A 56,926-nucleotide genomic window follows, 5' to 3' on the forward strand; every position below is an offset into this window, starting at 1 on the left:
GCCGCGACTGATGGCCTCGAGGGCGAGCGCGCCGGAACCGGCATAGAGGTCGAGCACCGTGGCGCCCCGCACGAGATCCGCCGATTCGAGGGCGCCGAACAGCGACTCGCGAACCCGGTCGCTCGTCGGGCGCGTGCCGGCGTCGGGAACGTCGAGGAGGATCGATCCGGCTCGTCCGGCGATGATACGGGGCACCCCCTCACGATATCGGCGGACTCAGGCGCGTCGTGCTTGCCGATGCGGGCGTACGAGCCCCTATGATCGGCGCCGGGGGAATCACCAGTCTTCGGGGGTTCGAGATGATCAAGAGCGATACCAGATTCGCATCCATGGTGGTCGGCGCCGTCGTTGCCGCGGCGGCGCTTTCGGGCTGTGCGAGCACGACGCCGTCAGGTGACGAGACATCGGCAGGCGTGTCGACTCCGGAGCCGGATCAGTCCGTGGCCGAGCCGACGCCGACCGACGACGACGCCGTCGTGGTCGCGGCGAACGTGCCGACCGACTGCCTGGCGTTGGGGACTGCCCAGACGCGCGACGAGACCGTCGGGGACATGACACTGCAAAGCGACGGGGAGGGGTTCGTCCGTCCAGCGCCGGAAGGTGCGACGCTCGCGCTCGGATGCGACTGGATCGTCGGGGACGCGACGGGTGTGCTGCTCCTGATCAGCACCGCATCGCCGGATGCGGTGGCGCAAGCCCTCACCACGCTGCCCGAAGATGGGTACACGTGCCAGCCGGCCGAGGACTTCGGTGTCGAGTTCTGCGATCTACCCGGTGAAGGCACCGACACCGAGGAGTTGATCGCCGCCCGCGACGACGTCTGGATCTACATGTCCACCGCGAACCGCAACGGGCGGGCGTTCTTCTCCGACATCGTTCAGGGCATCTTCGGCTGAGCATCGTGACGTCGGCGCGGGAATCTAGACTCGTGCCATGGCGTCCTTCACCCTCGACTCGCGCCTGGACGGCGCGGTCGGCGGAAAGACGGCCGCTGCGCTGGAACGCGCTTTCGGCATGAGGACCGTCGGCGACCTGCTCGTGCACTACCCGCGCCGCTACGCGCGGCGTGGCGAGCTCACGCCGATCTCGTCGCTGCCGGTAGGCGAGCCGGTGACGATCGTGGCCGAGGTGCGTCGTGCGAGCGAGCGGCGGATGAAGAACCGCAACGGCTCGCTGCTCGAAGTCGTCATCAGCGACGGCCACGGCGATCTGTCGCTGACCTTCTTCAATCAGGCCTGGCGCGTCAAGGATCTGCAGCCGGGCCGTCGCGGCATCTTCGCTGGCAAGGTGGGGGAGTACCGGGGCGCCAAGCAGCTGGCGCACCCCGACTACCAGCTGTTCGACGACGAAGAGACCGCACGCCTCACCGCCGAGGCGACGGCGAACCTGCCGATCCCGATCTATCCCGCCACGAGCACCGTCTCGAGCTGGCAGCTGCAGAAGATCGTCGCCATCGTGCTGGATGGACTGGGCGACGTGCCCGAATCCCTGCCCGACGACCTGCGCGCCCGTGACGGCCTGCTCGAGGCGCGGACGGCGATCGAGCGGATCCATCGGCCGGCCTCCCTCGACGAGATCGAGCCGGCGCGCGCGACTCTCCGGATGCAGGAGGCGTTCGTGCTCCAGGTCGCGCTGCTGCAGCAGCGGGCCTTCGTGCGCGCGCTCTCGGCCACCAGGCGCACGCCCGGGCACCTTCTCGAGCGGTTCGACGCCGCGCTGCCTTTCGCGCGCACCCCTGACCAGCTCGATGTCGGTGCTGAGATCGAGCGCGATCTGCAGGGCGATTGGCCCATGAACCGGCTCGTGCAGGGCGAGGTGGGCTCGGGCAAGACGCTCGTGGCCCTGCGCGCGATGCTGCAGGTCGCGCAGGATGGCGGGCAGTCCGCGCTCATCGCGCCGACGGAGGTGCTCGCCGCCCAGCACGTGCGGTCGATCGCACGGATGCTGGGTCCCCAGCTCGCACCCGAGCTCATGCCGACGCTGCTGACCGGGCAGCTGACGGCGGCGGAGCGTCGCAAGGCGGCGCTGCGCGCCGCGTCGGGCCAGGCGCGGATCGTGGTGGGCACCCACGCGCTGCTGAGCGAGAGCACCACCTTCGCCGACCTGGGCCTCGTCGTCGTCGATGAGCAGCACCGGTTCGGCGTGGATCAACGCGAGTCACTCCGGGCGAAGGGATCCTCGCCGCACGTCCTGGTGCTGACGGCGACGCCCATTCCGCGGACGGTGGCGATGACGGTGTTCGGTGACCTCGACGTCTCGACGATCCGCACCATGCCGGCCGGCCGGGCCGGAATCGAGACCTTCGTGGCTCCTCTCGCTGAGCGCCCGGGATGGTTCGCTCGGGTGTGGGACCGCATCGCAGAGGAGGTGGCGAAGGGTCATCAGGCGTTCGTGGTGTGCGCGGCCATCGATGCCGAGGCGCTGACCAAGGACGATACCGCCGACGAGCCGGTACCCGAGGCAGCCGGCGAGACGAGTCGGACACGGTGGAGTGTGGTCCAGGTCGCGGACGTGTTGTCGCGCCTCGAGGCGTACAGGTCACTGCGCGTGGCAACCTTGCACGGCAAGATGCCCTCCGACGAGAAGGACGCCGTCATGCAGGCGTTCGCCCGAGGCGACATCGACGTTCTCGTCGCCACGACGGTGGTCGAGGTGGGGGTCGATGTGCCGAACGCCTCGACGATGGCGATTCTCGAGGCCGACCGATTCGGGGTGTCGCAGCTTCATCAGCTGCGCGGACGCGTCGGTCGCGGCGGTGTCCCCGGGCTCTGCCTGCTGGTCACCGAGGCGCCCGCCGCGAGCCCGGCTCGACAGCGTGTCGAGGCGGTCGCCGCGACACTGGACGGCTTCGCTCTGGCCGAGGTGGACCTCGAGCTGCGCGGCGAAGGCGATGTGCTCGGCGACGCCCAGTCGGGAGCGCGATCGTCGTTGCGGCTGCTGCGGGTCGTGAAGGACGCCGACATCATCACCGAGGCCAGGGTCGCCGCCGAGCGCGTGCTCGCCGACGACCCCGCCCTGCAGCGGCACACCGGACTCGCCGCGGCACTGGAGCGCAACGTCGGCATGGCCGAGCGCGCGGCACTGGCGAAGAACTGAGCCGCGGCCGGCCCCGCCGCGCGGTCCCGTTAGGCTGGGCCCATGAGCAGCCGGATCGCCGTCGTCCCGGGGTCGTTCGACCCGCCGACCCTCGGTCATCTCGATGTCATCCGCCGAGCCGCGATGCTGTACGACCAGCTGCACGTGCTGGTGGTGCACAATCCGGGCAAAGAGGCCATGCTCCCCATCGCGCAGCGCCAGGCGCTCCTGGAGCAGTCCATCGCCGAGAGCGACATCGACGGCGAGGTCATCGTGGCCTCGTGGAGCATGGGGCTCCTGGTCGACTACGCGACGGATGTGGGGGCGAGCGTCCTCGTGAAGGGCATCCGTTCCCAGGTGGACGTTGCGTACGAGACGCCGATGGCCATCGTCAACCGTCACCTGGCCCATATCGAGACGGTGTTCCTGCTTCCAGACCCCGCGCACGCGCTCGTGTCGAGTTCGCTGGTGCGTCAGGTTGCCGGCCTCGGGGGCGACGTCACTCCGTTCGTGCCGCCGGCCGTGGGGCGCTTCCTCGACACCGGCGCGCGCGGCATCTGAGCCTTCGCGGGCGCCGACGCGCCGAGGTCCACACACCGCCGGTACGATAGGGGACCGTGGCCAGAAAGCATGTGACGGGACCGTTCGTGATCCCGGTCAGAGACATCGTGCACCGCTCCGGCGAGATGCGCGAGTTCACGCTCGAGGTCTCGTCGCCGGAGAAGTGGGGCGAAGGGCTCGTCGCCGTCGAACAGGGTGAGCCGGTCGCCGTGGACGTCCGGCTGGAGTCGGTGCACGAGGGGATCCTCGTCACCGGCGACATCGACACCGAGTACACCGGCATGTGCAGCCGGTGCCTCACCGAGATCGCCGAGGGGCTCCAAGTCGAGTTTCAGGAGCTTTTCGCGTATCCTGGCCAGGAAGAAACTGACTTCGAGGTTCAAGACGACCACGTGGATCTTGAAACTCTGGTCAGGGAAGCGGTCGTCCTGGCGCTTCCGTTTCAGCCGGTGTGTCAGCCGGATTGCCCCGGCCTCGATCCGGCTACGGGCAAGCGGCTGACCGAGAGCACCGGGTCAGAGCAGCGTGAGCCCGTCGATCCTCGATGGGCTGCGCTCCAGGGCTTCACCACGGACCACGACGACGATTCACCGCGCTCCCGCGGCTGACCCGGCGCCGAGAACACAGAAGAGAGCAAGCTATGGCAGGCAACCCCCCGAAGCGGAAGGTCTCGCGTTCCAACACGCGCTCACGTCGCGCGCAGTGGAAGGCCGAGGCTCCCACGCTGGTCAAGACGGTCGAGAACGGCAAGGTCGTCTACAGCCGTCCCCACCAGGCGAAGGTCGTCACCGACTCGCAGGGCACCGAGCTGTTCCTCGAGTACAAGGGCCGCAAGGTCGCCGACGTCTGATCGTCGCGCGCGGCCTGACGTGACCGACGTCGCTGCCGAGCGCACCGCGCTCGCAGAACTCACGCAGAAGCTCGGGGTCGATATCGACCCCGAGCTTCTGTTGCTGGCGCTCACACATCGATCGTGGGCGTACGAGAACGGCCAGGTGCCCCATAATGAGCGGCTCGAGTTCCTCGGCGACTCCGTCCTCGGGCTCTCGGTCACCGTGCGGCTGTTCACGGCCCATCCCGACCTCGACGAGGGCGCGCTTGCGAAGCGTCGCGCCGCGGTGGTCTCCACGGTTGCCCTCGCGCACATCGCCCGTGGCATCGGCCTGGGTCGTCATCTCCTGTTGGGGCGCGGCGAGGATCTCACCGGGGGTCGCGACAAGGACTCGATCCTGGCAGACACGATGGAGGCGATTCTGGGAGCGGCCTACATGTCGGCGGGCTCGGATGCGGCCACCGCTCTCGTGCTGCGACTCGTCGAACCTCTGCTTGAGGATCCCGACCGCTACGGCGCCGCGATGGACCCGAAGACGAGTCTTCAGGAGCTCGCTGCCCGCGGCAGCATGCTTCCGCCCGTGTACGCCGTCAGCTCGACCGGACCCGATCACGATCGCTTCTTCACGGCGACGGTCGTCGTGGGCGACCTGACCGCCGAAGGCACCGGTTCGAGCAAGAAGCAGGCCGAGATGGCCGCCGCACTCAGTGCGTGGCGGGAGCTCAGCGGGCGTGCCTGAGCTGCCCGAGGTCGAGGTGGTCCGCGCCGGCCTCGCCCCCGCGGTCACCGGGGCCACGGTCCTCGGTGTCACGGTCCTCGACGAGCGCGCCCTCACCCGCCACGCCGGGGACGCGACCGGATTCGAGGCGACGCTGACCGGGCGGGTGATCGGGGGCGCTGCGCGACGCGGAAAGTTCCTGTGGCTGCCCGTCACGGCCAGGACAGAGCAGGATCCACGCCAGGCGCTGGTGGCCCACTTGGGCATGAGCGGTCAGCTGCTGCTGCGGACGTCGGGAGCCGACGCCGAACGTCATGAACGCGTGCGGATGGACATCGTGCATCCCGACCATGGCGAGTTCGCGGTGGTGTTCGCCGACCAGCGCACTTTCGGTTCGCTGGCGATCGACGAGCTGGTGCCCACCGCTGACGGCCGACCGGGCGGGCATGGCCTGGATGCGGCATCCCTCCCGTCGCAGGTGACGCACATCGCCCGTGACCCTCTCGACCCGGCATTCTCGGATGCCTCCTTCCGCCGCGCGCTCGCGTGGAAGGAGTCCGCGATCAAACGGGTGCTGCTCGACCAGACGGTGCTCAGCGGCGTGGGCAACATCTATGCCGACGAGTCGCTGTGGGCGGCGCGGATCCACCCCGAGACCCCCGCCCGCGCGCTGTCGACGCGCGCCGTCAACCGGCTGCTCGCCGAGGTCCGCCACGTGCTCGACAAGGCGCTGGCCGAGGGCGGCACCAGCTTCGATGCGCAGTACGTCAACGTCAACGGGCAGGCCGGCTACTTCGCGCACTCGCTCAACGCGTACGGCCGCACCGGGGAGCCCTGCCCCCGATGCGGCCGTCCGATCGTGCGAGTGTCGTTCACGAACCGCTCGAGCCACTTCTGCCCGACGTGCCAGCGCAGGCGCTGAGTCAGCCGGCGAGAACCTTCTTCCACGCACCCGCGTAGGAGGCGGGCACGAAGCCGATTGCCTCGTTGATGTCGAGCATGTGGCGGTTCTCCTCCGCGTTGAACGTCGAGACGCGCGGCGACTCCGGCACCAGCGCGCGCCAGCGCAGGAGGTTCGCGCACTTCACGACGGTGCCCAGACGGCGACCCCGGTGCTCGGTGAGCACCAGAGTGCCGAACTGCTGGGTCGCCAGGGAGTGGTCTTCCGCGATGACCAGCTCGTTGTAGGCGGCGAAGGTCCCTGTGGGAATGTGCTGCACGGCCGCGACCGAGACGGTGAGGCCCTGCGCCCGCTGCCGGGCGTCGCGGCGCTCGACGCGCGCGGCGTCCCAGCGCTGCTCGTCCACGACCATGCCACCGGTCGGTGCATCGGTCGACATGCGTGAGAGCGCATAGGCGAACCCGTCGCGATGCTCGGGTGGCGTGGGTGCCGTCCAGCTCACGATCCGGTAGTCGGGTCCGGCCACGGCAGTCGCCTCGGCGAGCAGCTGCTCCACCACGCGGAGGTCGCCGGTCAGATCGAGCACGCTGTTGCGCTCGACCTGTTCGAGAGTGAAGCCGTTCGCGAGCTGAAACACCGTCTGGCGGTCCTCAGCGGGGATCGAACCCCAGCCGGTCGGTGGAGCGAGGCCCGGACCGGGGGTCCCGGGCCGGTGCAGCGTCCACGTCTGGATGGTCGTGAGTCCGCGCTCGCGCGCCTCGCGCTCGACCTCGGCGAGCAGGCGCTCCTGCGCGCCCCGGCCCCAGTGCGGGGGATCGACCATCAGGTCGAACTCGATCGTGGAGGCATCCTCCTCGCTCGAGATCATGAGCTTGACGACGCCGATGATGACGCCCTCATGCTCGGCCGCGAACGCGAGTTGTATCCAGTCGCTCTGGTCCTGCAGCATCCCGAGCATCTCGTCGGGCTCCTCGTGCAGGGCGTCATGACCGGCGTCGTGCAGGCACACGGCGTTGGCGATGCGCACCATCTCGAGGAAGGGCCCGGCGTCGGGGGAGTCCAGCGTCTCGGGCACGACGATCCGGCTCACCTTCAGTGCCGTCTGCTGGGCGAGGTCGGTCATGCGAGCACCTTCTTCCATGCGCCGGTGTACGCGAGCGGCGCGAAGCCGATCGCCTCGTTGATGTCGAGCATCGGACGGTTCTCCTCTGCGTTGTAGGTGATGACGCGGGGCGATTGCGGGGCCACCTCGCGCCACGACATCAGTCCGGCGCACTTGACCAGTGTTCCCAGCTTGTGACCGCGGTGCTCCTTCAGCACGAGCGTGTCTTCCTGGTGGCTCGCCTCGGTGCGGTCCTTTCCGACGACGAGTTCGTTGAAGGCGCAGAGTGCTCCTGTCGCGAGGTGCTGTGCGGCCGTGACCTGCAGCGTCCGCCCGCTCGCGGTGTACTTCTCGTCGTGCTCGGCGATGCGCGCCGCATCCCACGACTCCTCATCGAACTCCAGCGCCGCGGCCGGCGCGTCAGTCGACATGCGGGACTTCATCCATGCGTAGCCCTCGGCGAACTCCGGCGGGGTCGGGGCGAACCACTGCACGACGCGATAGTCCTGGGAGGCCGCCCGGGCCTCGTCGAGAAGTCGCTCGACCTCCGCGAACGATCCGGTGAGATCGAAGGCGCTGGCGCGCTCCACCTGTTCGAGCGTGTAGCCGTGACGCACGAAGAAGCGCGCGACATGGTCTTCGGGGATGTCACCGAAACCCGTCGGCGGTGTGAGCCGAGGACCGTCGGCCGCGGGATGCTCTGCCCACGACTGCAGCACGGTGCGGCCGTTCTCGCGCGCCACGCGCTCGACCAGCTCATATGCGGCGGAGCCGATTCCACGCCCCCAGCTCTCGTGCAGCAGCTCGATGAGCCACAACGCGACTTTGGAGCCGTCCTCGCTCGGGATGTCGACGCCGATCCGGCCGATGACGGCCCCGTCGTCGAGGACGATCCACGCGTGGCGCGCCTGATATCGGGTCGGCTGGTAGTGGGGGAGCAGCTCATCCGGCGCGATGCTCTCGTCACCATGTCCCGAGATCTCGCGGTAGATGATGTTGCGGACGCGCACCATCTCGACGAAGTCGGCGGCGTCGGGCGAGTCGATGGAGTCCGGAACGACCAATGGCCGGAATTCGATGTCTGTCAGGGTTGTCATGTCGAGGCGTCCTTGTGTTCGAAGTGTGGAGGGTGGGGTGGGTCCGTCGCCCGGACGACCGGGCGACGGACCTGTGGCCGTCATGCGCGCGGAGCGAGGAGCAGAGCCTCGCGGTGATGAGCCCGCTCGCGCAGGGCGGTGGTCTCCTGCCGCCGGAACGCGTCGGTGTGCCGGCGACGGTCGTCGGTCAGCCGGCCGGAGCGCGTGCTCCACAGGAGCAGGCGCAGTCCGACCCGCATGGCGAGACGATCGAGGAGGGTGATATGGGTGTGGCGGCTGGGAAGCCGCAGCGTATCGGGGACGCCCGATTGGCGCTGCGGCGCAAGCAGAGTATTCATGCGAGTTCTTTCGATAGGAGGGAGGAAGCCCCGGGCGATCGCCCGGCGCGGGGATGCCGTGCCGCAGCACGACGGGAGGATTGCAGGGGCGCGCTTCAGGTCCCGGAAACGGGGCTGGCGCGAAGGAGGATCGCCCGGAAACGGGCAGAGCTCTCCCCTGCGGGGGTCAGATGGCGGCGGGGAATCGCCGGCTCAGCGTTGCGCCCAAGGAGACGGTCCCCAGTGCGAACGCAGTGGCGTATCCGCCCGCAAGGGGGGCGATACGTGGCTTGTTCATGTGAATCATCGGGGACCTCCTTTCTCGACTTCAGACGCGAAGAGTGACAGTAGCGCGATTCTGACACCGGCGTCAAGCGTTCTCGCAGATTCGGGCGACGACGGGCGTGTCGCGTCTCGCGCTCGCGCGGCTCGCCTGACGTGCGACGCGTGTGTCCTCGGGTAGCGTATGCGGGTAATCGACCGGGCTGGAGGGCGCATCGCATGCACCTGAAGAGCGTGACGCTCAAAGGGTTCAAGTCGTTCGCTCAGCCGACGACTTTCGCTCTGGAACCCGGCGTGACGTGCATCGTCGGCCCCAACGGGTCCGGAAAGTCCAACGTCGTCGACGCGCTCGCGTGGGTCATGGGCGAACAGGGCGCTAAGACCTTGCGCGGCGGCAAGATGGAGGATGTCATCTTCGCCGGCACTGCCACGCGCGGCCCCCTCGGGCGCGCAGAGGTGCAGCTGACGATCGACAACAGCGACGGAGCGCTGCCGATCGAGTACACCGAGGTGACCATCAGTCGCACGCTGTTCCGCAACGGCGCGAGCGAGTACGCGATCAACGGCGAGACGTGCCGTCTGCTGGACGTGCAGGAATTGCTCAGCGACTCGGGGCTCGGCCGAGAGATGCACGTGATCGTCGGTCAGGGCCGGCTGGACAGCGTGCTGCAGGCCACGCCCGAAGATCGCAGGGGCTTCATCGAGGAGGCCGCCGGCATCCTCAAGCACCGCCGGCGCAAGGAGAAGACCCTCCGCAAGCTGGAGGCGATGGAAGCGAATCTCACCCGCTTGAGCGACTTGGCGGGCGAGCTGCGTCGGCAGCTGAAGCCCCTCGGTCGCCAGGCGGAGATCGCCCGCGAAGCGGCGACCATCGCCGCGGTCGTGCGCGACGCCAAGGCCCGTCTGCTGGCGGATGAGCTCGTGGGCCTGCGCGAGGAGCTCGCCTCGCACGCACGCAGCGAGCAGGAGCGTCACGCGGAGCGGATGCTGCTTCAGGAGCGGCTCGACAACGCCCGCGTGCGGATCGAGCAGCTCGAAACCGATCAGCGCTCCGAGTCCGTGGACAGCGCGCGTCGTGTCGTGCATGGCCTCGAACGCGTCCAGGAGCGCCTGCGAGGGCTGTACGCCCTTGCAGGGCAGCGTCTCGCGTTGCTCGGTGATGCCGAGGACGAGGAGCGCATCGAGCTGACCACCGTCTCGCAGGGGATGATCGATGAGGCGCGGGCAGAGATCGACGCGGTCGGCGACGGCCTCGGAGCTGCGCAGGATGCCGCGGCCGAGGCGGCCCGCGACGTCGTGCGAGCGCGTGCGGAGCTGGACGCGCTGGACGTGGACATCGCCGCGCAGAGCGCCCTCGTGTCCGAGCACGATATGCGCATCACGGCGCTGCGCGGCTCCGCGGAGGCCGCGGCTTCGGCTCTTGCAGCCGTGCGCGCGGCGGTGGAACGACAGCAGAAGGCACTGGACGCGGCGCTCGCGCGACGCACTGAGGCGGAGGAGCTGCTCGCGGGGCTGGACCCGCACCTGATCCCCGAGACCACGGCTGCCGACCACGCCGCTGCGTACGAGCGGGCGCAGCGAGAGGCGAACGAGGTCGAGGCGAACGTCGCGTCGCTGCGGGAGCGGCTGCATGCGGCCGAACGCGAGAAAGACGCGCTCACGGCGCAGACCACGGCCCTCGGTCGTGCCCTCGACGTCGAGAACGGCGCTTCTGCGCTCATCGCTCAGGGCCATGCCGGCGTCCGTGGGCTCGTGAGCGACTCGGTGCAGGTCCAGCCTGGCTTCGAGGCGGCCATCGCGGCGGTGCTCGGTCCCGTGGCCGAGGGAGTGCTCGTGGAGGGCGTCGACGATGCCTTCGGGCTGGCGCGGCACGCCCGCACGGCGAACGCCGGGGTGGTCGACATCGTGATCGCCTCCGCGGCACCCTCACGCGTGGCCCTGCCGGAGTCGCCGGGAGTCGTCCCGGCCACCTCGGTCGTCACGGCCCCGACGGGTGTCCTCGGGCTGCTGTCCCATGTCCTGGTGGCCGATGATCTCGAAGCCGCCCGCGGCACCGTCGCCGCGCTGACCGGTTCGGAACGCGGCGGGCTGGTCACCGTGGTGACACGCGCCGGGGAGGTGTACACCGAGCACTCGCTGCGGGCTGGGGCCGGAGCATCCCGCTCGCGTCTCGAGCTCGCCGCCGAGAGGGATGCCGCGGCCGACCGCCGCGACGAGATCACGGTGATCGCGGACTCGCTCCGCGAGGCGCTGGGGGAGGCCACCCTCGAGCTCGAGACGGCGCGCCAGCGCACCAAGACGGCTCTGACGACTCTGCGCGAGCATGACGCGGCTCTGGCCGCCCACGCCGAGCAGGTCAACCGTGCGACCGTCCGTCACGAGGCGGCCGTCGCGGAGTGCGAGCGCCTCGCCTCCGGGGTCGCGCAGGCGGCCCTCGCCGTGGAAGATGCCGAGTCGGCCGCCCGGTCGGCCGATGATCAGTTGAACGCCGCCCTCGAGGCCCCGCGGCCGATGCTCGACGCGTCTTCGCGCGACGGTCTGCTCGCCGCGCTCGAGGAGGCGCGTGACGGTGAGATGCGCGCGCGCCTGGAGGTCGAGACGCTGCGCGAGCGCATCCGCGCCGGCGAGGCGCGCGTGCTGGCCCTGCAGCGCCAGCGTGAACGCGAGAAGGAAGCCGCTGCGGAGGCTGCCCGGCGAGCCGTCGTGCGCCGGGCCCAGCGCGAGATCGCAGCGGGTGTGGCAGGCCAGCTCCCGGCGGTGATCGACTCGGTCGATCGTTCCCTCGCCCAATCCCGGGCGGAGCTGGCCGCGGCCGAATCCGAGCGCACCGCCCTCACCGCCGAGCTGAGCGAGTTGCGCAGCCAGGAGGCGGGGGTGCGTGAGCGGCTCGCCGGCCTCACCGAGAGCGTCCACAGTCTCGAGCTGCAGATTCACGAGAAGCGACTGCACGTCAGCGGGCTACTCGAGCGGGTGCACTCCGAACTCGGCCTCGACGAAAACATTCTCGTCTCGGAATATGGTCCCGATCAGCCCGTTCCCCTGGAGACGGGGGCCACCACGGGAGTCGGTGACGACGCCCTCGGCGGATCGCCCCCGTCTGACGCGGCGAACCCCCCGACCGTGCCGTATGACCGTGCACAGCAGCGCCGGCGCCTGCAGGAGGCGGAGCGAAAGCTCGGGCAGCTGGGGCGGGTCAACCCTCTCGCGCTCGAGGAGTTCGAGGCACTCGAGCAGCGCCACAAGTTCATGACCGAGCAGCTGGCCGATCTGACCCAGACCCGCAAGGATCTACTCACGATCATCGACGAGCTCGACGAGCGGATGCAGACGATCTTCCTCGCGGCGTTCGAGGACACGAAGAACGCCTTCGGCGAGGTGTTCCCGATCCTGTTCCCCGGCGGGACGGGCAGCATCTCGCTCACCGATCCGGACTCGCCACTGACCACCGGCATCGAAGTCGCCGTCCGCCCCGTAGGGAAGAAGATCGAGCGGCTCTCGCTGCTCTCGGGCGGTGAGCGGTCGCTGGCCGCTGTCGCCCTCCTGACGGCGATCTTCAAAGCGCGGCCGAGCCCGTTCTACATCCTCGACGAGGTCGAGGCGGCGCTCGACGATGCCAACCTCGGCCGCCTGCTGGGTGTGTTCGAGCAGCTCCGCGTCTCGAGCCAGCTGATCGTCATCACGCACCAGAAGCGCACGATGGAGATCGCCGACGCGCTGTACGGCGTCTCGATGCGGCAGGACGGAGTCTCGGCCGTCGTCGGGCAGCGCATCGTCGAGCGCGTCGCGAGCTGAGCCGCCATCATCCCGCTCCGAGCACGATCGAGCCGCGCAGGAAGGGTGGCAGATGCCAGCCGTGGGTCACAGAGCACGTGCGCGCCGTCGGGATCGCCGCGAACCCGGTCAAGTGCCCGCCCGCGAAGAACTCCTGCTGCGGGGTGAGATCAAGCGGTGGCGGAACCAAAGAGTGCGGGATGAGCGTCGCCAGTGCGCTCCACCGCTGCGGCGGCATGTAGTGCGAGAGGAAGGTCGTCACGAAGTCCGCGGCGAGCGGTCTCATGAGACTGCAAGGACCGCGGAACGCTCGGCCACACGTCGTCGAGCCTTCCCGGAAGTAGTCGAAGTGCTCGCCGTCGCGGAAGGCGACGTGGTGCACGGCACCGCGCGGCTGCGCCAGGATCGCCGCCGCCGGTCCGCTCAGCTGAGCGAACAGATCACTCTGCCCGGTGCCCCAGGCGAACAGCGTCGCGAAGTCGAGATCGAGCGGCCGAGGCGGGTTCGGCGGCCACTCCATCCAGCCGCCGCTGAGAGACGCGAACGCCGAGATAGACCCCTGGGCTTGCAGATGCTCTGCCACGGCACCGCCCAGCAATGCGCCCCACGAGTGGCCGACGACGCCGGTCATCGGCCGGGGCATCAGCTCGGCGCGGTGCTCCCACTGCGTCCGCAGCCACGTCAGGGCTGATGTTGCGACATCGAAGTCGGCGTCGGCCCCGCCACCGAACGGCGGAGTGCTGGAGAGCTTCGGGACGATGACGACATAGCCGCTTCGAGCGAGCTGCATGGGCACCAGATCCCACTTGAGGTAGTGCTCCGGCTCGGCGCACTGCCCGTGGAGGAACAGCACGACGGGATAGCGACCGACCCCGGTGAGCATCTGCGCGTCCTGCGGCGACCCATCGACGGACGGGTAGAAGACGCGGACCGGGCCCGGCAGTCCGTCCGCCGTGCCATGGTCGGCGTGTCCGTAGAACACCGGTGCGAGCACGCTCGGCTGCCACTGCGGCGACTCACCGGGATGCACGACTCCCGTGACGGGTGCACGCACATCGCGCAGTGCACCCAGGATCCGTTCCATGCCGGCGCGCCCATCGCTCTCGAAGCCGAGCTCCTGGAGGACTGCCCCTGCGCGATCGGGGCGGCGTGCCAGACCGCGGGCAAGACGCAGGAGCTCCAGCACATCGGCCTGCGCGCGCGCATCATCCGCGCCGCGCAGCGCCTCCGGGTTCTCGTCCATCGGGTTTCCTCCGCTCGGCAGTGAGGTGGCTGTGTCTCCGCAGGGGAGAGGCCTCGCGGGGGCGGGGTGATACGTCGGCGGGCGTCGCCCGGAACCGTAGGCTGGTCGCATGGCTGAGAGTTCCTGGTCGCTCGGGCGCGCGCTGCGCGGGATGTTCGTCAAACCCACGATCGACGAGACGACATGGGAGGATCTCGAATCTGCGCTCCTCACGGCCGACTTCGGCCCCGACATCACCGAGCGCATCGTCGACGAGCTGCGCGAGAAGGTCGAGAAGTTCCGCACGACCGACCCGCGCGACCTGCAGCGCATGCTCAAAGAGACGCTGGAGGAGCATTTCGCCAAGTTCGACACCACGCTGCGGCTCACCGAGCGCCCCGCCGTGGTGCTGGTGGTCGGCGTGAACGGTGTGGGCAAGACGACGACCATCGGCAAGTTCGCGAAGTTCCTGCAGCGCTACGGGCGTTCGGTGGTCGTCGGTGCGGCCGATACCTTCCGCGCCGCCGCCGTCGACCAGCTCGCCACGTGGGCAGAGCGAGGCGGAGCGGCGATCGTGCGGCCCCAGCAGGAAGGCCAGGATCCGGCATCCGTCGCGTTCCAGACCATCGACTACGCCAAGCGCACGGGTACCGAGATCGTCCTGGTCGACACTGCCGGGCGGCTGCACACCAAGGGCGGGCTCATGGACGAGCTGACCAAGATCCGCCGCGTGATCGAGAAGCAGGCGCCCATCAGCGAAGTGCTGCTCGTGCTCGACGCCACCACGGGGCAGAACGGCGTCATGCAGGCCCAGGCGTTCCTCGAGCACGCGGGGGTCACCGGGCTCGTCCTGACCAAGCTCGACGGGTCGGCGAAGGGCGGTTTCGTGCTCGCCGTGCAGGAGCGAACCGGCATCCCCGTCAAGCTCCTCGGGCAGGGTGAGGGCATCGGCGACCTCACCGGTTTCACGCCGCACGTGTTCGCGGCTTCGCTCGTTGATTGAGCCGCCCGGGGGCACCGCTTCGCGCTCCGCGCGGCGCGGGGTATCGCGTGCGCGCCCGGGTGCGGTTTCATAGGAGCATGGCGATCGAGCACGACTACTTCGGACTCCTCGAGTCGGGACCGGACGGATCGATCTTCTGGTCCGAGAACGTCGAACTGGGGGATCAGTCCGTGACGGTGGACCTCACCGCACCCGACCAGGACGACGTGTCGGAAGCGGCGCTGGATGTCGCGGCCGGTCTGATCTCGTCGCTGGAGGCGATCGACCGCAGCGCGCGCAACGCGATGGTCAACGAGCTCAGCGACCGCACCAGCGAGGTGACCGAGTACATCCTGCAGCAGCAGGAGTCGTTCGGCGAAGCGCTGGACGATGCGCTCGTCGACATCTCGGGCGACGTCCAGATCGACGTCATCCGCTCGCTTCAGCTGATGAGCATGACGATCCTCGCCGACGAGCACGGCGGATCCGATCCTTTCGCGGTGCTCGAGTACGCGCTCGATCCCGACGCCACCGATGACGTGCTGCTGGTCAACCTCGGATCCGACGGCGACGTGCTGTCGGTGACCAGCGCGGACTGAACCGGGGCGAAGCCGGTCCGCTACACGGCCTGCGCGAAACCTCGCTCGACGTGCACGTCCTCGGCGATATGCGCCAGATGCGTGGGGATATCGAGCCCTTTCGACACCATCGACTGCGCCCATAGGCGCCCGGCGCGATACGAGGAGCGCACGAGTGGCCCGGCGAGCACGCCGAGGAAACCGATGCGCTCGGCCTCGTCCTTGAACTCGACGAACTCCTGCGGCTTGACCCACCGCGCGACCGGCAGATGCCGGGGCGTCGGCCGCAGGTACTGCGTGATCGTGATGATGTCGGTTCCGGCGTCGTGCAGGTCCTGCAGCGCCTGCACGACCTCCTCGGGTTCCTCCCCCATGCCGAGGATGAGGTTCGACTTCGTGATCAGTCCCGCATCGCGTGCTTGCGTCAGAACGTCGAGTGAGCGCTCGTAGCGGAACGCGGGACGGATGCGCTTGAAGATGCGCGGCACGGTCTCGACGTTGTGGGCGAAAACCTCGGGCCGCGAGTCGAAGACCTCGCCCAGCAGGGCAGGGTCACCGTTGAAGTCGGTCGCCAGGATCTCAACCCCGGTGTTCGGGTTCTGCGCGTGGATCTGGCGGACCGTCTCGGCGTGCAGCCATGCGCCGCCGTCGGGCAGATCGTCGCGCGCGACGCCGGTGACGGTGGCGTACCGCAGATTCATGCGCACGACGCTCTCAGCGACACGGCGCGGCTCGTCGACGTCGTAGTCTGCCGGCTTGCCGGTGTCGATCTGGCAGAAGTCGCACCGCCGCGTGCACTGCGAGCCGCCGATGAGGAACGTCGCCTCGCGGTCCTCCCAGCACTCGTAGATGTTGGGGCAGCCCGCCTCCTGGCACACCGTGTGCAGGTCCTCGGTCTTCACCAGCGAGTGCAGAGCCTGATACTCGGGGCCCATCTTCGCCTTCGTCTTGATCCACTCGGGTTTGCGCTCGATGGGGGTCTGCGCGTTGCGCACCTCCAGGCGCAGCAGCTTGCGGCCCTCAGGACCGCTCGCGGGCGTCGAGGCCTGACCGGGTCCGCAGGCGCTCATGCCGGCACCGCCGCGAAGTCGGCTTCGAACACGCGTGAGACGGTGGCGATCACATCCCGTGGGGAGATCTCGGCGCCGACCACCTCGCTGATGGTCGTCACCCCGGCATCCGTGATCCCGCACGGGATGATGCCGCGGAAGCCGGCGAGGGAGTTGTCGCAGTTGACGGCGAACCCATGCATCGTGACGCCCTTCTCGACCCGGACGCCGATCGCGGCCACCTTGTCTTCTGACAGTGGTCGACGCACCCACACGCCGCTGCGGCCGTCGACCTGATAGCCGTCCACGCCGTGGGCGTGCAGCGCTTCGATGAGCAGGCGCTCGATGCGGCGCACGTGGGCGACGACGTCGACGGGTTCGGGCAGGCGGACGATCGGATAGCCGACGAGCTGCCCGGGACCGTGCCAGGTGATCTTGCCCCCGCGGTCGACGTCGATGACGGGCGTGCCGTCGGTGGGTCGCTCGTGCGCCTCGGTGCGCTTTCCGGCCGTGTAGACGGCTTCGTGCTCGAGCAGCAGCAGCGTGTCGGGGCGCTCACCGGCGACGACGCCGGCGTGCACGCGGCGCTGCAGGTCCCATCCGTCGAGGTACGGCACGAGGTCGGGCGCGAGGCCGACCGTCTGGATCTCGAGCATCATGCTCCTTCGCTTGTGGCGATTGGTGGATCGCGTCCAACAATACCCCCGACGGCGGGAGTCGGATGCTGTGAGCCGGCGTGCCCGGTAGCGTGGCGACGTGACCAACAGCGGACGCGTGGGACGACCCAAAGCCTCGTCGAGGGAGACTCTCGCCGAGGCCGCGTGCGAGCTCTTCCTCGAGCAGGGATTCGAGGACACCTCCATCGCCGACATCACCAGCCGAGCCGGCGTCAGTCGCTCGAGCTTCTTCAACTACTTCTCGTCGAAGTCCGACATCCTCTGGGCCGGGCTGGACGACCGCATCGCCGCCTTCGAGCAGCTCCTCGCGGAGGAGGACGGGAAGCGCGCCGCCTCGGGCGTGCGAGCCCACGTGCTCGCCATCGCCAAGGACTTCGCGCCCGACAGTCTGGCGCTGGGCATCGTCAACGCTGCCGCCATGGGGCTGGCTCCCGAGCTCGAACGCGAGGCATCCGTCCGGCGTTCGCGGATCCTGCGGGCGGTGACGGAGTACCTCGTGCGCGGCGGTGCCGACCGGCTCCATGCCGAGGTCGCGGGTGCCGCATGGGGCGGCGCCGTGCTGGCGGCCATCGAGGCCTGGGCGCACGACGGTGCGGGCATGACCTCTCTCGAACGGTTCCTGACGCGTGCGGCGGACGCGGCGGCGTCGGTGTCCGTGCCGCTGGTCGCCGGCTCGGTGCACCAGCTCCGGGTGGTCGTGCGCGCGCCGGACTTCGAGGACGCGCTGAGCTTCTACCGCGATGTCGTGGGCATGCCGCTGAGCGAGGCCTACGAGGCGGACGGCGGGGCCCGGGTCGCGATCCTCGACGCCGGCCGCGCGACGCTCGAGCTGTCCAATCCCGCGCAGGTCGACTTCATCGATCGCGTCGAGACCGATGGGGATGCCCCGAGCGAGCGCATCCGCCTCGCGTTCGAGGTCGACGACACCACCGCGGCGTCGCGACGCCTCGCTGACGCGGGAGCTGAGGTGGAGGCATCCGCTCGCGAGACGCCCTGGCGCTCGATCAATGCCCGCCTGCGCGGCCCGGCAGGGCTGCAGGTGACGCTGTTCCAAGAACTCGGACCGGCGGACTGACGTTTTCGCTCGCGTAGAATCGGGGGATCATGGCGACTTTCGGCACTCTCTCCGACCGGCTCACCGAGACCTTCCGCAACCTCCGCAAGAAGGGGCAGCTCACGCCCGCGGACGTCGACGGCACCGTCCGCGAGATCCGGCGCGCGCTGCTGGACGCGGACGTGGCGCTGCCGGTCGTCAAGGACTTCACCGCGAAGGTGCGCGAGCGGGCACTGGGCGACGAGGTCAACCGGGCACTCAACCCGGCGCAGCAGGTCGTGCAGATCGTCAATGAGGAGCTCGTGGCGATCCTCGGCGGCGAGCAGCGCCGCCTGCAGTTCGCGAAGAACCCACCGACGGTGATCATGCTCGCGGGACTGCAGGGCTCGGGAAAGACGACATTCGCCGGCAAGCTCGCGCACCAGCTCGAGAAGGACGGCCATACGCCGCTCCTCGTCGCCGCCGATCTGCAGCGGCCGAACGCGGTCAACCAGCTGCAGGTCGTTGCCGAGCGCGCCGGTGCCGCGATCTACGCCCCCGAACCGGGCAATGGCGTCGGAGACCCGGTGCGCGTCGCACGCGACGGCGTCGAGGTCGCCCGCCGCCAGCAGCACGACGTCGTGATCATCGACACCGCGGGCCGCCTCGGCGTCGACGCCGAGCTCATGAAGCAGGCAGCCGACATCCGCAAGGCCACCGAGCCGGATGAGGTGCTGTTCGTCATCGACGCGATGATCGGACAGGATGCCGTCAACACGGCCAAGGCCTTCCAGGATGGGGTCGACTTCACCGGGGTGGTGCTCTCGAAGCTCGACGGCGACGCCCGAGGTGGCGCTGCACTGTCGGTCGCGTCGGTCACCGGCCGGCCCATCATCTACGCGTCCACCGGTGAAGGCCTCGACGACCTCGAGGCGTTCCACCCCGACCGCATGGCGTCGCGCATCCTCGACCTGGGCGACATCCTGACCCTCATCGAGCAGGCCCAGCAGGCCTTCGACGAGGAAGAGGCGATGAAGGTCGCCGAGAAGCTCGCCAGCGAGACCTTCACGCTCGAGGACTTCCTCGAGCAGATGCAGCAGATGAAGAAGATGGGCTCCATGAAGAAGATGCTCGGGATGCTCCCGGGCATGGGGTCCATGAAGGATCAGCTCGAGAACTTCGACGAGCGCGAGATCGACCGCACGGAGGCCATCATCCGGTCGATGACGCCGGGGGAGCGGCGCAACCCGAAGGTGCTCAACGGCTCGCGGCGCTTGCGCATCGCCCGGGGTTCCGGCATGACCGTGACGGACGTGAACCAGCTCGTGCAGCGCTTCGAGCAGGCCGCGAAGATGATGAAGACGGTCGCCCGCGGCGGCGTGCCGAACATTCCAGGAATGGGCCCGGTGCCCGGCGCCGGTCGTCCCGGTGCCTCATCCAAGCGGGGCAAGCAGCAGAAGGCGAAGGGATCGCGGTCCGGCAACCCCGCCAAGCGCGCGGCTGAGAACGCGGGCATCGCACAGACTCCGCAGGCTCCGACGGGATCCGGCTTCGGCTTGGGCGGCGCGTCGCAGGGCGCACCGAGCGAGGCCGATCTGGCTGAGCTGCAGAAGCTCCTCGGCCGCGGCTGACCTCCCGGTTCGGATGCTGAGGGGGCAGCGATGCCGCGGCGGGCGAAGCATCCGCCTCGGCCTGCGCGAAATCAGGTGATCTCACCGAGGTAGGACGATCTGCGCCGAATCGTCCTGCGCTCATGAAATCACCTGATCTCGCGAAGATGCAGGCGCTGGGCGATGGCCCTCAGAATCGTGTCGACCACGTGCTCCCACTGGAAGAACACCTGGGCATAGTCGAACCGCAGCACCGTGTAGCCCAGGAGTGCGAGTCGCGCGTCCGCTTCGAGATCGCGTCGACGCGCTGCCGCCGAACTGTGAAACTCGAAGCCGTCGAGCTGCACCAGCAACGATCGGCCGATGACACCGTCGATCGCATGACCATCGATCCTCACCGGCTGCCGGACCTTCACGCCGACGAGGCGAAGGCCATGGACGAAGCGCGTCTCCAAGCCGGAGTCGGACAAATCCCCGGCGACCTGCGCGTATTCGGTGGCGGCTGAACTGCGCCACGCCACCCGCCGGAGCTCGACGAGGTTCACGTGCTTCGCGCGAATCGCCGACTCCCAGACAGCGAGTGCATCGCCCGGGCTGACGCATCGGGCCCCCGGGCATCCCGTCATCACCGTCACGAGATCAGGGGATCTCACCGGGGTAGGACAATTCGCCGGAAGTCGTCCTGCGCTCGTGAGATCACCTGATCTCGTCACGGGAGGGCGGGCGGATGCGGACGGGAGGGAGGGCGGGCGGATGCGGACGGGCGGGCGGATGCGGGCGGGCGAGGCCGATCTGGCCGAGTGGCAGAAGCTCCTCGGCCGCGGCCGAACCCGGCGCGCCGAGGCTCGTCCGGCGCTGGTGTCAGCTGGAGGCGAGGTGGTCGCGAAGAGTGGGGCCGGATCGGAACTCGCCGACGAGGTGGCTCACCACCGCACGCAGGTCGCCGTCGGCGGCGTCGGCGACCGCGAGTTGTCGAGAGTAACTCGCACCCTCGGTGAGGATCGTCTCGATGCCGGCGAGCTCGCGCGCGCACTTCAGCTCGACCGCGATGTCGGCGACCTGCTCCAGGGTCTCGCGCAGGTGCTCGACGACCGGGCGCTGGGTGCCTTGCTGGTCGACGATCACCCGGGCATCGAGGCCGTACCGGGCCGCACGCCACTTGTTCTCGCGGGTGAACCAGGGCCGGATCGTCTCCAGCGGCAGTCCTTCGTCGAGTCGCCGGGAGAACATCTCGACCAGCACCTGCACGAGCGCCGCGACCGCGGCGAGTTCTGGCAGCGTCGACATGCCGTCGCACGCCCGCACCTCGATCGTCCCCCATCGGGGAGCGGGACGGATGTCCCACCGCACCTCGGTGACATCCTCGATCACCCCGGTGCCCACCATGTCGTCGAGATACCGCTCGAACTGCGACCAGTCCTGGAGCGGCCAGGGCAGACCGGCGGTCGGCAGCTGCTGGAAAACCAGCGCGCGGTTCGAGGCGTAGCCGGTGCGCTCCCCTGCCCAGAACGGGCTCGAAGCCGACAGCGCCTGCAGGTGCGGCAGGTACACCGACAGGGCGTTGATGATGGGGAAGACCTTGTTGACGTCGTCGACGCCGACGTGGACGTGGATGCCCCAGATCATCATGTTGCGCCCCCACCACTGAGTGCGCTCGATGAGTTTGAGGTAACGCGTCTTGTCGGTCACCTGCTGGTCGTACCACTGCGCGAACGGGTGGCTTCCCGCGCACAGCAGGTCGATACCGTGCGGGTCGGCGAACGTGCGGACGGCGGCGATGGCGTCGGCGATGTCGTCCACGGCGGCGGCCACGGTGTCTCCGACGCCACTGGTCACTTCGACCGTGTTGGTGAGGAGCTCCCCGGTCACGGTGTATCGCTCCAGCGCGGATGCCTCTTCGACCGTCTCGAGGATCTCGGGTGCCCGCGGGGCCAGATCGCCGGTCTCGACGTCAGCGAGCATGATCTCCCACTCCAGCCCGACGGAGGAACGGGCGGATGTCGCGAAGGGCACCGTCATCCGCACATTGTGGCATGAGTACCCGTCGGCGCCGGGCTGGGCGGGGCGGATCGTCGTCGGTTCGCGACCGGCAGGAGCATCTGGCAGAATAAAGGGTCGGACCGGCCGCTCGACCCTCTATCCAGCGTGCTGATCCTCCTCAGAGCTTCCGCCGGGTGTGCACCCCACGCTCCAGGCGACAAGGTTCGTTCACTTTCCACACATTCAGGAGAATCGTGGCTGTCAAGATCCGTCTCAAGCGCCTCGGCAAGATCCGTGCGCCGTACTACCGCATCGTCGTGGCCGACTCGCGCACCAAGCGCGATGGCCGTGTCATCGAAGAGATCGGCAAGTACCACCCCACCGAGGAGCCGTCGCTGATCGAGGTCGACTCCGAGCGCGCGCAGTACTGGCTCGGCGTCGGCGCCCAGCCGACCGAGCAGGTCCGCGCCCTGCTCAAGCTCACAGGCGACTGGGGCCGCTTCAAGGGCGACGCGAACGCGGTGTCGACCGTGAAGACCGCCGAGGCGAAGCAGCCCTTCGAGATCGACTCCGCCAAGAAGTCGGTCGTCAAGCCCAAGGCCAAGAAGACCGAGGAGCCCGCCGCGGCTCCCGCCGACGACGCGGCCTCTGAGGCCGTCGAGTCGACCGAGGCGTAGTCCGTTGCTCGCCGCCGCGCTCGAGCACGTCGTCAAGGGGATCGTGGATCACCCGGACGCTGTGCGCATCGACTCCTCGACGTCGCCGCGAGGTGACGTCCTCGAGGTGCACGTCCACCCCGATGACCGGGGTCGCGTGATCGGGCGCGGCGGCCGCACGGCCAAAGCCCTGCGCACCCTCATCGGCTCGCTCGCCGACGGGCGCCGTGTCCGCGTCGACGTCGCGGACGACTGAGGTGACGGACGAAGAGGCCTCGACGCAGCCAGGCGCTGCATCGACGCCGCCCAAGAGCACGCCGCCGGCCGGCAAGACGCAGCTGCGGGTCGGTCGGCTCGTCAAGGCACACGGGCTCAAGGGTGCGATCAAGCTCGAGCTCTACACCGACGATCCCGACGGGCGCTTCGTTCCCGGCGCCACGTTCACCCTGCAGGTGCCCGAATCGTCGCCGTGGCACGGTAAGCCGCTGACGGTCCGCGAGTTCAAGTGGATGAACAGCCACCCCGTCGCCTTCTTCGAAGGCGTCGAGGACCGCAGTGCGGCTGAGGAGCTGATCCGCGCGATCCTCTGGGTGGACGAAGACGCCGACTCCGCGCCCACCGAAGACGACGCGTGGTTCGATCACCAACTGGTCGGTCTCGACGTGGTCCGCGACGGCGTCTCGGTCGGGCGCGTCGTGCGTGTCGAGCACTTTCCTGCGCAGGACCTGCTGATCGTCCGGCGTTCCGGGGGCTCGGCCGCCTCCGACGACGAAGTGCTCGTGCCGTTCGTCAAGGCGATCGTCCCCGAGGTCGACGTGGCCGCCGGCCGCGTCGTCGTCACTCCGCCCCCCGGACTGTTCGAAGACCTCCCCGCCGACGGCGACGACTAGCGGCCCGAGCCCGAGCATCCCGCCGAGAGCGCGTCCGACGAGGCCTGAGCAGGCTCACTTCGAAGCGGACGGCCGCGTGCAGCAGATGTGATCTGCGGGAAACACGGCGGGAAACGTCCCGGAACCTCCGTGGCGGATCATCGGAGGCATGGGCGCAGCCGCAGGTCTTCCAGGTTCTCCGGCCACCCGGCCGGCGGAAGACGCGCGCCCGGGTGCCGTCCGCACGGTGTGCTCGTACTGCGGGGTCGGGTGCGGCATCACCGTGACGACGACCGGTGGCGGGCCAGGGCATGCCCTCTCCATCGCGAAGGTCTCGGGTGACACGGCGCATCCCACGAACAGCGGTCGGCTGTGCACGAAAGGCGCCACCCACGCGGATCTGATGCGGTCGCCCGGCCGGATGACGACCGCGCACATCCGTCCGGGGCGGGGCGAGGACGCGGTGCCGGTTCCTCTCGACGAGGCGGTGGCGGATGCCGGGCGCAGACTCCGCGCGATCGTCGACGAGCACGGGCCCGACGCGGTGGCGCTGTATGTATCGGGTCAGATGAGCATCGAGGCCCAGTACCTCGCGAACAAGCTCGTGAAGGGGTATGTGCGCGGCATCCACATCGAGTCCAACTCACGTCTGTGCATGGCATCGGCCGGCACGGGCTACAAGCAGTCGCTGGGCGCGGACGGCCCCCCGGGCTCGTACGAGGACCTCGACCGCGCCGACCTCTTCTTCGTCATCGGCTCCAATGCCGCCGACTGCCATCCCATCGTGTTCCTGCGGATGGCCGACCGGTTGAAAAAGGGCGCGCGACTGATCGTGGTCGATCCGCGCCGCACGGCGACCGCCGACCGCGCCGACCTGTACCTGCAGATCGCGCCCGGAACCGACCTTGCGCTGCTCAACGGCCTGCTGCACCTGCTCGTCGAGGCCGGCGACATCGACGCTGACTTCATCGCCGCCCATACCGAGGGGTGGGAGCAGATGACCGCGTTCCTCGCGGACTATCCACCGGCACGCGTGGCGGAGCTCACGGGTCTGACCGAAGACGACATCCGCACAGCCGCCCGCTGGATCGGCGAGGCCGGGGAGTGGATGACCCTGTGGACCATGGGGCTCAACCAGTCCACCCACGGCACCTGGAGCACGAACGCGATCTGCAACCTGCACCTCGCCACCGGCGCCATCTGCAGGCCCGGCAGCGGACCGTTCTCGCTCACCGGGCAGCCCAATGCGATGGGCGGCCGCGAGATGGGCTACATGGGTCCCGGACTGCCTGGGCAACGCGCGGTCTTCAGCCCCGACGACCGCGCCTTCGTCGAGCGGGCGTGGGGACTCGAACCCGGCACCATCCGGGAGGAGGCCGGCAACGGCACCATCGACTTGTACCGGCGCATGGCCGGGGGCGAGATCAAGGCGGCCTGGATCATCTGCACCAACCCGGTCGCGTCGGTGGCGAACCGCAAGACCGTCATCGAGGCGCTGGAATCGGCTGAGCTCGTCATCGCGCAGGATGTCTACACCGAGACCGCCACCAACGCGTACGCCGACATCCTGTTGCCGGCGACGCTGTGGGTGGAATCCGATGGCGTGACGGTCAGCAGCGACCGCACCATGACTCTCGTGAAAGAGGTGGTGCCCGCGCCCGGAGACGCGCAGCCGGATTGGCTGCTGATCTGCCGAGTCGCACGAGCGATGGGATACGCCGAGGGGTTCGACTTCGCCTCGAGCGAGGAGGTCTTCGACGAGATCCGCCGCTTCTGGAACCCGCAGACGGGCTGGGATGTGCGCGGGGTCACGTACGAGCGGCTGCGTCATGCGCCCGTGCAGTGGCCGGCACCACCCGACGACGAGGCCGCGCGGCATCCGATCCGCTATCTCAACGACGGCGTCAGCCAGACCATGCGCGTGGAGGCGGACGGCACGGTGCCGAGGCTGGCGTTCGCCACGCCGTCCCGGAGGGCGCAGTTCCTGCCCCGGCCGCACATGGATCCCGCCGAGATGCCTGACGACGACTTCCCGTGGGTGCTGAACACGGGGCGCCTGCCGCACCAATGGCACACGATGACCAAGACCGGCAAGGTCGCCAAGCTCACCAAGCTGAATCCGGGACCGTTCGTCGAGCTGCACCCGGAGGATGCTGGTGCGAACGGCATCGGGGAGGGCGACCTCGTGGAGGTGTCGTCGCGTCGCGGACGCTTCGTGGTGCCTGCCGTCGTGACGGAGCGGGTCCGCCCGGGCGACCTGTTCGCGCCCTTCCACTGGAATGACGAGCACGGTGAGTACGTCACCGTCAACGCCGTCACCAGCGACGCGGTCGACCCGCATTCGGCGCAGCCGGAACTCAAGTTCGCTGCCGTGACCTTGCGCCGCATCGCCCCCGCCGCGGCGTCCTCGAGCCCGGCGGACGCCGCCGCCGAGGCGACGGGCGACCCGGCGTCTGCGGATCGCGCCCTCGGCCGCGTCGGCGTCGACGTCACTGCCGCTCCGAATCCGACCGAGCTGGAGGGCGCGTACCTCGCCGGCTTTCTCTCGACCGTACGCTCGCGCGCGCTCGCGCCGGGGCAGGTGCCGGTGCTGCCCGCGGAGGCCCCGCTGCGTGCCTTGGTCCGATCGTGGTTCGACGGTGTGCTCGCGGGTGCATACGCCCGCACGGCCGAGGGCGACGGGATGCCAGGCTCCGGCGCCGTCGACGAGGTCGTCGTGCTGTGGGCCTCGCAGACCGGCAATGCAGAGGAGTTCGCAGCCACGGCGGCCGCGGCGCTGGCCGCGCGCGGGATCCCCGCCCGCGCGGTGAGCATGAGCGACCTGCGGGCAGCGGAGCTCGCGACGGTGCGGCGACTGCTCGTCATCACGTCGACGTTCGGTGACGGCGGCCCGCCAGACAACGGTGCGGGCTTCTGGAGCGAGCTGAACGACGCCGGAGCTCCCGAGCTGTCGGAATTGCGCTACGCCGTGCTGGCGATGGGCGACTCGAACTATGACGATTTCTGCGGCCACGGACGCAAGATCGATGATCGGCTCGGAGAACTCGGCGCGACCGCTCTGCGACAGCGCGTCGAGCTCGAGCCGGACTTCGAAGGTCCCGCGGCCGCGTGGCTCGCGCAGATCCTCGACACGCTGGCAGAGGGGACGGATGCGGCGAACGCCATCGCCGTCGCCACCGCCCCGCCCACGCGGCGTCTCTTCACACGAGCGAACCCGGTGCGTGCCGCACTCACGGCCAACGATCTGCTGAGCGGGCCCGGGTCCAAGAAGGAGGTCCGGCGCTTCGCGTTCGACCTCGCCGGCTCGGGCGCCGCTTATGAGGCCGGTGACTCGCTGGGTGTCGTGTGCGCGAACAGCGATGCCGTCGTGGCGGAATGGCTGGAGGCCACCGGCGTGCCGCGCGGCACGATCGTCGACATCGACGGCGAGGAGCGCTCGTTCGGCGACGCACTGCGCACTCGCCTGGACATCACGCGCACTCCGATCGAGTTGGTGCGCTTCATCGCGGAGCGCAGCGGCGACAGCACGCTCGCGGCGCTGCTGCGCCGCGAGAACAAGGCGAGGCTCGAACAGTTCCTGTGGAGCCAGCAGGCGGTCGACCTGGTGCGGGACTTCCCGGTGCAGGCGACCGCAGACGAGTGGGCGGGCGTGCTCAAGCGCCTGCAGCCGCGCCAGTACTCGATCTCATCCAGTCCCAAGATGGATCCCGACACCGTCGAGCTCACCGTCTCGGTGCTGCGCTTCGAAACGGAGTCCGGTCGGGCGCGCGGCGGCGTCTGCTCGACGTTCCTCGCGGACGGGGCGGCGGGGTCGGCCGATGTCTATCTGCAGCGGTCGCCCGGCTTCCGCCCGCCGGCCTCATCCGACACGCCCATGATCATGATCGGCCCGGGCACCGGCGTCGCGCCGTTCCGCGGCTTTCTCCACGACCGTCGCGCCGACGGCCACACGGGTCGCAACTGGCTGTTCTTCGGTGAGCAACACGAGGCCAGTGACTTCTACTACCGCGATGAGTTCGAGGCGATGCGTGAGGACGGGTTCCTCACTCGGCTCGACCTCGCCTTCTCCCGCGATCAGCGTCAGAAGATCTACGTGCAGGACCGCATGATCGAGCACGGCGCGCAGGTGTGGCGCTGGCTCGAGGAGGGCGCCCATCTCTATGTGTGCGGCGATGCCACGCGCATGGCAAAGGATGTCGACGCGACCATCGTCACCATCGCCCAGCAGCACGGCGGCATGAACGAGGAAGATGCGATCGAGTACCGCCAGCGGCTCGTCGCCGACAAGCGCTACGCGCGAGACGTGTACTGAGCGCACACGAGAGCGGATGCCGCGGTTCGAGGCATCCGCTCTGTCGTGCGCTCAGTGGTCAGATGCGCTGCTTCGCCAGCGACGCACGCGGGATGACGTAGACCAGCACGGTCAGCAGCAGCAGCGCGCCGTAGCCGGCGACGAACCCGATGAACGCCGCGGTGTAGCCGCCGGTCGCCAGCTGCGACGCGTTGAGCACCTGCGGGATCAGGAATCCGCCGTACGCGCCGATCGCCGAGATCAGCCCGAGTGCCGCGGCGGCCTTGCGCTGTACGCCCAGGGCTTCGGTTGTGCCCGGCTCAATGCCCTTCGCGAGGCCGCGGGCGGAGAAGATGCTCGGGATCATGCGGTAGGTCGAACCGTTGCCCATGCCGGTCGCAGCGAACAACACCAGGAAGCAGGCCAGGAACACCCAGAAGCTCTGCAGCGGCAGCGTCCAGATGAGCCCGAGCGCTCCGAGCGCCATGACGGCGAAAGCCCCCACGGTGACCCGTGCACCGCCGAACCTGTCGGCGAGCTTGCCGCCGTAGGGTCGGGCGAGTGAGCCGATGAGCGCCCCGAGGAAGGCCAGCGAGACCGCCGTCTGCCCGACCTGGAGCGTCGAGAAGTCGGGGAACTGGTCGGCGATGAGCTTGGGGAACACGCTGGCGAAGCCGATGAACGAGCCGAAGGTGCCGATGTACAGCAGTGCCATGAGCCACAGGTGCGGTTCGCGCAGCGCCGCCGCAGACCCGGCGAAGTCGGCCTTGGCCGAGGACAGGTTGTCCATGTAGCGCCACGCGCCCCACATGGCGAGCAGGATGAACGGGATCCACATCCATCCGGCGAGCGAGATGTTCATCGTCGCCGCAGCGCCGGCCGTCACGACGATCGGGACCGCGAACTGAGCGACCGACGTGCCGAGGTTGCCGCCTGCTGCGTTCAGCCCGAGCGCCCACCCCTTCTCCTTCTGCGGGAAGAAGTACGTGATGTTGGCCATCGAGCTGGCGAAGTTGCCGCCGCCGACGCCGCCGAGGGCCGCGACCAGCAGCAGCACCCCGAACGGCGTGTCGGGGTTGGAGACCACGATCCCCAGCAGCACCGCGGGGATGAGCAGAAGACCCGCCGAGACGATGGTCCAGTTGCGGCCGCCGAAGATGGCGACCATGAACGTGTAGGGGAAGCGCAGCGTGGCGCCCACCAGGCTCGGGAGCGAGATGAGCCAGAAGGCCTCCGAGCTGCTCAGCTGGAAGCCCGCCGATGGCAGCATCACGACGACGATGCTCCACAGCTGCCAGATGATGAATCCGAGGAACTCCGCGAAGATCGACCAGCCCAGGTTGCGCCGCGCGATGGAACGGCCCTCGGACTTCCAGAACACCGAGTCTTCGGGGTCCCAGCCGTCGATCCAGCGGCCCGGACGCCGGGTGAGCTGCACCGTGCCGTCGGCGGCTCCGGTCGTGGTGGTGCGGGGCGGAGCATCCGTCGTGGACGGAGTGACGGTCGTGGTCATGACGCCTCCTCGTTGGTGAGTATGGCTTCACGTTATGAAGGGGGTGTTTCCAGCCCATGCCCGGTCCGGTTACTTCTCGGTCACTTCTCCATCACGGGCATGGAGGGACCTCGGTTGGCACCGCGACACACGTCGGAAACACGGCGACGGATGCCGCAATCCCGCGGTTGTAATGTCGATGGCATGCGCGTCGACATCGTCACGATCTTCCCGACGTTCTTCGACGTGCTGGGCGTCTCACTCATCGGCAAGGCCCGTGACCGCGGCATTCTCGACATGCACGTCCACGACCTGCGCGACTGGACCCACGATCGTCATCGCACCGTCGACGACACGCCCTACGGCGGCGGCGCCGGCATGGTGATGAAGCCCGAACCGTGGGGCGAAGCCCTCGACGCGATTCTCAGTGACGATGCCGTGCTGCTCGTGCCTTCTCCGGCCGGCGAGGTCTTCTCTCAGTCGATGGCACGTGAGCTGGCCACCGAGTCCCATCTCGTCTTCGCGTGCGGCCGCTACGAGGGGATCGATCAACGCGTGGTCGATCATTACGCCGCGCACGGACGGGTCCGCTTGGTGAGCCTGGGCGACTACGTGCTCAACGGGGGAGAAGTGGCTGCGATGGCCGTCATCGAGGCCGTGTCGCGTCTGATCCCGGGCGTCGTGGGAAATCCCGAGAGCCTCGTGGAGGAATCGCACGAGCTCGGCCTTCTCGAGTACCCCAGTTACACCAAGCCCGCTCAGTGGCGCGGTCTGGACGTGCCACCGGTGCTCCTCAGCGGCAACCACGGCGCGATCGCCGCGTGGCGGCGTGAGCAGAGTCTCGCCCGGACGCGGACGCATCGCCCCGATCTGCTACCGGAGGAGTGAGCCTCACGCGGACGCCTCGGCGGGGTCCAGCACGTTGAGTCGATAGCCGCGCTTGACCACGGTCTTGATCAGGTCCGGCACACCCAACGCTTCACGCAAGCGGGCGACGGCCATCTCCACCGCGTGCGTGTTCTCGCCCGAGCGCGGTAGTGCACTCTGCAGCCGCTGGCGCGACACGACACCCCCGCCGGCGTCGAACAGTGTGGCGAAGATCTCGGTGCCGGTGCGCGAGAGCGGCACGTGCCGTCCGTCGAGCACGATCCCGCCGCTGCGCAGTTCGAGGCGCCCGGCGACGGTGGGGAGGGATGCCATGTGTCCGCCGCCGAAATGGGTCACCACCGCGCGCACGAGTGACCCCAGCCGTCCGCGCTCGGCGACGAGGGGATCGATGCCGACATCCCGCAGGGGTCCTGCGGTGATCGGACCGACGGCGGCCATGAGCAGCCGTCCGCGTGCGGCGAGCTCCACGACGTCGTCCCGCACTCCTTCGCGGGCGGCCGCGGCCAGCCATTCGGCAGCCCCCGGCGCGGAGGTGAACAGGACGGCATCGACCTCGCCCTGAGCACACGCCATCACCGAGCGCGACACGGCGGCAGCATCGGGGGGTGGGCCCCATCGATACACCGTGAGACTGACCACGTCGGCGCCGTGGCGCTCGAACAGGTCATCGAGCCCGTCGGCACCGGAACCGTGGTGCTGCACCGCGACCCGGCGACCCGCGACGCCTTCCGCGAGCAGGTACTCGCCGAGCTCGGTCGACGTCTCGGATTCGGCGACCCAGTCGGCGGTCAGTCCGGCCTGCTGGATCGCTCCCCGCGCCTTCGGACCACGGGCGACGATCTGGGCACGAGAGAGCGCGGCGTGCAGCGCGTCGAGGAGCCCGGCCTCGTCGGCGGCCTCCATCCAGCCGCGGAAGCCGACGCCGGTGGTGGCGACGACGATGTCGGGCGCCGCCGCGATGAGCGCGCGAGTGGCAGCGACGAGGGCATCGTCGTCGATGTGGGGGATGATCGTGAGCGCCGGAGCATGGCGCACCTGGGCGCCGTGCCGTTCGAGGGCGGCGGCGAGCTCGAGTGAACGCCGGTCGACCGCGATGACGATGGAGCAGCCGTCGAGGGCTGCCGAGAGGATGGGGCGCGGCGGGTCCGCAGGCTGCGCGGCACCGGGTGGAGCAGTCACAGCGATGCGCCGCCTGACCCCGACCGCGCGGCGAGCAGATCGGGCACGAGCATCCCGGCGCGTGCCACTTCGCCGACGACGATCACGGCGGGATTGCGCACGCCGATGCGACCCGCTTCGAGCACCACGGCCCCGAGTGTCGTACGAGTGGTGCGCTGGTCGGCGTGATGACCGCGTTCGACGATCGCGACCGGCCGATCCGCGCCGACACCGGCGTGCAGAGCATCCGCGGCCAACCGCGGAAGCGCCCCCACGCCCATCAGAATGACGGTCGTCACGCTGTCATCGCCCAGCGCGGCGAGGGTCGCGCCGGTCATCTCGGACTGGCCGTTGACGATGTGGACCGCGGAGGCGACGGCCCGATGGGTCACCGGGATTCCGGCGGCTTCGGGTACGGCGACGGCACTCGTGACACCGGGCACGACATCGACCGGGATGCCGGCGGTCACACACGCCGTCACTTCCTCGCCGCCGCGGCCGAAGACGAACGGGTCGCCGCCCTTCAGGCGCACGACACGCTTTCCGGCGCGGGCCCGGTCGACGAGGATCGCGTTGATCTCGTCCTGCGGGACGGGGTGGTGTCCTGGCAGCTTCCCGACGTCGATCACTTCCACCTCGGGCGCGAGATGATCACGCACATCGGTGGGTCCCAGGCGGTCCATCACCACGACGTCAGCGCGCAGGAGCAGGCGCCACGCGCGCAGCGTCATGAGGTCGATGGGGCCAGGTCCGCCGCCGACGAGGTCGACGCGTCCGGTGGTCAGGCTGTTCACGGTTCACCCTCCCATCGCACCAGGACATTCCCGTCATCCACCGCGACGGGCCAGACATGCAGCGACATCGGCTCCTTGCCCTGCGTGTCCAGGCAGGTGCCGGTCCGCAGGTCGAAGACCTGCTTGAACATCGGCGACGCCACGGTGGGGGCATCCTGCCTGGTCCCGACGATGCCCCGCGAGATCACGTTCGCGCGACTGTACGGGTCGAAGTTCGAGACCGCGTGCACACGCCCGGTGGTGAGCAGGAACAGGGCGATCTGCGTGCCCCCGAGGAGGGCCGCACGCCCCCGCTCCACCTCGAGATCATCGACCGCGCACACCCGGACCCAGCCGGATGGGGTCACCGTGTCATCCCTCTGCGGCTCGACGAGCGTCATCTGCGCACCTCCAGGGTCGTGCCGGCGATGAGCACGCCGCCCTCGGCGCGCTCCCGCTCCGTCGCGGGGCGAGGCTGCCCGCGTTCGGCGGTGTACGCGAGTGAGGGGTCGGGCGTGCTGGGGGCGTTGACGAACGACGCGAACCGGCGGAGCTTCTCGGGGTCTTCGAGCGTCGCCTTCCACTCGTCCTGGTACGCATCGACATGACCCGCCATCGCGGCGTCGAGATCGGCGCAGATGCCGAGGCTGTCGTCGAAGATGACCGCGCGCAAGCCCTCGATCCCGCCGTCCAGATCCTCGAACCACGGGGCGGTGCGCTGCAGCCGATCGGCGGTGAAGATGTAGTACATCAGGAACCGGTCGATCGCGGTCAGCAGCTCGCCGTCGCTCAATCCCTCCGCCAGGAGCACCGCATGGCGTGGCGTGAAGCCGCCGTTGCCTCCGACGTACATGTTCCAGCCGGCCTCGGTGGCGATGACGCCGACATCCTTGCCTCGGGCCTCCGCGCATTCGCGTGCGCACCCGGAGACGCCCAGCTTGATCTTGTGCGGAGAGCGCAGGCCGCGGTAGCGCAACTCGAGCTGCACGGCCATTCCCACCGAGTCCTGCACGCCGTAGCGGCACCAGGTCGAGCCCACGCAGGACTTCACGGTGCGCAGGGACTTGCCGTAGGCGTGCCCCGACTCGAACCCGGCGTCGACGAGCTGCTTCCAGATCTCGGGCAACTGCTCCAGCCGCGCCCCGAACATGTCGATCCGCTGGCCGCCGGTGATCTTCGTGTAGAGGCCGAAGTCCTTGGCGACCTGCCCGATCACCAGGAGTCCTTCGGGCGTGATCTCGCCACCGGGGATGCGGGGGACGACCGAGTAGCTGCCGTCCTTCTGCAGGTTGGCCATCACGTGGTCGTTGGTGTCCTGGAGCGTCGCGTTCTCGCCGTCGAGCACGTGACGACCGACGAGCGTGGAGAGGATGCTGGCCAGGGCGGGCTTGCAGATGTCGCAGCCGCGACCCGTGCCGAACCGCTCGATGACGCTGCTGAAGGTGCCCAGCCCCGAAACCCGGACCGCGTCGAACAGCTGACGGCGTGACATGTCGAAGTGTTCGCAGAGCGCGTTACTCAGTGCCGCGCCGGTCTTGGCGAGCTCGCTTCCGACGATCTTCTTGACCATCGTCACGCACGATCCGCAAGCGGCGCCCGCCTTCGTGCAGGCCTTGACGGCTGCGACGTCGGTGCAGCCCTCCTCGTGCACGGCGTGGCGGATCGTGCCCGCCGTGACGCTGTTGCACGAGCACACCAGTGCCTCGTCGGGCAGGTCGCCCGTCGGGGCGGCGACGCCGCCCTCGGGCATGAGGTACGCCGCGGGGTCGCCGCCGAGCGTGCCGCCGACCAGCGGCCGCAGCGATCCGTACGCAGACGCGTCGCCCACGAGGATGCCGCCCAGCAGCGTTTTCGCGTCATCCGACAGGACGAGCTTCTTGTAGACGCCCGCGACCGGATCGGCGTAGGTCACATCCAGGGCGCCGGGCGTCTCGGCGAAGGCGTCGCCGAAGCTTGCGACATCGACGCCCGAGAGCTTCAGCTTGGTGGACAGGTCGTACCCGGGGAACGCGGCGTCGCCGCCGAGCAGACGCGTGGCGGCGACCTCGGCCATCGCGTATCCCGGCGCGACCAATCCCACGCACATGCCGTCGTAGTTGGCCACCTCGCCGATCGCGAGCACCCGCGGGTCGGAGGTCTGGCAGCCGGCGTCGATGAGCACGCCGCCGCGAGGATGCACGTCCAGCTCGGCGCCACGAGCCAGTTCGTCCCGGGGCCGCACGCCCACCGTGAAGACGACGACATCGGTGTGTGCGTAGCTGCCATCGCGGAATTCCAGCCCGGTCACTTGGCCCGAGCGGTCCGGGTCGAGGCGGGTAGTGACCGTCTCGGTCTTGACCGCGATGCCTCGCGACTCGATCAGCCGCCGCAGGGCGTTGCCGCCGGCGAGGTCCAGCTGCGCCGACATGAGCCGGTCCGATGACTGCACGACGGTGCAGTCGACGTCCAGGCCCTGCAGTGCACCCGCCGCCTCCAGCCCCAGCAGCCCGCCGCCGATCACGGTACCGGTCAGTGGCCGGCCCAGTTCCGCGGAGCGTCGCTCCACGAACGCCTCGAGCTTCTCGACGTCGTCGAGCGTGCGATACACGAAGCAGCCCTCCAGACCGAAGCCGTCCACGGCCAGTCGGGCGGCATACGATCCCGTGGCCAGGACGAGCCGGTCGTAGGAGAGGCTGATGCCGCTGCGCGTTGTGACGCGTCGCGCAGTCCGGTCGATGCGAGCCACGGCGTCACCGCGGACGAACCGCAGACGCTCATCGTCGAGGATGCTTCGGTCGAGCGTCAGGTCGTCGGGGGAGGCGCCGGCGAAGAAGCCGGTGAGGCCGACGCGATCGTACGGGTGCCGGTCCTCCTCCCCGATGAGGGTCACGCGCCACTGTTCGTCGGCGCGGCTGAGCAGGCTCTCGACGAAGCGGTGCGCCACCATTCCCGCGCCCACGACCACCACGTGTGTGCCGAGGGCCGGGGTGGAGCGCATGTCGTCACGGTACGCCGCGGATGTTGCGGGGGCGTCAGCGCCATGTTTCGGGCTCTTGACGCGGTCGGGGTGGGCCATGGCATCTCCTGATCGACGTGGGTCTCTCGGTGACAGCGACGCTAAGTGCCGGGTGTTTCCTCACCCGGCGGGCTCTGGTTTCCCCGAGCGAACGTTTCGCTCACAGCTCGGCGGCGCGCAATGTGAGGGGACGGCGCCGCAGCCCAGCGGCCGCCGTCGGTAGGGTTGCGCACAGGCGGTGCGCGCCACACGGCGCGCACCAGACAGCGCACCAGAGCGTGCGCACCGGAGAGGGCGCACGGAAGAGTGTGACCTCAGCCAGGGGGATGACGATGCAGACGTGGCCCGGATCGGCGTATCCGCTCGGTGCGACCTTCGACGGAGGCGGCACGAACTTCGCCCTCTTCAGCGAGGGCGCCGAGCGGGTGGAACTGTGTCTGTTCGGCGAGCGCGGCGGGGAGAGCCGGGTCGAGCTCGACGAGGTCGATGCCTTCGTATGGCACGCCTACGTGCCCAACGTCCAGCCGGGGCAGCGCTACGGCTACCGCGTCCACGGTCCGTACGATCCCGCGAACGGCCTGCGATTCAATCCGGCCAAGCTGCTGCTCGATCCGTACGCGAAAGCGGTCGAGGGCCGGGTCGCCTGGGGACAGTCGGTGTACGGGTACACCTTCCGCGACCCCGATTCCCGCAACGACGAGGACTCCGCGGCCGACATGCCGAAGGGCGTCGTCGTCAATCCGTTCTTCGACTGGGCAGGCGATCGCAAGCCTGCGACGCCGTACTCCGAGACGCTGATCTACGAGGCGCACGTCCGCGGCCTCACGATGCGGCATCCCGCGATTCCCGACGAGATGCGCGGAACGTACAGCGCCCTCGCGCACCCCGCGATCATCGACCATCTCCTGACCGTGGGCGTGACCGCGATCGAGCTGATGCCCGTGCATCAGTTCGTCGACGACGCGGTGCTGGCCGACAAGGGGCTCTCGAACTACTGGGGCTACAACACGATCTCGTTCTTCGCACCCCACAACGGCTACGCCGCCACCGGGGAGCGTGGGCAGCAGGTGCAGGAGTTCAAGGGGATGGTGCGCGCGCTCCATGCGGCGGGCATCGAGGTGATTCTCGATGTCGTGTACAACCACACCGCCGAGGGCAATCATCTGGGTCCGACGCTGTCGATGCGTGGGATCGACAACGCGGCGTACTACAAGCTCGACGAAGACGACCGGCGTTTCTACACCGACTACACCGGCACCGGGAACAGCCTCAACGTGCGCAATCCGCACTCGCTGCAACTGATCATGGACTCGCTCCGCTACTGGGTGCTCGAGATGCATGTCGACGGCTTCCGGTTCGACCTGGCCTCCGCACTGGCACGTGAGTTCTACGATGTTGATCGCCTGTCGGCCTTCTTCGAGCTGGTGCAGCAGGATCCGGTGGTCTCGCAGGTCAAGCTCATCGCCGAGCCGTGGGATGTCGGTCCCGGCGGCTACCAGGTCGGCAACTTCCCTCCGCAATGGACGGAGTGGAACGGCAAGTACCGCGACACCGTCCGTGATTTCTGGAGGGGAGAGCCGCAGGCTCTCGGCGAGTTCGCCTCGCGCCTGACCGGGTCGGCCGACCTCTACGAGCACTCCGGACGGCGTCCCGTGGCATCCGTCAACTTCGTGACAGCCCACGACGGCTTCACGCTGCGAGACCTGGTCTCGTACAACGACAAGCACAACGACGCCAACGGTGAAGAGGGCCGAGACGGCGCGGACGACAACCGGTCGAACAACTTCGGCGTCGAAGGACCGACCGACGACCCGGCGGTGCTCACGCTGCGCGCCCGCCAGCAGCGTAATTTCCTCACCACGCTGCTGCTGTCGCAGGGTGTGCCGATGCTGCTGCACGGTGACGAGATCGGACGAACGCAGGGCGGCAACAACAACGGCTACGCGCAGGACAACGAGACGACGTGGATGGACTGGGATGCCGCGGATCGCCCGCTGCTGGAGTTCACTGCGGCACTGGCGCGACTGCGTCGCGACCACCCGACCTTCCGCCGCCGCCGCTTCTTCGAGGGCAGGCCGGTCCGCGAGACCGGTGATGCCCTGCCGGACATCGCGTGGCTGCGCCCCGACGGCACCCTGATGCGGCCGGAGGACTGGGACTCGGGTTTCGGCAGGGCGATTGGCGTGTTCCTCAACGGCACGGGCATCCGTGAACGCGATCGGCGGGGCGAAGAGATCCGCGACCGCCACTTCATCGTCCTCTTCAACGCCGGCGATGACATCATCGACTTCCACATCCCCGTGGTGGACCGCAGCCCGGACTGGGAGGTGGTCGTCGACACGTCGGGGGAGCGAGCTGACTCACAGCTCGTCAAGCCGGGCGACGTCGTGCGGCTGGAGGCGAAGTCGACCATCGTCCTCAGCGAGCACCCGCGCAAGGTGGGAGAGCCTGATCACTCGGTCGCCGCGTCACTGGCCGCGCTGGCAGCGCACCGGGACCCGGCCCACGCGCCCCCGGCGCAAGTGCGCACCTGAGCCTCGTCCGTGCGCCGCGCGGTGGCTTTCGTGCGCCGCGCGGTGGATTTCAGTCGACGCCGAGCCACGACCGATCGGTCAGCACGATCGGCCCGTCGTCGGTGATCGCGACGGTGTGCTCGGAGTGCGCGCCGCGTGATCCGTCGGCGGAGCGCAGCGTCCAGCCGTCCGGGTCGGTGATGAGCTCATCGGTGGTCTGCAGGAACCAGGGCTCGAGCGCGAGGACGAGCCCCGCGCGAAGCGGGTAACCACGGCCGGCCTTGCCGTCGTTGGGCACGTGCGGGTCGCCGTGCATCTCGCGACCCACGCCGTGGCCGCCGAAGTCGGTGTTGATGACGTGGCCGTCGGCGCGGGCCACCTGCGCGATCGCAGCCGAGATGTCGCCGATGCGATGCGCCGGCGTCGCGGCGGCGATCGCGGCGTCCAGGGCCCGCTGAGTCGTGTCGATCAGTGCCAGGTCCTCGTCGCGGGGCGTGCCGACCACGAACGAGATCGCGGAGTCGGCGACCCAGCCGTCGATGGACACGGCGAAGTCGAGCGTGACCAGGTCGCCGTCGCGCAGGGCGTAGTCGAAGGGGAGACCGTGCAGCACCGCATCGTTGATCGACGTGCAGATCACCTTGCCGAACGGGCGGGCGCCGAACGACGGGTGGTAGTCGATGTAGCAGGACTCCGCGCCGGCGCGGCGGATCAGGTCGTGTGCGCGACGGTCGATGGCGAGCAGGTTCGTGCCCACCGATGTCTCGTCGCGCAGCGTCGCAAGGGTCTCGGCGACGAACCGTCCTGCGGGCCTCATGGCCTCGATCTCGGCAGGCGTGCGCAACTCGATCATCGGGGGGATTCCTCTCGGTCAGCTCCTATTGTGTCCGAACAGCGGACGCCGGGCTGTGAGGATGCTCCGCGCCACGTTCGAGAGGGCGCTCGTGGAGCGCGGTAGGCGTAGCATCGAAGGCATGTGGCTGCGTCGTGCATTCTTCGGCTGGCTTCTTCCTGCCGCCTTCGTGCTGCCCCTGTGGCTGCTCGTGGGCTGGGCGATCTTCAACGCCGGCGGCTGGGCTTTCCTCTGGGTTCTCTTCCTCGCCATTCCGGGCGTGCTCGTGTGGCAGCTCCTGCTCACCCTGTTGGTGCGGGCTCGTGGCACGGTGCGGGCCCACCGGGCCGTGTCGTGGTGGGACGTGCTGGGTTTCGCCGTCTGGCATGCGCTCGTGATCTCGCTGGGCTTCTTCGCCGAGAACTGGTGGGCGCCCGCGATGGTGGTGGCGATTCTCGTCGGAGTGGGGCTGTTCTGGCTCGAACTGTGGCAGCTGTGGAGCGAAGCCAGGCCGTCGCGGCTGCTCATGCAGGCCTCCTCGGGAGCGGCCTACCTCCCGCCGCCGGCTGAGCGGGCCGAGCCTGCCGAGAGGGACGTGTACATCGTCACCGAGAAGCAGTCGCGCCCGTCGTCCTGACCTGGTTTTGGTGGGGTGCGGCATCCATGGCAGAATGGATGTTTGTGCCCTGACAGGCTCTGCCTCAGGGGAACCAGTCCACTCGGCTCTGTGCGGGTGGCATCGGGCACACGACATCCTTTTCCTTCATCCCGCGGTCGACCTGTGGCGGCCGCAGAGAGAGACGATCATGCAGATCCTCGACGCCGTAGATGCGGCTTCGCTCCGCTCCGACATCCCGGCCTTCGGTCCCGGCGACACCGTGAAGGTGCACGTCAACATCACCGAGGGCAACCGCTCGCGTATCCAGGTTTTCCAGGGCGTCGTCCTGGGTCGCTCCGGCGACGGTGTGCGCGAGACCTTCACGGTCCGCAAGATCAGCTTCCAGGTCGGCGTCGAGCGCACCTTCCCGGTGCACTCCCCGGTCATCGACCACATCGAGGTCGTCACCCGCGGCGATGTGCGCCGCGCGAAGCTCTACTACCTCCGCAACCTTCGCGGCAAGAAGGCCAAGATCAAGGAGAAGCGCGACAACTGACGCTCTTCCCGCGAAGCCCCGGACCCTCTCGGTCCGGGGCTTCGTCGTTCCCGGCCCGGCTTCGCGTGTTCCCCACCTGACCTCGGGCGCGGGCATCGTCCGTGCCGGGAATGTGCGACCCTTGATTCAGGCTCGTCGATCCGCGGCGCGCCGGTGAAGGATCCTGCATGACCACCGAGAAGTCGGCTCCCGCCGAACCGGCGCCCGCCACCGAGCCGGGAGCGCAGGCGACGGTCCAGCCGCGCCGGCGAGGCTGGATCGTCTTCCTCCGCGACGTCATCGTGATCATCCTGATCGCGGTCCTGGTGTCGTTCCTGGTGAAGACCTTCCTGGTGCGTTCGTTCTACATCCCCTCGGGCTCGATGGAGGAGACCCTCCACGTCGATGACCGGATCCTCGTCGACGAGATCACCCCCCGGTTCGGCGCTTACGAACGCGGCGACATCGTGGTCTTCCAAGATCCCGGCGGATGGCTCCCGCCCAGCGCCGAGACGGCCCGTCCGCCGGTGGTCGAGGCGGTCGAATGGGTGCTGTCGCTCGTCGGCCTCGCGGCCCCCGACAGTGACGACCACCTCGTCAAGCGCATCATCGGGCTCCCCGGCGACCACGTCGTATGCTGCAATGCGATCGGTCAGATCACCGTGAACGGCGTGCCGATCGACGAGAGCGCGTACATCCGGGTGCCTGCCGGTGAGTCAGCCGCGTCGCGCGACGCCTTCGACGTCGTCGTCCCGTCCGAGAGCCTGTGGGTGCTCGGCGACAACCGGTACAGCTCGAAGGATTCCCGCTACAACACCGAGCAGCCGGGCAAGGGATTCGTGCCGCTGCAGAACGTGGTCGGCAGGGCGTTCCTCGTCACGTGGCCGCTCGACAGATTCGGCATGCTCGACTTCCACCACGACGTCTTCTCCGGCGTCCCCGAAGCGTCTTCCGACGCGATCCCCGCCGAGGAGGGCGTGGCGCCATGACGGTCGCCGAGCCGCGACTCACGCTCGAGCGCCGGCTTCTGCGTGAGCACGCGCTGGTGATCGCGTGCGACGAGGTCGGACGCGGTGCGCTTGCGGGTCCTGTCGCGGTCGGCGCCGCCGTGATCGACGCCCCACGCTCACGCAAGCGCGTCCCGCAGGGGCTGCGCGATTCCAAGCTCGTCCCCGAGATGCGGCGGGCGGATGTCGCCGCCCGCGCCGCGTCGTGGGTCAGCGCCAGCGCCGTGGGCTGGGCGAGCTCCGCAGAGATCGACGAGATCGGCATCATGCGCGCGCTCGGCCTGGCGTCTCTCCGGGCGTTGGCCGACCTCCGGGCGCACGGCGTCGTGCCGCAAGAGGCGATCGTGATCCTGGACGGCAACTACGACTACATCACCCCCGCAGGCGGGTGGGGCCTGAATGTCAGGCCCGTGATCAAAGCCGACCGCGATTGCGCGTCGGCGGCGGCGGCATCCGTCATCGCCAAGGTCGCGCGCGATGCCCTCATGACCGAGCTGCACGACGAGCTGCCCGCGTACAACTGGGCACGCAACAAGGGCTACGCCAGTCCCGACCATCGCGAGGCCATCCGCGAGCACGGCATCAGCGCCCACCACCGGGCATCGTGGTCGATCGTGGACGCGCCGACGCTGTTCTGACCGTTCGCCATACGCGGACCCGGGTTTGCGACGCCGTCCGCGCCCATAGGATGGAGCCACCATGGATGACGACGTCTTCGAAGACTACGACCGTGAGCTCGAGCTCGCGCTGTACCGCGAGTACCGCGACGTCGTCTCGCAGTTCCAGTACGTGATCGAGACCGAGCGGCGGTTCTATCTCGCGAACGAGGTCAACGTCGTGCGCCGCGACACCGAACACGACTTCTACTTCGAGATCTCGATGTCCGATGTCTGGGTGTGGGACATCTACCGCGCGGACCGCTTCGTCAAGTCCGTGCGGGTGCTCACCTTCAAGGACGTCAACGTCGAAGAGCTGACGCGCCGCGACTTCCACCTTCCCGAAGAACTGTCGCTCGACACCTGAGCCTGCTGCGGGCCGGGTCGGCCGCTCCTCCACAGGCGGGTGGTTCGGCGGCATCTTCATGAAGAGTGAACGGATGCCGCTTTCGGCCGGGCTGGGCCGACCTTGACGCGCCACGCTTCTTGTCATGGCAGACAAGGATGTGCTCGGCCGCGCGGGCGAGGATCGGGCCGCGCACTACCTCCGGCAGCTCGGCTTCGAGATTCTCGACCGCAACTGGCGCCGCCCGGCGGGCGAGATCGACCTCGTGGTCGCCGACTCGGCGACGGTCGTCATCGTGGAGGTCAAGACGCGGCGGGGCGAGGCGTACGGTCACCCCTTCGAGGCGCTCGACGCGAGGAAGCGGGCACGGCTGTGGCGGCTGGCCGTCGCGTGGGCCGCCGCGCACCGCGACCAGATCCAGGGGCGCCGGCTCCGCATCGACGCCGTCGGTCTGATCGGCGCTGAGCCGGCGACGGCACGCCTCGAGCACCTCGTCGACCTGGAGGTGCCGTGAGCGTCGCCCGTACGTGGGCCGTCGCCCTCGTCGGCGCCGAAGGGGAGTGCGTCGAGGTCGAGGCCGATCTGTCGAATCAGCAGCCCGACTTCCGGATCATCGGACTGCCCGACAAGGCGCTCAACGAGGCCGTCCAACGGGTGCACAACGCGTGCGCGAACAGTGCGACGCCGCTGCCGCGACGACGGCTGACGGTGAATCTGTCCCCTGCCAGCCTGCCCAAGCAGGGGTCGGGGTTCGACGTGGCGATCGCGGTGGCATCGCTGGCGACCGAGACCCCGATGGATGCCGCGTCGGTGGCCTCGACCGTCCATCTGGGCGAGCTGGGCCTGGACGGGCGGCTCCGCCCGGTCCCCGGCATCCTGCCCGCCGTCGTCGCGGCGCGGCGCGACGGGCACCGCCGCGTGGTGGTGCCCCATGCCAATGGCGCCGAGGCGCGGCTGGTGGACGGCATCGACGTGCTCGCCGCGACGAATCTCGCCGAGGTCCTCGCGTGGCACGGCGGGGACGTCGAAGTGCGCGACGAGGAGCCCGTGGCTCTGCCCGACGACGAGACGCCGGCGGCGGAGCAGCTCGACCTCGCCGACGTCATCGGACAACCCGACGCGGTGGAGGCCCTCGTCGTCGCGGCGGCGGGCGCGCACCACCTGCTCATGTGCGGCCCGCCAGGCGCGGGCAAGACCATGCTGGCCAGCCGGCTGCCGGGAATCCTGCCCGAACTGGATGACCGCGCGGCGCTGATGAGTGCGTCGATCCGCAGTCTCACCGGCGCTCGCGTGGTCGAACTGACCCGCACGCCGCCCTTCGAAGCGCCCCATCACAGTGCGAGCGTCGCAGCGCTCGTGGGTGGTGGCTCGCGGGTGCTGCGACCGGGCGCGATAGCGCGGGCATCGGAAGGCGTCCTGTTCCTCGACGAGGCAGGGGAGTTTCAAGCCAGCGCGCTGGACGCCCTCCGTCAGCCGCTCGAGACCGGGGCGATCACCATCCACCGCTCGGGAACGAGCGCCCGCTACCCCGCTCGATTCCAACTGGTCCTCGCGACCAATCCGTGCCCGTGCGGGGACTACGGCATTCGGGGCGGAACCTGCACATGCCCGCCGGCGGCGATCCGGCGCTACCTCGGTCGGCTGTCCGGACCGCTGTTGGACCGCATGGACATCGAACTCACGCTGTCCCGCGTGTCCGTGGCTCATCGATCGGCATCCGCCTCCGCGGTCTCGACGGCGGCGGCGCGCCAGCGGGTCGCCGAAGCGCGGGAACGCGCGGGTCGGCGACTGTCGGGAACACCCTGGCGTGTGAACGCCGATGTGCCCGGCACGTGGCTGCGCGAGGGACCGATGGCGCCGTCGCCCACCGTGCGGCGCCCGCTCGATGCGGCGTTGCACCGCGGGGCACTGACGCTGCGGGGATTCGATCGTGTCCTCCGCGTCGCGTGGTCGCTCGCCGATCTCGAGGGCCGCGCGCAGCTCGGCGTCGATCACATCGGCCGCGCGCTCTTTCTGAAGAAGGGAATCGCCCTGTGACCACTTTCCTCCTCACGCCCGAGATGGCTCGACATGCGCTGTCGCTCTTCGAGGAGCCGCCGCTCGACGACACCACTGCGCTCGAGCGCTACGCCACCGTCACGTGGTGCCAGCTGACCGAGCCCGGCGACTCGGTCGCGCATCGGCTGATCGCCGTCAGGGGGTCTGCCGCCGCGTTGCGGGCGATCATCCACGGTGCCCCGCTGCCCGAACTGACCGAGCGCGAACGCACCGACGCCCTCAAACGCTGGCTCCCGCGGCTGGATCCCCGGCCAGTGGCGGACGCGCTGCGGATCGCCGGGGCTCGCGGAATCTCCCTGGTCACCCCGGGCGATGCCTCATGGCCGTCGCAGCTTGACGATCTCGACGCGCACGCGCCGCTGTGCCTGTGGGTCCGCGGCGATGCGACCGCGTTGGCGAGCCTGCGGCCGTCGGTCGCGCTGGTGGGTGCCAGAGCGGCCTCGTCGTACGGCGATCACGTCGCGAGGGAGCTCGCGGCTGATCTCGCCGGCAGCGGCATCCCGATCGTGTCGGGTGGCGCGTACGGCATCGACGGCGCTGCGCACCGAGCCGCTCTGGCCGTGGGCGGGCTGACGGTGGCGCTGCTGGCCGGCGGCGCCGAGCGCGCGTACCCGGCGGGCCATACCGGCCTCATCGACGACATCGCAGCGGCCGGCGTCGTGGCGAGCGAGGTGCCCTGCGGATCCGCTCCCACCAAATGGCGCTTCTTGCAGCGCAACCGCTTGATCGCTGCCATCTCGGATGCGACGGTGGTCGTCGAAGCCGGGTGGCGGAGCGGTTCGCTGAACACGGCTGGTCACGCCGCCGCGCTGTCCCGTGAACTGGGCGCGGTCCCGGGGCCTGTCACGTCGGCGACATCCGCCGGGACGCACCGCCTGCTGCGCGAGTACGGTGCGCATTGCATCACGGGGGCGGAGGACGTGCGTGAGATGCTCGGATTCATCGCGGAGACGGCGGTGCCCCATGACGGCCGCCGGCCCACCGACGACGCCACCCGGGTGCGCGACGCGCTGAGCAGCCGCACCTGGCGTGCGGCCGCCGACGTCGCCCGGCGGGCAGGGATCGCGCTGGAGCGCGCCGAAGCGCTGCTGGGGCTGCTGCAGCTGGAGGGCGCAGCCTCTCGGTCCGCGGACGGCTGGCGGTCGGCGGCCCGGACGCAGTGACGGAGAGTCGCCGCGCACGCCGGGCCGGGCCGGAGCATGCTGGTGACATGAGGATCGACGAGGCCGCCACCGCCTACACGCGGCACCTCGCCGATGTCCGTCGGCTCTCGCCTGCGACTGTCCGCGCGTACAGCTCAGACCTTGCGAACCTGATCGCGGTCTGCGGCATCGTCGAGGTCGGCGAGATCGCGCTCGAGGATCTCCGCGAGTGGCTATGGCAGGCCGTGCAGGCCGGTGATGCCCGGGCCACCATCGCGCGGCGAACGGCCGCCATCCGCGGTTTCTTCGCGTGGGCCCTCGAAAACGGTGCCATCACAGAGGACCCGAGCCTGCGCCTGGTCGCCCCCAAGCGTGGTCGCACGCTGCCCCGGGTCGCGACGGCGGACGCTCTGACCGACGTGCTGGGGCGGCTGGCGGATGCCGCGGCCGAGGGTGAGCCGATCGCCCTGCGCGATCACGCGATCATGGAGCTGCTTTATGGCTCGGCGGTGCGCGTATCGGAGCTGTGCGGGCTCGACCTCGACGACATCGACGCCGAGCGCCGCACCGCCCGCGTGCTGGGCAAGGGCTCCAAGGAGCGCGTCGTGCCCTTCGGCGTGCCGGCGCTGCGCGCAGTGGATGCGTACGTGGTGCGAGGACGAAGCACACTGCTGGCACGCCGCACGGCGGTGGCCGGTCAGCCTGCGCTGTTCCTCGGGGCGCGCGGCGGGCGGATCGCGCCACGGACGGTGTACACCCTCGTCGCGCGCGAGCTCGGGCCCGCCCTCGGCGGGACCATCGGCCCTCACGCGCTGCGGCACTCGGCGGCCACCCATCTCCTCGACGGCGGCGCCGATCTGCGAGCCGTGCAGGAGATCCTCGGCCATGCGAGCCTGGGCACGACCCAGATCTACACCCATGTCTCGAGCGAGCGCCTCGCCGCGTCCTACCGACTGGCTCACCCCCGCGCCTGATGAGGTCCGCCGAGGTTCAGCAGCACGGCAGCAGGACCGCCCGAGGCACCTCCCCGAGCAGCAGCATCGGGTTGACGTACTCACCGTGAAGACGCACCCCGAAATGCAGCGAGCCGGGGCTCGCGTGCCCGCCGACGCCGACGATGCCCACCCACTCCGACCGTGCCACCGCCGCACCCGGAAGGAGGGTCGTCTGGATCGGCTCGAGCGTGGTCACGAGGCCGTCGCCGTGGTCGATGGTCAGGACGCCGCGCCCGGCCACCTGTCCCGCGAACGCGACGGTGCCCGCAGCCGGTGCCCGCACGTCCAGCCCGCCCATCGCCTGCAGGTCCACGCCGCGATGACCCGGTCCGTACCGATGCGCGGGAGCCACGAACGGGCGATCGAGACGGAAGCCGGCCAAAGGCCATACCCATCCGTCCACGTTCACGTCGGATGCGTGGGGAACGCTTCGACCGGACGAGGGGAACGCGTGGCCCGCCGGCGCCATGACGATGACGAGCGCCGCAATGACCGTGGCCGTCACGGCGCGTCGGAATCCGAAGCGGGAGTCTCGGGAAGTACGCATGGGTCGAGCATCGCGCCGTCCGCGCGCGGAACGGGTGCCGGGGCCGGCTTCGGTGGATAGACCCCCGCCGTTCCGCGACGGGGGAGGAGCCGCTGCTGATACACTGGAACCCGCACTCCGCTTGTCGGGGTGACTCCGCGTGCCCACAGCGCCGCGAACTCCGGTTCCCCGGTCCCTGAGCTTTGTCGAAGGGCGCGGCGCGGCATCCACTCCCAACGGTCCTCTCGATCGGTCTGCAAGACCTGAGAGGCGGGCGTGTGCCGGGCACCAGGCACACCGGTCGCAGACCGGTGAGAACACAACCGCAACAGGCGCCCCGGCGCCGGAACAGGAGAACGGCCATGGCCGTCGTCACAATTCGCCAGCTGCTCGACAGCGGCGTGCATTTCGGGCACCAGACCCGCCGGTGGAACCCGAAGGTCAAGCGCTTCATCCTCACCGAGCGCAGTGGCATCCACATCATCGACCTGCAGCAGTCGCTCGCGTACATCGACAAGGCGTACGAGTTCGTCAAGGAGACCGTGGCGCACGGCGGCACCGTGCTCTTCGTCGGGACGAAGAAGCAGGCGCAGGAAGTCATCGCCGAGCAGGCGACTCGCGTCGGTCAGCCCTACGTCAACCAGCGCTGGCTGGGCGGGCTCCTCACCAACTTCCAGACGGTGTCCAAGCGCCTTGCGCGCATGAAGGAGCTCGAGGAGCTCAACTTCGACGACCCGGCTGCGAGCGGCTTCACCAAGAAGGAGCTCCTTCTCAAGAAGCGTGAGCTCGACAAGCTTCACAAGTCGCTGGGCGGCATCCGCAATCTGCAGAAGACTCCGTCGGCCATCTGGGTCGTCGACGCCAAGCGAGAGCACCTCGCGGTCGACGAGGCCGCCAAGCTCGGCATCCCGGTCATCGGCATCCTCGACACCAACGCGGACCCCGACGAGTTCCAGTACCCGATCCCGGGCAACGACGACGCGATCCGCTCCGTGAGCCTGCTCACGCGCATCATCGCCGATGCCGCCGCCGAAGGCCTGATCCAGCGCCACCAGCCGACCGAGGAGTCCGCCGACGCGGAGCCGTTGGCTGACTGGGAGCGCGAGCTTCTCGAGCAGGGCACGCCGGTCACCGGTGACGCCGAGGTCTCGATCGCCGCGACCGAGACCGAGGCCGACGCCGACGGTGCCGCCGCGCACGACGAGGCGATCGCCGCCGCAGCGGACGAGACGACGGAGGCCGTCGCGGACGCCGAGGCCGCCGCATCGGCAGTCGATGCCGAGGCTGCCGCGGACGCCGCCGAGTCCGCGGTCGCCGACGCCGACGCCACCGACGCTGCTGAGGCGTCGGACGCCGACAAGTAACGGTTCTCCTCCACCAGCAGCGCCTCGGCGGGGTCGTGAAGCGACCCCGCCGAGGCATCCGGGAATCCACCACAATCAAGGAGCCGCCACCCATGGCAAACTTCACGATCGCCGACATCAAGGCGCTGCGTGACCAGCTCGGCACGGGCATGGTCGACACGAAGAAGGCCCTCGAAGAGGCCGACGGCGACGTCGAGAAGGCCGTCGAGATCCTGCGTCTGAAGGGCGCGAAGGGCAACGCCAAGCGCGCCGACCGTTCCACCAGCGAGGGCCTGGTCACCGCTCGTGAGCAGGACGGCAGGGTCACGCTGGTCGAGCTCGCCTGCGAGACCGACTTCGTCGCGAAGAACGACCGCTTCATCGCGCTGGCCGACAAGGTCGCCGATGCCGCAGCGGCCGTCGCCGCCGATTCGGTCGAGGCCGCCCTCGCTGCGCCCGCCGGAAGCCAGACGGTCGCTGAGCTGATCGACGACGAGGCCGCGATCATCGGCGAGAAGGTCGAATTGCGCCGCGTCCGCACGCTCTCGGGCGACAAGTTCGAGGTCTACCTGCACAAGACCAGCAAGGACCTCCCGCCCCAGGTCGGTGTGGTCCTGGCCTATTCGGGGGACGACGCCGAGACTGCTCGCAGCCTTGCGCAGCACATCTCGTTCGCGAACCCCTCGTACCTCACGCGCGACGAGGTTCCCGAGGCCGAGGTCGAGAAGGAGCGCGAGATCGTCACCGAGATCTCCCGCAACGAAGGAAAGCCGGAGGCCGCCCTTCCGAAGATCGTCGAGGGACGTGTGAACGCCTTCTTCAAGCAGGTCTCGCTCCTGGACCAGGACTACGCCAAGGACAACAAGCAGTCCGTGGCGCAGGTGGCCAAGGACGCCGGGCTCACCCTGACGGGCTTCGCCCGCTTCAAGGTCGGCGCCTGACGCAGCGAAAAGGCCCGCATCGGAATCCGGTGCGGGCCTTTTCTCATGCCCTTCGGTAGTTTGTCGTCAACGAGAGGACCACAGTGATCAACGAGACCACCGGACGCCGCCGCGTCCTGCTGAAGCTGTCCGGCGAGGCATTCGGAGGCGGACAGCTCGGCGTGAACCCCGACGTCGTCAGCCAGATGGCGCGCGAGATCGCCGCGGCGGTGGACCGGGTCGAGATCGCGGTCGTGGTCGGCGGCGGCAACTTCTTCCGCGGCGCGGAGCTCAGCCAGCGGGGCATGGACCGCGGTCGGGCCGACTACATGGGCATGCTCGGGACGGTCATGAACGCGCTGGCGCTCCAGGACTTCCTCGAGCAGGCGGGGGCCGCCACCCGTGTTCAGTCCGCGATCTCGATGACCCAGGTCGCCGAGCCGTACATCCCGCGTCGCGCCGAGCGGCACATGGAGAAGGGCCGCGTCGTCATCTTCGGCGCCGGCGCCGGGCTGCCGTACTTCTCGACCGACACGGTCGCGGCGCAGCGGGCGCTCGAGATCGGCGCCCAGGAGGTCCTCGTCGCCAAGAACGGCGTGGACGGCGTGTACACCGCGGATCCGAAGAAGGATGCCTCAGCCACCCGTATCGACCGGATCACCTACCTGGACGCGCTCCAGCGCGGGCTGAAGGTGGTCGACTCGACGGCGTTCAGTCTGTGCATGGACAACCGGATGGACATGCGCGTGTTCGGCATGGAGCCGTCGGGCAATGTCACCCGCGCGCTGCTCGGCGATTCGATCGGCACGCTGGTCACGGCGTGACGGCCACCCGCCGATACACTTGACCAGCCCCATCAACGCGAAGGAGACACTGTGATCGCGGACGTCTTGGCCGAAGCCGGAGCGCGCATGGATCGCGCCGTCGAGGCTGCGAAGGAGGACTTCGCGACGGTTCGCACCGGGCGTGCGAACCCGCAGCTGTTCCAGAAGGTCCTCGTCGACTACTACGGCACCCCCACCCCGCTCGCGCAGCTGGCTTCGATCAACAGCCCCGAGGCGCGGTCGCTCATCATCACGCCATACGACAAGTCGGCGCTGAAGGCCATCGAGCAGGCGATCCGCGACGTGCCGAACCTGGGTGTGAACCCCACCAACGACGGAAACATCGTGCGCGTCACGATGCCCGAGCTCACTCAGGAGCGGCGCAAGGAGTACGTCAAGCTGGTGCGCTCCAAGGGCGAGGACCACAAGGTCCACCTGCGTGGCATCCGGCGCAAGTCGAAGGACGACCTTGATGCCCTCAAGAGCGAGGTCGGCGAAGATGAGCTCGGCCGCGCCGAGAAGGAGCTGGATTCCCTCACGCGAGCGCACGTCGACGCCATCGACGACGCGCTCAAGCGCAAAGAGGCAGAGCTCCTCGAGGTCTGAGGACCGCCCATGACCGACGCACCCGGGGGAGCGGACAGCGAGAGCGAGCCGCGGGACATCCCGCGCACGCGCCGCGAGATGGGCGAGCTCCGCCGCCCCGTCGCCGACACCAACGACCCTGCCGCCGTGCGGCACTCCCACCTGCGCGCAGCACGCAGCGAGCTCGAGAGCCAGGTCGCCCAGGCCAAGGCCGAGTTCGAGGAGGCCAACGAGCGCATCAAGGAGCGTACCGGGCGCGACCTGATCCTGGCGATCCTGATCGGATTGGCGATCGGCGCGGTGCTGCTGGGCTCGCTGCTGTTCGTCAAATGGGCGTTCCTGGTGTTCGCGATGGCGGCCGTACTGCTCGCGATCTTCGAGTTCTCCCGCGCGTTGGCGGCGAGTGGTCGCCGGGTCGATCTGGTTCCGCAGCTCACGTCCGGCGCGGTGATCGTCGTCACGGCGTACTTTGTGGACGCGTGGCTGCAGTGGATCGTGCTCTTCGTCGCCCTCGCCGTGGTGGTCGTCTGGCGCCTCGTGGCGCAGATGGTGTCGAACGACGGCCGCGCGTACGGGATGGTCTTGGGCGATGTCCTTGTCGGCGCGTTCATCCAGCTCTACGTGTCGTTCCTCGCGAGCCTGTGCATTCTGCTGCTGGCACAGGACGGCGGCGAGTGGTGGGTGCTCGCCTTCATCATCGTCGCCGTCGCCGCCGACACCGGCGCCTACGTCGCAGGCATCTCGTTCGGCAGGCATCCGATGGCACCGCGAATCAGTCCCAAGAAGACGTGGGAGGGATTTGCCGGCGCCGCGGCTGCGGCCATGCTCGCGGGCGTGCTGGCCGGCATGTTCATGCTCGGCCTCGACTGGTGGATGGGGCTGGTGTTCGGCATCGTGATCCTCGGCACCGCGACCGCCGGCGACCTGGGAGAATCGATGATCAAGCGTGATCTCGGCATCAAGGACATGAGTTCGTGGCTGCCCGGCCACGGGGGCGTGCTCGATCGCCTCGACTCGATCCTGCCTTCGACCGTGGCCGCGCTGGCCCTGTACTACCTCTTCACCCCCTTGGCGGCGATGTGACTCTCAGCACTGTGACGGAGCTCTCATGACGACTTCCGAAGCGGCGCCGCGCGCGTCGTTCCCCGAGGCGCACGGGCGCGAGAAGGGGTACGACAAGCACGCGGTCGATGAATTCATGGACCGTGCACGTGCCGCGTTCGAGGCGGGCTCCGGCGACCTGTCCTCGACCGACGTGCGTCACGTGGCGTTTCCGCTGGTACGCCACGGCTACGCGATCGCGTCGGTGGACGCCGCGCTCGGCCGCATCGAGGACGCCTTCGCGGCCCGCGAGCGCGCGGACGCGATGTCCCGCGCCGGCGCGCGGGCCTGGGTGGGTCATACGCGCGAGACGGCTCAGACCGTGCTCGACCGGTTGTCCCGACCACGCCGCCAGCGGTTCGACCGGGTATCCGCCCTGCGCTACGGCTATCGGATCGACGAGGTCGATCTCGTTTCCGACAAGATCTCGCGCTATCTCGAGACTGGTGATTCGCTGACGGCCGAGCAGGTGCGAGCGGTCGCGTTCCGAATGCAGCGCGGCGGATACCATGAAGTGCAGGTGGATGCCGTCCTGGACGCCGTCGTGGAGGTCATTCTCGCCGTCCGGTGACGAGCCCCGGCGAACGGATGGCATGGCGCGTTGGCCATGGCTAGAATCGGGACCACTGTGACTTCCGGAAACGAACTGACACCGACCCGGCGCGCCCGGCGTCAGTCCGTTTCGACCCTCGCCGCCGCTGCGGCTCCGGCCTCATCGGCACGGCGTGCCCCTGTGCCGACGCGCTGGTCGCGACGCCGCGGCGTACTCGGCGTGTTCGCGGCCTTCGCCGCCATCGGCTTCGTCGTCGCCTACATCGGCCCCACCGGTCTCGCGCTGACCCAGGCCAGCGCTGAAGAGAGTCCGCCGATCTCGCTCTACGCCAGCTCGCTCGGCGACATCCAGACGCTGGCAGCGCGCGACGACGCCGAGCCGGCAGAGCCTGCGACGCTCGACCGGAGCGGGTACACGGTCTATGTGAAACCCAAGCCCACGCCTACGCCCACGCCGACGGCGCAGGCCCGCAGCACGGGTTCCACCTCCGGGGGTTGGAGGCCGCCATTCGTGACGCCGGACCCGGGGTCCGCGCAGGCCATCGCCTACGACATGGTGATCGGGCGCGGATGGGGCGAGGACCAGTTCGCGTGCCTCGTGGCGCTGTGGAAGAAGGAATCCGGCTGGCGTGTGAACGCCTACAACGCCTCGAGCGGTGCCTACGGCATCCCGCAGTCCCTTCCGGGCAACAAGATGGCCAGTGCCGGGGCCGACTGGGAGACCAACCCGGCGACGCAGATCACGTGGGGACTGGGCTACATCGGCGCGCGCTACGGCACTCCGTGCGGTGCGTGGGACCACTCCCAGCGGGTCGGCTGGTACTAAACCATGCCGCGGTCTCATCGCCGCCGCCCGGATCACAACGGCGACGACTCGTTCGAGCGCCTGCTGGCGGGGTGGAAGCGCACCGAGGTGCGGCGCGGCATCGAGTGGACGGTGCAGCCCGTCTCGGCTCTGCAAGCGCACAAGAGCTACATGTGCCCCGGCTGCGGCCGCTCGATCGAGGTCGGTGTGGCGCATCTGGTCGCGTGGCGCGCCGACGGCGTGCTCGGTGATGCCGCCGACCTGGCGGCACGACGTCATTGGCATCAGCACTGCTGGAAGGTGGCCTGACATGGAGATCCGAGGCCCGATGCTGCTGCCCGCGCGGCGCGAGGACATCGAACTCGAAACCTTGGACGGGTTGACGCTCGTCGGCGAGCTCGCGCTGCCCGAGGAGCGGGATCCCGTCGCGACGCTGGTGACGCTTCATCCGCTGCCGACGGCGGGCGGTTTCATGGACTCGCATATCCTCCGCAAGGCGGCTGCGCGGCTTCCGGCTCTCGCGGACCTCGCTGTGCTGCGCTTCAACACGCGGGGCACGTCATCGCCGCGCGGGACGAGCGACGGGGCGTTCGACGGTGGGCGGGCCGAGGCCTTCGACGTCGCGGCGGCGATGGACTTCGTGCACGAGCGGGGCCTCCCGCGGCCGTGGCTGGTGGGATGGTCCTTCGGGACGGAGCTGGCGCTGAAGTACGGCCGCGATCATGCGATCGAGGGTGCCGTCCTGCTTTCGCCGCCGCTGCACCGCGCCACCGACTCCGAGGTCGCGGCGTGGGCGGGCGACCCGCGGCGACTGGTGGTCGTGGTGCCGGAACTCGACGACTATCTGCGACCGGATGCCGCCGCCGAGCGCTTCGCGAGTGTTCCCGGAGCGATTCTCATCCCGGTGGAGGGCGGCAAGCACCTGTGGGTCGGAGAAGCGCAGACGCGACGTGTGCTCACCGAGATCGTCGCGGCCGTCCATCCTGACGCGCTGCCGCTTTCCACCGACTGGGACGGGCAGGTGGTCGCTGAGGCGTGACCCGGACCCTGGGCGCGCTCGATCGGCGCCTGTCGGTCTCGATTCGCCGTCAGCGCTCGTTCTGACGCGGGATCACGACCTGGCGGTAGATGATCAGGATGCTGGCCGCCACCGGGATGGCCACCAGTGCGCCCAGCAGACCGAGCAGCGACCCACCCGCCAGCGCGGCGATGACCACCACTGCGCCGGGAACCGACACCGCGCGGCCCATGATGCGGGGCGCGATGACGTAAGCCTCTATCTGCATGTAGACGAGGTAGTAGATGCCGGCGACCAGGGCGGTCGTGGGGCCCCCGAGCCCGAGGCACGTGAGCACGATGATGATCGAGCCGGTGAGAGTTCCCACCAGGGGAATGAGCGAGAAGAAGAAGGCGATCACCGCGAGCACCGCGGGGAAAGGCGCCTCGATGATCGAGAGGAAGATCGCGCTGAGGACGCCGTTGATGACGCCGAGGCTCACCTGACCGATGACGAAGTAGCCGACGGAGTCGGTGATCTGCTCGCCGAGATCGATGAAGCGGGCGCGCTTGGACGCCGGCACGAGTTGATAGACGGAGCGCTTGAGGCTCGGAGTCGAGGCGGTGAAGTAGATCGTCAGGATGAGGATGATGAACGCTCCCGCAAGCCCGCCGAGGATCGTCCCGCCGATCACGATGATGCTCTCGCCGATGGTGCTCCCGATCGCGCCGTAGTCGAGCGTGTTCAGCCACTCCTGGACGTATTCGAATACATCGTCGACCCGAAGGAGCGGGAACGTCTCGGTCAGCCAGCCGCGGAATTCCTCCACGGGGTTCCAGGTTCCGTCCTCGACGAGCTCCTGGATCTCGGTGATCAGCTGGCCGACCTGGCCGACGATGATGGGCACCACCATGAGGATGATTCCCGCGAACGCCGCGAGCACCCCGAGGATCGTGACGAGCACGGCCGCCCAGCGCGGGAGCTTGCGCCGCTCCAGCCAGCCCACGATCGGGTCCAGGCCCAGCGACAGGAACAGCGCGGTGCCGACGTAGAGGAGGATCGTCGACAGTGTCTGGATGCTTCCGATCAGCAGCAGTCCGAGGCCGACGCCGAGGGTGGCGACCAGCGCCACGCGGAACGGGTTGTGGATCTTCACCGAACGGATCTCCTCCTCGGCGTGACCGCCGCTGTGCCTATCAGGTCAGGATACGCATGACTGACGTTCAGGCTCGGGAATGGTGCCTCCCGGGCCGTTTTCAGGTCATGTTCGCTAGTCTGAAATGTCGAATCGAAGGCCGCGCCCCGACTGCGCGTCCTCGGAAAGGGTGTACTTCGTGCGTTTCGTGTGGGCCGTTGCGGCGTTTGTGCTCGCCGCCGTGATGATCGGGGCGGGCATCGCCCAGCGAACGATCTTCCAGGGACCCAGGACCGAGACGGCGTCGATCTCGGTCGAGGAGGATGCCCCCTACCTGCTGATCGATGGGGCGGTGCTCAACCAGATGCCCGGCACGCAGACGCTCCGCGTGCAGGGTGAGGGCGAGCTCTTCGCAGCATACGGACGCGCCGCCGATGTGCAGGCCTGGCTTTCGGACGCGGAGTACAACCGCGTGACAGTCGACGACGGCGAGATCGTCACGAGACTGGTCGAGCCCGAGCCGGTCGAACCGGAGCCCGGTGAGGCCGAGACCGGCGAGGGCGCCGATTCCTCGGCAACGGCGTCGCCGGACTCCACGGAGCCGACGGATGCCGCGACCGAACCCCCTGGCCGCAATCCGCTCGGGTCCGACCTCTGGCTGGACGAGTTCCAGCAGGCCGACATCCTGATCGCTCCGCTGCAGCTGCCCGAGGACATGAGCGTGCTGGTCGCGTCCGACGGCACGACTGCCGCCCCCAGCACCGTTTCGGTGTCGTGGCCGCTGCAGACGACCACCCCGTGGGCGGGTCCGCTCATCGTGGGCGGGGGGATTCTGATGGCCGCCGGGGTGTTCCTCTACATCCTCGGTATCCGGCATGCGCGGCGTTCGCGAGGGCCGCGCCGCAAGGGCCTGCCGCTGCCTCCGACGGAGCCGATCGATCTGGCCGTCGATGGCGCCGACAAGGGCGTCATCAGCACCTCAGGAGCGCCCACCCGTCGGCGTGCCGTCACTTCCGGGCGACGTGCCTTCGCCGTGCTTCCAGCTGTCGCCGTCTCTGCGCTGCTGTTCACCGGCTGCTCGGCGGACGCGTGGCCGCAGTTCGGCGCGACGCCCACGCCCACTCCGACCGAGACGGTGATCGCGCCCGAAGGTCAGCAGGCCCCGGCGGTGACCAAACCGCAGGCGGAGCGCATCCTCACCCGCATCGCCTCGACGATCGCCGATGCCGACACCGCGATGGACGCCGAGCTGGCCGCCACGCGGCTGGAAGGCGCTGCGCTGGCGGCGCGTGAGACGAACTACAAGATCCGTGCGACCCTCACCGACTACCAGGCTCCGGCCGCGATCCTCTCCAAGCCGCTGAAGGTCATCCTTCCCCAGGCGTTCGACGGCTGGCCCCGCTCGGTCATCGCCGTCGCGGACGACGCGGCGTCGAAGACCTCGAGCATCATGCTGATGACCCAGCAGGACGCGTGGTCGGACTACAAGCTGTCCTACATCGCCAGCCTCGAGGCGTCGACCCCGCTGCCCGACCTGGCTCCCTGGTACATCGGCGCCACCCAGGTCGAACCGGATTCGCCGTTCCTGGTGATGCCGCCCGAGCAGATCGCGGCCGCGTACGCCGACGTCATCGACAAGGGGGAGGAGAGCGAGTTCTTCGACCTGTTCGATGCCGAGGGCGACCAGATGCGCACGAGCATCGCCGCGGACCGCCAGCGGCGACTGGACGAGTTCAACCAGACCGGCTCGGGGACGGGGACCTTCGAGTTCCAGGCCAGTGCCGGCACACAGCCGCCGTTCGCGCTGGCGACCATCGAGAGCGGCGCGATCGTGGCCGTCAACGTCCACGAGACCGATACGGTCCGGCCCACCAACCCCGACGCCGTGATCAAGACGGAGAACAACCCCCGGGCGAAGGTGCTCACCGGCGCTGACCAGTCGGCCACGGGTTTCTCGACGACGTACACGGATCAGGTGTTCTTCTATGTTCCCGGCTCGGGCTCGGGCGAGAAGATCCGCCTGCTCGGCTACTCCTCTGACATTCTCGACGCGAAGGTGATTCCGTGACCGATCCTGCCCTCGGCCCCACGCTGCGCGGAGCCGTCGACCTGTCGACCCTCCGCAACCGGCCCGCCCAGCCGCCTGCCGGCGGTGCGCCCGCGCCCTCGGGCGCCGCGGAATCCGGGGAGCCCATCGTGGTGCCGTCCCTTGTGATGGACGTCACCGACGAGACCTTCCCTCAGCTCCTCGAGCTCTCGCGGGTCGTGCCTGTCGTGATCGACCTGTGGGCGGAGTGGTGCGGACCGTGCAAGCAGCTGAGCCCCGTGCTCGAGCGCGTCGTGACGGAGCTCGCCGGTCGGCTCGTGCTGGCGAAGGTCGACGTCGATGCGAACCCCCAGCTCGCGCAGGCCTTCCGTGCGCAGTCCATCCCGATGGTGGTCGCCCTCGTGGGCGGGCAGCCGGTGCCGCTGTTCACCGGAGCCGTGCCGGAGCAGCAGGTCCGCGACGTCTTCGCTCAGCTGCTGCAGCTTGCTGCGCAGAACGGT

The 56,926-nt window shown here is 69.2% G+C and carries 55 protein-coding genes (2 of these 55 cut by a window edge); 38 read left to right on the top strand and 17 right to left on the bottom strand.

Annotation, left to right across the window (positions count from 1 at the left end; all coding sequences use genetic code 11):
* On the bottom strand, positions 1-195 hold the 5' end (the start) of the coding sequence (gene rsmD, locus K0817_RS08770; RefSeq protein ID WP_219981088.1) for a 16S rRNA (guanine(966)-N(2))-methyltransferase RsmD. It extends 369 nt beyond the left edge of the window; 195 of the gene's 564 nt are visible here — the first part of the coding sequence; its start codon is at positions 193-195; the stop codon falls past the left edge of the window.
* Positions 196-257: 62 nt separating this feature from the next.
* Here rsmD and K0817_RS08775 point away from each other — a divergent pair, with 62 nt between their 5' ends.
* The 7 genes from K0817_RS08775 (at position 258) to mutM (ending at position 6,108) form a co-directional block, all read left to right on the top strand.
* Positions 258-896 carry a hypothetical protein gene (locus tag K0817_RS08775; protein WP_219981089.1) on the top strand — a complete coding sequence of 213 codons (639 nt, stop codon included), beginning with the start codon at positions 258-260 and terminating at the stop codon, positions 894-896.
* A gap of 37 nt (positions 897-933) precedes the next feature.
* Positions 934-3,096: an ATP-dependent DNA helicase RecG gene (locus tag K0817_RS08780; protein ID WP_219981090.1), complete on the top strand. Its 2,163-nt coding sequence runs from the start codon at positions 934-936 to the stop codon at positions 3,094-3,096.
* Positions 3,097-3,138: 42 nt separating this feature from the next.
* Positions 3,139-3,636, top strand: coding sequence for a pantetheine-phosphate adenylyltransferase (coaD, locus tag K0817_RS08785; RefSeq protein WP_219981091.1), 498 nt, complete (start codon positions 3,139-3,141; stop codon positions 3,634-3,636).
* A 71-nt stretch (positions 3,637-3,707) separates the two neighbouring features.
* A complete protein-coding gene (locus K0817_RS08790) occupies positions 3,708-4,244 on the top strand; it encodes a DUF177 domain-containing protein (RefSeq protein ID WP_219981598.1) in 537 nt (178 codons plus the stop codon).
* Positions 4,245-4,276: 32 nt separating this feature from the next.
* Entirely contained in the window at positions 4,277-4,486 is a 210-nt protein-coding gene (rpmF, locus tag K0817_RS08795) for a 50S ribosomal protein L32 (RefSeq protein WP_127818873.1), read from the top strand.
* A gap of 19 nt (positions 4,487-4,505) precedes the next feature.
* A complete protein-coding gene (rnc, locus tag K0817_RS08800) occupies positions 4,506-5,207 on the top strand; it encodes a ribonuclease III (RefSeq protein WP_219981092.1) in 702 nt (233 codons plus the stop codon).
* A complete protein-coding gene (gene mutM, locus K0817_RS08805) occupies positions 5,200-6,108 on the top strand; it encodes a bifunctional DNA-formamidopyrimidine glycosylase/DNA-(apurinic or apyrimidinic site) lyase (protein ID WP_219981093.1) in 909 nt (302 codons plus the stop codon). The genes rnc and mutM overlap by 8 nt, the downstream gene beginning before the upstream one ends.
* Before the next feature lies 1 nt (position 6,109).
* Here mutM and K0817_RS08810 read toward each other — a convergent pair whose 3' ends face one another.
* From K0817_RS08810 to K0817_RS08820, 3 genes are all read right to left on the bottom strand, one after another.
* Positions 6,110-7,210 (bottom strand): GNAT family N-acetyltransferase, encoded by a 1,101-nt coding sequence (locus tag K0817_RS08810; protein ID WP_219981094.1) that lies wholly within the window; start codon positions 7,208-7,210, stop codon positions 6,110-6,112.
* Entirely contained in the window at positions 7,207-8,286 is a 1,080-nt protein-coding gene (locus K0817_RS08815; protein WP_219981095.1) for a GNAT family N-acetyltransferase, read from the bottom strand. Before K0817_RS08815 ends, K0817_RS08810 begins: the two co-directional genes overlap by 4 nt.
* 80 nt (positions 8,287-8,366) lie before the next feature.
* A complete protein-coding gene (locus K0817_RS08820; RefSeq protein WP_219981096.1) occupies positions 8,367-8,624 on the bottom strand; it encodes a hypothetical protein in 258 nt (85 codons plus the stop codon).
* A gap of 480 nt (positions 8,625-9,104) precedes the next feature.
* Between K0817_RS08820 and smc the strand changes: the two genes are divergently transcribed.
* Entirely contained in the window at positions 9,105-12,677 is a 3,573-nt protein-coding gene (gene smc / locus K0817_RS08825) for a chromosome segregation protein SMC (RefSeq protein ID WP_219981097.1), read from the top strand.
* A 7-nt stretch (positions 12,678-12,684) separates the two neighbouring features.
* On the opposite strand, the gene K0817_RS08830 is transcribed toward smc, so the two are convergent.
* Complete coding sequence (locus K0817_RS08830) at positions 12,685-13,899, bottom strand: hypothetical protein (RefSeq protein ID WP_219981098.1); 1,215 nt, start codon at positions 13,897-13,899, stop codon at positions 12,685-12,687.
* 109 nt (positions 13,900-14,008) lie between these two features.
* On the opposite strand from K0817_RS08830, the gene ftsY reads away from it, so the two are divergent.
* Positions 14,009-14,881, top strand: coding sequence for a signal recognition particle-docking protein FtsY (gene ftsY / locus K0817_RS08835; RefSeq protein WP_219981099.1), 873 nt, complete (start codon positions 14,009-14,011; stop codon positions 14,879-14,881).
* Between the two features lie 77 nt (positions 14,882-14,958).
* The gene (locus K0817_RS08840; RefSeq protein WP_219981100.1) at positions 14,959-15,459 is read left to right on the top strand and encodes a DUF2004 domain-containing protein; all 501 of its coding nucleotides are present in this window, start codon (positions 14,959-14,961) and stop codon (positions 15,457-15,459) included.
* Between the two features lie 20 nt (positions 15,460-15,479).
* On the opposite strand, the gene lipA is transcribed toward K0817_RS08840, so the two are convergent.
* Together lipA and lipB are read right to left on the bottom strand one after the other, a co-directional pair.
* On the bottom strand, positions 15,480-16,508 hold the full coding sequence (gene lipA / locus K0817_RS08845; protein WP_219981101.1) for a lipoyl synthase: 1,029 nt from the start codon (positions 16,506-16,508) through the stop codon (positions 15,480-15,482).
* Entirely contained in the window at positions 16,505-17,359 is an 855-nt protein-coding gene (lipB, locus tag K0817_RS08850; RefSeq protein WP_308211897.1) for a lipoyl(octanoyl) transferase LipB, read from the bottom strand. The genes lipA and lipB overlap by 4 nt, the downstream gene beginning before the upstream one ends.
* Here lipB and K0817_RS18705 point away from each other — a divergent pair.
* Both K0817_RS18705 and ffh read left to right on the top strand, forming a co-directional pair.
* Complete coding sequence (locus K0817_RS18705; RefSeq protein WP_219981103.1) at positions 17,244-18,239, top strand: TetR family transcriptional regulator; 996 nt, start codon at positions 17,244-17,246, stop codon at positions 18,237-18,239. The two genes, lipB and K0817_RS18705, sit on opposite strands and share 116 nt — an antisense overlap.
* 29 nt (positions 18,240-18,268) lie before the next feature.
* Positions 18,269-19,828, top strand: a complete 1,560-nt coding sequence (ffh, locus tag K0817_RS08860; RefSeq protein ID WP_219981104.1) for a signal recognition particle protein — start codon at positions 18,269-18,271, stop codon at positions 19,826-19,828.
* A 128-nt stretch (positions 19,829-19,956) separates the two neighbouring features.
* Here ffh and K0817_RS08865 read toward each other — a convergent pair whose 3' ends face one another.
* Together K0817_RS08865 and K0817_RS08870 are read right to left on the bottom strand one after the other, a co-directional pair.
* A complete protein-coding gene (locus K0817_RS08865; protein ID WP_253735269.1) occupies positions 19,957-20,352 on the bottom strand; it encodes an endonuclease domain-containing protein in 396 nt (131 codons plus the stop codon).
* A gap of 316 nt (positions 20,353-20,668) precedes the next feature.
* A complete protein-coding gene (locus K0817_RS08870; RefSeq protein ID WP_219981105.1) occupies positions 20,669-21,826 on the bottom strand; it encodes a glutamate--cysteine ligase in 1,158 nt (385 codons plus the stop codon).
* Positions 21,827-22,041: 215 nt separating this feature from the next.
* On the opposite strand from K0817_RS08870, the gene rpsP reads away from it, so the two are divergent.
* The 4 genes from rpsP to K0817_RS08890 all read left to right on the top strand — a co-directional run bounded on the left by rpsP (position 22,042) and on the right by K0817_RS08890 (position 27,624).
* Positions 22,042-22,464: a 30S ribosomal protein S16 gene (gene rpsP, locus K0817_RS08875; RefSeq protein WP_219981106.1), complete on the top strand. Its 423-nt coding sequence runs from the start codon at positions 22,042-22,044 to the stop codon at positions 22,462-22,464.
* Between the two features lie 4 nt (positions 22,465-22,468).
* Entirely contained in the window at positions 22,469-22,699 is a 231-nt protein-coding gene (locus K0817_RS08880; RefSeq protein ID WP_168914142.1) for an RNA-binding protein, read from the top strand.
* A gap of 82 nt (positions 22,700-22,781) precedes the next feature.
* Positions 22,782-23,333 (top strand): ribosome maturation factor RimM, encoded by a 552-nt coding sequence (rimM, locus tag K0817_RS08885; protein WP_253735336.1) that lies wholly within the window; start codon positions 22,782-22,784, stop codon positions 23,331-23,333.
* A 148-nt stretch (positions 23,334-23,481) separates the two neighbouring features.
* The gene (locus tag K0817_RS08890; RefSeq protein ID WP_219981108.1) at positions 23,482-27,624 is read left to right on the top strand and encodes a bifunctional nitrate reductase/sulfite reductase flavoprotein subunit alpha; all 4,143 of its coding nucleotides are present in this window, start codon (positions 23,482-23,484) and stop codon (positions 27,622-27,624) included.
* A gap of 58 nt (positions 27,625-27,682) precedes the next feature.
* Here the strand turns inward: K0817_RS08890 and K0817_RS08895 are convergent, their stop codons facing one another.
* Positions 27,683-29,116, bottom strand: coding sequence for an MFS transporter (locus K0817_RS08895; protein ID WP_219981109.1), 1,434 nt, complete (start codon positions 29,114-29,116; stop codon positions 27,683-27,685).
* Between the two features lie 183 nt (positions 29,117-29,299).
* Here K0817_RS08895 and trmD point away from each other — a divergent pair, with 183 nt between their 5' ends.
* The gene (gene trmD, locus K0817_RS08900) at positions 29,300-29,983 is read left to right on the top strand and encodes a tRNA (guanosine(37)-N1)-methyltransferase TrmD (RefSeq protein ID WP_219981110.1); all 684 of its coding nucleotides are present in this window, start codon (positions 29,300-29,302) and stop codon (positions 29,981-29,983) included.
* A gap of 3 nt (positions 29,984-29,986) precedes the next feature.
* Here trmD and K0817_RS08905 read toward each other — a convergent pair whose 3' ends face one another.
* Genes K0817_RS08905 through nirB form a run of 4 tightly spaced genes read right to left on the bottom strand, consistent with a single transcriptional unit; the run spans position 29,987 to position 34,891 of the window.
* A complete protein-coding gene (locus tag K0817_RS08905; protein ID WP_253735270.1) occupies positions 29,987-31,162 on the bottom strand; it encodes a uroporphyrinogen-III synthase in 1,176 nt (391 codons plus the stop codon).
* Positions 31,159-31,935: a uroporphyrinogen-III C-methyltransferase gene (gene cobA, locus K0817_RS08910; RefSeq protein WP_253735271.1), complete on the bottom strand. Its 777-nt coding sequence runs from the start codon at positions 31,933-31,935 to the stop codon at positions 31,159-31,161. The genes K0817_RS08905 and cobA overlap by 4 nt, the downstream gene beginning before the upstream one ends.
* Positions 31,932-32,315, bottom strand: coding sequence for a nitrite reductase small subunit NirD (gene nirD, locus K0817_RS08915; protein ID WP_219981111.1), 384 nt, complete (start codon positions 32,313-32,315; stop codon positions 31,932-31,934). The genes cobA and nirD overlap by 4 nt, the downstream gene beginning before the upstream one ends.
* Positions 32,312-34,891: a nitrite reductase large subunit NirB gene (nirB, locus tag K0817_RS08920; RefSeq protein WP_219981112.1), complete on the bottom strand. Its 2,580-nt coding sequence runs from the start codon at positions 34,889-34,891 to the stop codon at positions 32,312-32,314. The genes nirD and nirB overlap by 4 nt, the downstream gene beginning before the upstream one ends.
* A 350-nt stretch (positions 34,892-35,241) precedes the next feature.
* On the opposite strand from nirB, the gene glgX reads away from it, so the two are divergent.
* Positions 35,242-37,443: a glycogen debranching protein GlgX gene (gene glgX / locus K0817_RS08925; protein WP_219981113.1), complete on the top strand. Its 2,202-nt coding sequence runs from the start codon at positions 35,242-35,244 to the stop codon at positions 37,441-37,443.
* Between the two features lie 49 nt (positions 37,444-37,492).
* On the opposite strand, the gene map is transcribed toward glgX, so the two are convergent.
* Positions 37,493-38,275 carry a type I methionyl aminopeptidase gene (map, locus tag K0817_RS08930; protein WP_219981114.1) on the bottom strand — a complete coding sequence of 261 codons (783 nt, stop codon included), beginning with the start codon at positions 38,273-38,275 and terminating at the stop codon, positions 37,493-37,495.
* Positions 38,276-38,396: 121 nt separating this feature from the next.
* On the opposite strand from map, the gene K0817_RS08935 reads away from it, so the two are divergent.
* The 9 genes from K0817_RS08935 (at position 38,397) to K0817_RS08975 (ending at position 45,570) form a co-directional block, all read left to right on the top strand.
* On the top strand, positions 38,397-38,891 hold the full coding sequence (locus K0817_RS08935; protein ID WP_219981115.1) for an MFS transporter permease: 495 nt from the start codon (positions 38,397-38,399) through the stop codon (positions 38,889-38,891).
* Between the two features lie 169 nt (positions 38,892-39,060).
* Positions 39,061-39,408, top strand: a complete 348-nt coding sequence (gene rplS / locus K0817_RS08940) for a 50S ribosomal protein L19 (protein WP_219981116.1) — start codon at positions 39,061-39,063, stop codon at positions 39,406-39,408.
* Between the two features lie 167 nt (positions 39,409-39,575).
* Positions 39,576-40,376 (top strand): signal peptidase I, encoded by an 801-nt coding sequence (gene lepB / locus K0817_RS08945; RefSeq protein ID WP_219981117.1) that lies wholly within the window; start codon positions 39,576-39,578, stop codon positions 40,374-40,376.
* On the top strand, positions 40,373-41,032 hold the full coding sequence (locus tag K0817_RS08950) for a ribonuclease HII (protein ID WP_219981118.1): 660 nt from the start codon (positions 40,373-40,375) through the stop codon (positions 41,030-41,032). The genes lepB and K0817_RS08950 overlap by 4 nt, the downstream gene beginning before the upstream one ends.
* Before the next feature lie 61 nt (positions 41,033-41,093).
* Positions 41,094-41,417 carry a DUF2469 family protein gene (locus tag K0817_RS08955; protein ID WP_168914128.1) on the top strand — a complete coding sequence of 108 codons (324 nt, stop codon included), beginning with the start codon at positions 41,094-41,096 and terminating at the stop codon, positions 41,415-41,417.
* A gap of 124 nt (positions 41,418-41,541) precedes the next feature.
* The gene (locus tag K0817_RS08960; RefSeq protein WP_219981119.1) at positions 41,542-41,910 is read left to right on the top strand and encodes a YraN family protein; all 369 of its coding nucleotides are present in this window, start codon (positions 41,542-41,544) and stop codon (positions 41,908-41,910) included.
* Positions 41,907-43,433, top strand: coding sequence for a YifB family Mg chelatase-like AAA ATPase (locus tag K0817_RS08965; RefSeq protein ID WP_219981120.1), 1,527 nt, complete (start codon positions 41,907-41,909; stop codon positions 43,431-43,433). Before K0817_RS08960 ends, K0817_RS08965 begins: the two co-directional genes overlap by 4 nt.
* Entirely contained in the window at positions 43,430-44,617 is a 1,188-nt protein-coding gene (gene dprA, locus K0817_RS08970; protein ID WP_219981121.1) for a DNA-processing protein DprA, read from the top strand. Before K0817_RS08965 ends, dprA begins: the two co-directional genes overlap by 4 nt.
* A 47-nt stretch (positions 44,618-44,664) precedes the next feature.
* Positions 44,665-45,570: a tyrosine recombinase XerC gene (locus K0817_RS08975; RefSeq protein ID WP_219981122.1), complete on the top strand. Its 906-nt coding sequence runs from the start codon at positions 44,665-44,667 to the stop codon at positions 45,568-45,570.
* A 16-nt stretch (positions 45,571-45,586) separates the two neighbouring features.
* Here K0817_RS08975 and K0817_RS08980 read toward each other — a convergent pair whose 3' ends face one another.
* Complete coding sequence (locus K0817_RS08980; protein WP_253735272.1) at positions 45,587-46,138, bottom strand: murein hydrolase activator EnvC; 552 nt, start codon at positions 46,136-46,138, stop codon at positions 45,587-45,589.
* Between the two features lie 341 nt (positions 46,139-46,479).
* Between K0817_RS08980 and rpsB the strand changes: the two genes are divergently transcribed.
* The 9 genes from rpsB (at position 46,480) to K0817_RS09025 (ending at position 53,286) form a co-directional block, all read left to right on the top strand.
* Positions 46,480-47,481 carry a 30S ribosomal protein S2 gene (rpsB, locus tag K0817_RS08985; protein ID WP_219981123.1) on the top strand — a complete coding sequence of 334 codons (1,002 nt, stop codon included), beginning with the start codon at positions 46,480-46,482 and terminating at the stop codon, positions 47,479-47,481.
* Positions 47,482-47,573: 92 nt separating this feature from the next.
* On the top strand, positions 47,574-48,401 hold the full coding sequence (gene tsf, locus K0817_RS08990) for a translation elongation factor Ts (RefSeq protein WP_219981124.1): 828 nt from the start codon (positions 47,574-47,576) through the stop codon (positions 48,399-48,401).
* An 83-nt stretch (positions 48,402-48,484) separates the two neighbouring features.
* Positions 48,485-49,204, top strand: coding sequence for a UMP kinase (gene pyrH, locus K0817_RS08995; protein ID WP_168914118.1), 720 nt, complete (start codon positions 48,485-48,487; stop codon positions 49,202-49,204).
* 51 nt (positions 49,205-49,255) lie between these two features.
* The gene (gene frr / locus K0817_RS09000) at positions 49,256-49,810 is read left to right on the top strand and encodes a ribosome recycling factor (protein WP_219981125.1); all 555 of its coding nucleotides are present in this window, start codon (positions 49,256-49,258) and stop codon (positions 49,808-49,810) included.
* 9 nt (positions 49,811-49,819) lie between these two features.
* Positions 49,820-50,872: a phosphatidate cytidylyltransferase gene (locus K0817_RS09005; RefSeq protein ID WP_219981126.1), complete on the top strand. Its 1,053-nt coding sequence runs from the start codon at positions 49,820-49,822 to the stop codon at positions 50,870-50,872.
* 25 nt (positions 50,873-50,897) lie between these two features.
* The gene (locus tag K0817_RS09010; RefSeq protein ID WP_219981127.1) at positions 50,898-51,461 is read left to right on the top strand and encodes a DivIVA domain-containing protein; all 564 of its coding nucleotides are present in this window, start codon (positions 50,898-50,900) and stop codon (positions 51,459-51,461) included.
* Between the two features lie 57 nt (positions 51,462-51,518).
* Positions 51,519-52,268: a lytic transglycosylase domain-containing protein gene (locus tag K0817_RS09015; protein ID WP_253735273.1), complete on the top strand. Its 750-nt coding sequence runs from the start codon at positions 51,519-51,521 to the stop codon at positions 52,266-52,268.
* Positions 52,269-52,271: 3 nt separating this feature from the next.
* Complete coding sequence (locus K0817_RS09020; protein WP_219981128.1) at positions 52,272-52,556, top strand: hypothetical protein; 285 nt, start codon at positions 52,272-52,274, stop codon at positions 52,554-52,556.
* 1 nt (position 52,557) lies between these two features.
* Positions 52,558-53,286 (top strand): alpha/beta hydrolase, encoded by a 729-nt coding sequence (locus K0817_RS09025; RefSeq protein WP_219981129.1) that lies wholly within the window; start codon positions 52,558-52,560, stop codon positions 53,284-53,286.
* Positions 53,287-53,335: 49 nt separating this feature from the next.
* On the opposite strand, the gene K0817_RS09030 is transcribed toward K0817_RS09025, so the two are convergent.
* Entirely contained in the window at positions 53,336-54,400 is a 1,065-nt protein-coding gene (locus K0817_RS09030) for an AI-2E family transporter (RefSeq protein WP_219981130.1), read from the bottom strand.
* A 178-nt stretch (positions 54,401-54,578) separates the two neighbouring features.
* Between K0817_RS09030 and K0817_RS09035 the strand changes: the two genes are divergently transcribed.
* Both K0817_RS09035 and K0817_RS09040 read left to right on the top strand, forming a co-directional pair.
* On the top strand, positions 54,579-56,447 hold the full coding sequence (locus K0817_RS09035; RefSeq protein WP_219981131.1) for a glycosyl transferase: 1,869 nt from the start codon (positions 54,579-54,581) through the stop codon (positions 56,445-56,447).
* Positions 56,444-56,926: the 5' end (the start) of a tetratricopeptide repeat protein gene (locus tag K0817_RS09040; RefSeq protein WP_219981132.1), read on the top strand. The gene runs 483 nt beyond the window's last position; the window shows 483 of its 966 coding nt (coding positions 1-483); the start codon lies at positions 56,444-56,446; its stop codon lies off the right edge, out of view. Before K0817_RS09035 ends, K0817_RS09040 begins: the two co-directional genes overlap by 4 nt.

It is taken from the genome of Microbacterium sp. HD4P20, assembly GCF_019449275.2.
Taxonomy (GTDB): Bacteria; Actinomycetota; Actinomycetes; order Actinomycetales; family Microbacteriaceae; genus Microbacterium.

What these genes read in the sequence shown, in the direction of transcription:
- coaD (WP_219981091.1), top strand. Translation starts at nt 3,139, where the DNA reads ATGAGCAGCCGGATCGCCGTCGTCCCGGGGTCGTTCGACCCGCCGACC.
- map (WP_219981114.1), bottom strand. Translation starts at nt 38,275, where the DNA reads ATGATCGAGTTGCGCACGCCTGCCGAGATCGAGGCCATGAGGCCCGCA.
- K0817_RS09005 (WP_219981126.1), top strand. Translation starts at nt 49,820, where the DNA reads ATGACCGACGCACCCGGGGGAGCGGACAGCGAGAGCGAGCCGCGGGAC.
- ftsY (WP_219981099.1), top strand. Translation starts at nt 14,009, where the DNA reads ATGGCTGAGAGTTCCTGGTCGCTCGGGCGCGCGCTGCGCGGGATGTTC.
- lipA (WP_219981101.1), bottom strand. Translation starts at nt 16,508, where the DNA reads ATGAGCGCCTGCGGACCCGGTCAGGCCTCGACGCCCGCGAGCGGTCCT.
- K0817_RS08840 (WP_219981100.1), top strand. Translation starts at nt 14,959, where the DNA reads ATGGCGATCGAGCACGACTACTTCGGACTCCTCGAGTCGGGACCGGAC.
- K0817_RS08980 (WP_253735272.1), bottom strand. Translation starts at nt 46,138, where the DNA reads ATGCGTACTTCCCGAGACTCCCGCTTCGGATTCCGACGCGCCGTGACG.
- rplS (WP_219981116.1), top strand. Translation starts at nt 39,061, where the DNA reads ATGCAGATCCTCGACGCCGTAGATGCGGCTTCGCTCCGCTCCGACATC.
- K0817_RS08895 (WP_219981109.1), bottom strand. Translation starts at nt 29,116, where the DNA reads ATGACCACGACCGTCACTCCGTCCACGACGGATGCTCCGCCCCGCACC.
- K0817_RS08780 (WP_219981090.1), top strand. Translation starts at nt 934, where the DNA reads ATGGCGTCCTTCACCCTCGACTCGCGCCTGGACGGCGCGGTCGGCGGA.
- glgX (WP_219981113.1), top strand. Translation starts at nt 35,242, where the DNA reads ATGCAGACGTGGCCCGGATCGGCGTATCCGCTCGGTGCGACCTTCGAC.
- K0817_RS08890 (WP_219981108.1), top strand. Translation starts at nt 23,482, where the DNA reads ATGGGCGCAGCCGCAGGTCTTCCAGGTTCTCCGGCCACCCGGCCGGCG.
- lepB (WP_219981117.1), top strand. Translation starts at nt 39,576, where the DNA reads ATGACCACCGAGAAGTCGGCTCCCGCCGAACCGGCGCCCGCCACCGAG.
- lipB (WP_308211897.1), bottom strand. Translation starts at nt 17,359, where the DNA reads ATGTCGGCGATGGAGGTGTCCTCGAATCCCTGCTCGAGGAAGAGCTCG.
- K0817_RS08870 (WP_219981105.1), bottom strand. Translation starts at nt 21,826, where the DNA reads ATGACGGTGCCCTTCGCGACATCCGCCCGTTCCTCCGTCGGGCTGGAG.
- ffh (WP_219981104.1), top strand. Translation starts at nt 18,269, where the DNA reads ATGGCGACTTTCGGCACTCTCTCCGACCGGCTCACCGAGACCTTCCGC.
- smc (WP_219981097.1), top strand. Translation starts at nt 9,105, where the DNA reads ATGCACCTGAAGAGCGTGACGCTCAAAGGGTTCAAGTCGTTCGCTCAG.
- rpmF (WP_127818873.1), top strand. Translation starts at nt 4,277, where the DNA reads ATGGCAGGCAACCCCCCGAAGCGGAAGGTCTCGCGTTCCAACACGCGC.
- tsf (WP_219981124.1), top strand. Translation starts at nt 47,574, where the DNA reads ATGGCAAACTTCACGATCGCCGACATCAAGGCGCTGCGTGACCAGCTC.
- K0817_RS08830 (WP_219981098.1), bottom strand. Translation starts at nt 13,899, where the DNA reads ATGGACGAGAACCCGGAGGCGCTGCGCGGCGCGGATGATGCGCGCGCG.
- K0817_RS08810 (WP_219981094.1), bottom strand. Translation starts at nt 7,210, where the DNA reads ATGACCGACCTCGCCCAGCAGACGGCACTGAAGGTGAGCCGGATCGTC.
- nirB (WP_219981112.1), bottom strand. Translation starts at nt 34,891, where the DNA reads ATGCGCTCCACCCCGGCCCTCGGCACACACGTGGTGGTCGTGGGCGCG.
- K0817_RS08935 (WP_219981115.1), top strand. Translation starts at nt 38,397, where the DNA reads ATGTGGCTGCGTCGTGCATTCTTCGGCTGGCTTCTTCCTGCCGCCTTC.
- K0817_RS09020 (WP_219981128.1), top strand. Translation starts at nt 52,272, where the DNA reads ATGCCGCGGTCTCATCGCCGCCGCCCGGATCACAACGGCGACGACTCG.
- K0817_RS09010 (WP_219981127.1), top strand. Translation starts at nt 50,898, where the DNA reads ATGACGACTTCCGAAGCGGCGCCGCGCGCGTCGTTCCCCGAGGCGCAC.
- K0817_RS09025 (WP_219981129.1), top strand. Translation starts at nt 52,558, where the DNA reads ATGGAGATCCGAGGCCCGATGCTGCTGCCCGCGCGGCGCGAGGACATC.
- rpsB (WP_219981123.1), top strand. Translation starts at nt 46,480, where the DNA reads ATGGCCGTCGTCACAATTCGCCAGCTGCTCGACAGCGGCGTGCATTTC.
- K0817_RS08950 (WP_219981118.1), top strand. Translation starts at nt 40,373, where the DNA reads ATGACGGTCGCCGAGCCGCGACTCACGCTCGAGCGCCGGCTTCTGCGT.
- K0817_RS08815 (WP_219981095.1), bottom strand. Translation starts at nt 8,286, where the DNA reads ATGACAACCCTGACAGACATCGAATTCCGGCCATTGGTCGTTCCGGAC.
- K0817_RS08775 (WP_219981089.1), top strand. Translation starts at nt 258, where the DNA reads ATGATCGGCGCCGGGGGAATCACCAGTCTTCGGGGGTTCGAGATGATC.
- K0817_RS08820 (WP_219981096.1), bottom strand. Translation starts at nt 8,624, where the DNA reads ATGAATACTCTGCTTGCGCCGCAGCGCCAATCGGGCGTCCCCGATACG.
- K0817_RS08960 (WP_219981119.1), top strand. Translation starts at nt 41,542, where the DNA reads ATGGCAGACAAGGATGTGCTCGGCCGCGCGGGCGAGGATCGGGCCGCG.
- K0817_RS08955 (WP_168914128.1), top strand. Translation starts at nt 41,094, where the DNA reads ATGGATGACGACGTCTTCGAAGACTACGACCGTGAGCTCGAGCTCGCG.
- K0817_RS08975 (WP_219981122.1), top strand. Translation starts at nt 44,665, where the DNA reads ATGAGGATCGACGAGGCCGCCACCGCCTACACGCGGCACCTCGCCGAT.
- nirD (WP_219981111.1), bottom strand. Translation starts at nt 32,315, where the DNA reads ATGACGCTCGTCGAGCCGCAGAGGGATGACACGGTGACCCCATCCGGC.
- trmD (WP_219981110.1), top strand. Translation starts at nt 29,300, where the DNA reads ATGCGCGTCGACATCGTCACGATCTTCCCGACGTTCTTCGACGTGCTG.